The 43,893-nt window shown below is 74.0% G+C and carries 43 protein-coding genes; 13 read left to right on the forward strand and 30 right to left on the reverse strand.

What is annotated here, in order from left to right; all coding sequences use genetic code 11:
* From IF30_RS0132930 to IF30_RS0132945, 4 genes are all read right to left on the reverse strand, one after another.
* Window positions 1-823, reverse strand: an 823-nt coding sequence (locus tag IF30_RS0132930; RefSeq protein ID WP_063752888.1) for a hypothetical protein, incomplete at its 3' end; no start/stop codon positions are given.
* Window positions 820-1,890 (reverse strand): M20 family metallopeptidase, encoded by a 1,071-nt coding sequence (locus IF30_RS0132935; protein WP_030245346.1) that lies wholly within the window; start codon window positions 1,888-1,890, stop codon window positions 820-822. The genes IF30_RS0132935 and IF30_RS0132930, both read right to left, overlap by 4 nt.
* Window positions 1,891-2,142: 252 nt before the next feature.
* Entirely contained in the window at window positions 2,143-3,168 is a 1,026-nt protein-coding gene (locus IF30_RS0132940) for a dipeptidase (RefSeq protein WP_030245348.1), read from the reverse strand.
* An 81-nt stretch (window positions 3,169-3,249) separates the two neighbouring features.
* Complete coding sequence (locus IF30_RS0132945; RefSeq protein ID WP_420791179.1) at window positions 3,250-3,552, reverse strand: hypothetical protein; 303 nt, start codon at window positions 3,550-3,552, stop codon at window positions 3,250-3,252.
* On the opposite strand from IF30_RS0132945, the gene IF30_RS49845 reads away from it, so the two are divergent.
* Window positions 3,475-3,747, forward strand: coding sequence for a hypothetical protein (locus tag IF30_RS49845; protein ID WP_234322933.1), 273 nt, complete (start codon window positions 3,475-3,477; stop codon window positions 3,745-3,747). The two genes, IF30_RS0132945 and IF30_RS49845, sit on opposite strands and share 78 nt — an antisense overlap.
* 30 nt (window positions 3,748-3,777) lie before the next feature.
* Here IF30_RS49845 and IF30_RS0132950 read toward each other — a convergent pair whose 3' ends face one another.
* From IF30_RS0132950 to IF30_RS0132960, 3 genes are all read right to left on the reverse strand, one after another.
* Window positions 3,778-5,421, reverse strand: a complete 1,644-nt coding sequence (locus tag IF30_RS0132950) for a PucR family transcriptional regulator (protein WP_030245353.1) — start codon at window positions 5,419-5,421, stop codon at window positions 3,778-3,780.
* A gap of 64 nt (window positions 5,422-5,485) precedes the next feature.
* Entirely contained in the window at window positions 5,486-6,235 is a 750-nt protein-coding gene (locus IF30_RS0132955; protein ID WP_030245355.1) for an aspartate/glutamate racemase family protein, read from the reverse strand.
* A gap of 372 nt (window positions 6,236-6,607) precedes the next feature.
* Window positions 6,608-8,545: a BTAD domain-containing putative transcriptional regulator gene (locus IF30_RS0132960; RefSeq protein ID WP_030245357.1), complete on the reverse strand. Its 1,938-nt coding sequence runs from the start codon at window positions 8,543-8,545 to the stop codon at window positions 6,608-6,610.
* A 137-nt stretch (window positions 8,546-8,682) separates the two neighbouring features.
* On the opposite strand from IF30_RS0132960, the gene IF30_RS0132965 reads away from it, so the two are divergent.
* Window positions 8,683-9,561: an alpha/beta fold hydrolase gene (locus tag IF30_RS0132965; RefSeq protein WP_030245359.1), complete on the forward strand. Its 879-nt coding sequence runs from the start codon at window positions 8,683-8,685 to the stop codon at window positions 9,559-9,561.
* Window positions 9,562-9,707: 146 nt separating this feature from the next.
* On the opposite strand, the gene IF30_RS0132970 is transcribed toward IF30_RS0132965, so the two are convergent.
* Complete coding sequence (locus IF30_RS0132970) at window positions 9,708-10,532, reverse strand: DUF1963 domain-containing protein (RefSeq protein WP_030245362.1); 825 nt, start codon at window positions 10,530-10,532, stop codon at window positions 9,708-9,710.
* 170 nt (window positions 10,533-10,702) lie between these two features.
* The gene (locus IF30_RS0132975; protein ID WP_030245364.1) at window positions 10,703-11,692 is read right to left on the reverse strand and encodes an alpha/beta fold hydrolase; all 990 of its coding nucleotides are present in this window, start codon (window positions 11,690-11,692) and stop codon (window positions 10,703-10,705) included.
* A gap of 140 nt (window positions 11,693-11,832) precedes the next feature.
* On the opposite strand from IF30_RS0132975, the gene IF30_RS0132980 reads away from it, so the two are divergent.
* Window positions 11,833-12,462: a helix-turn-helix domain-containing protein gene (locus tag IF30_RS0132980; RefSeq protein ID WP_030245366.1), complete on the forward strand. Its 630-nt coding sequence runs from the start codon at window positions 11,833-11,835 to the stop codon at window positions 12,460-12,462.
* Between the two features lie 13 nt (window positions 12,463-12,475).
* On the opposite strand, the gene IF30_RS0132985 is transcribed toward IF30_RS0132980, so the two are convergent.
* Window positions 12,476-12,706 carry a tautomerase family protein gene (locus tag IF30_RS0132985; RefSeq protein WP_030245370.1) on the reverse strand — a complete coding sequence of 77 codons (231 nt, stop codon included), beginning with the start codon at window positions 12,704-12,706 and terminating at the stop codon, window positions 12,476-12,478.
* A 35-nt stretch (window positions 12,707-12,741) separates the two neighbouring features.
* The gene (locus tag IF30_RS0132990; RefSeq protein ID WP_030245373.1) at window positions 12,742-13,524 is read right to left on the reverse strand and encodes an SDR family oxidoreductase; all 783 of its coding nucleotides are present in this window, start codon (window positions 13,522-13,524) and stop codon (window positions 12,742-12,744) included.
* 168 nt (window positions 13,525-13,692) lie between these two features.
* Between IF30_RS0132990 and IF30_RS0132995 the strand changes: the two genes are divergently transcribed.
* Both IF30_RS0132995 and IF30_RS0133000 read left to right on the forward strand, forming a co-directional pair.
* A complete protein-coding gene (locus IF30_RS0132995) occupies window positions 13,693-14,601 on the forward strand; it encodes a helix-turn-helix domain-containing protein (protein ID WP_030245374.1) in 909 nt (302 codons plus the stop codon).
* A 157-nt stretch (window positions 14,602-14,758) separates the two neighbouring features.
* Window positions 14,759-15,025 carry a metal-sensitive transcriptional regulator gene (locus IF30_RS0133000; RefSeq protein ID WP_030245376.1) on the forward strand — a complete coding sequence of 89 codons (267 nt, stop codon included), beginning with the start codon at window positions 14,759-14,761 and terminating at the stop codon, window positions 15,023-15,025.
* Between the two features lie 526 nt (window positions 15,026-15,551).
* Here IF30_RS0133000 and IF30_RS0133010 read toward each other — a convergent pair.
* From IF30_RS0133010 to IF30_RS0133030, 5 genes are all read right to left on the reverse strand, one after another.
* Window positions 15,552-16,559 carry a 2-hydroxyacid dehydrogenase gene (locus tag IF30_RS0133010; protein WP_030245378.1) on the reverse strand — a complete coding sequence of 336 codons (1,008 nt, stop codon included), beginning with the start codon at window positions 16,557-16,559 and terminating at the stop codon, window positions 15,552-15,554.
* Between the two features lie 104 nt (window positions 16,560-16,663).
* On the reverse strand, window positions 16,664-17,638 hold the full coding sequence (locus IF30_RS0133015) for an Acg family FMN-binding oxidoreductase (RefSeq protein WP_030245379.1): 975 nt from the start codon (window positions 17,636-17,638) through the stop codon (window positions 16,664-16,666).
* 31 nt (window positions 17,639-17,669) lie between these two features.
* A complete protein-coding gene (locus IF30_RS0133020) occupies window positions 17,670-17,963 on the reverse strand; it encodes a hypothetical protein (protein WP_107054575.1) in 294 nt (97 codons plus the stop codon).
* Window positions 17,964-18,077: 114 nt separating this feature from the next.
* Entirely contained in the window at window positions 18,078-18,758 is a 681-nt protein-coding gene (locus tag IF30_RS0133025) for a response regulator (protein ID WP_030245383.1), read from the reverse strand.
* A gap of 73 nt (window positions 18,759-18,831) precedes the next feature.
* Complete coding sequence (locus IF30_RS0133030) at window positions 18,832-19,032, reverse strand: hypothetical protein (RefSeq protein WP_158835655.1); 201 nt, start codon at window positions 19,030-19,032, stop codon at window positions 18,832-18,834.
* 45 nt (window positions 19,033-19,077) lie between these two features.
* Here IF30_RS0133030 and IF30_RS0133035 point away from each other — a divergent pair, with 45 nt between their 5' ends.
* Complete coding sequence (locus tag IF30_RS0133035; protein WP_030245386.1) at window positions 19,078-21,438, forward strand: glycoside hydrolase family 65 protein; 2,361 nt, start codon at window positions 19,078-19,080, stop codon at window positions 21,436-21,438.
* 12 nt (window positions 21,439-21,450) lie between these two features.
* Here IF30_RS0133035 and IF30_RS50430 read toward each other — a convergent pair whose 3' ends face one another.
* Window positions 21,451-22,068: a hypothetical protein gene (locus tag IF30_RS50430; RefSeq protein ID WP_051711729.1), complete on the reverse strand. Its 618-nt coding sequence runs from the start codon at window positions 22,066-22,068 to the stop codon at window positions 21,451-21,453.
* A gap of 199 nt (window positions 22,069-22,267) precedes the next feature.
* Here IF30_RS50430 and IF30_RS0133045 point away from each other — a divergent pair, with 199 nt between their 5' ends.
* From IF30_RS0133045 to IF30_RS0133060, 4 genes are all read left to right on the forward strand, one after another.
* A complete protein-coding gene (locus tag IF30_RS0133045; protein WP_030245390.1) occupies window positions 22,268-22,801 on the forward strand; it encodes a flavodoxin family protein in 534 nt (177 codons plus the stop codon).
* A gap of 324 nt (window positions 22,802-23,125) precedes the next feature.
* Complete coding sequence (locus IF30_RS0133050) at window positions 23,126-24,388, forward strand: APC family permease (protein WP_030245392.1); 1,263 nt, start codon at window positions 23,126-23,128, stop codon at window positions 24,386-24,388.
* A 186-nt stretch (window positions 24,389-24,574) separates the two neighbouring features.
* Window positions 24,575-25,549 carry a GlxA family transcriptional regulator gene (locus IF30_RS0133055; protein WP_030245393.1) on the forward strand — a complete coding sequence of 325 codons (975 nt, stop codon included), beginning with the start codon at window positions 24,575-24,577 and terminating at the stop codon, window positions 25,547-25,549.
* Window positions 25,550-25,646: 97 nt separating this feature from the next.
* Window positions 25,647-26,393, forward strand: coding sequence for an MBL fold metallo-hydrolase (locus IF30_RS0133060; protein ID WP_030245394.1), 747 nt, complete (start codon window positions 25,647-25,649; stop codon window positions 26,391-26,393).
* Between the two features lie 408 nt (window positions 26,394-26,801).
* Here the strand turns inward: IF30_RS0133060 and IF30_RS0133065 are convergent, their stop codons facing one another.
* The gene (locus IF30_RS0133065; protein ID WP_030245396.1) at window positions 26,802-27,665 is read right to left on the reverse strand and encodes a universal stress protein; all 864 of its coding nucleotides are present in this window, start codon (window positions 27,663-27,665) and stop codon (window positions 26,802-26,804) included.
* Between the two features lie 352 nt (window positions 27,666-28,017).
* Here IF30_RS0133065 and IF30_RS0133070 point away from each other — a divergent pair, with 352 nt between their 5' ends.
* The gene (locus tag IF30_RS0133070) at window positions 28,018-28,890 is read left to right on the forward strand and encodes a universal stress protein (RefSeq protein WP_030245398.1); all 873 of its coding nucleotides are present in this window, start codon (window positions 28,018-28,020) and stop codon (window positions 28,888-28,890) included.
* Window positions 28,891-28,987: 97 nt separating this feature from the next.
* On the opposite strand, the gene IF30_RS0133075 is transcribed toward IF30_RS0133070, so the two are convergent.
* From IF30_RS0133075 to IF30_RS0133090, 4 genes are read right to left on the reverse strand one after another with little or no spacing between them, the layout of a single operon-like run.
* The gene (locus IF30_RS0133075; RefSeq protein ID WP_051711733.1) at window positions 28,988-29,977 is read right to left on the reverse strand and encodes a carbamate kinase; all 990 of its coding nucleotides are present in this window, start codon (window positions 29,975-29,977) and stop codon (window positions 28,988-28,990) included.
* Window positions 29,978-29,979: 2 nt separating this feature from the next.
* Window positions 29,980-30,972: an ornithine carbamoyltransferase gene (gene argF / locus IF30_RS0133080; RefSeq protein WP_030245401.1), complete on the reverse strand. Its 993-nt coding sequence runs from the start codon at window positions 30,970-30,972 to the stop codon at window positions 29,980-29,982.
* Between the two features lie 27 nt (window positions 30,973-30,999).
* The gene (locus IF30_RS0133085; protein ID WP_030245403.1) at window positions 31,000-32,223 is read right to left on the reverse strand and encodes an arginine deiminase; all 1,224 of its coding nucleotides are present in this window, start codon (window positions 32,221-32,223) and stop codon (window positions 31,000-31,002) included.
* A gap of 19 nt (window positions 32,224-32,242) precedes the next feature.
* Entirely contained in the window at window positions 32,243-33,757 is a 1,515-nt protein-coding gene (locus tag IF30_RS0133090) for an amino acid permease (RefSeq protein WP_199807973.1), read from the reverse strand.
* A 400-nt stretch (window positions 33,758-34,157) separates the two neighbouring features.
* Here IF30_RS0133090 and IF30_RS0133095 point away from each other — a divergent pair, with 400 nt between their 5' ends.
* Together IF30_RS0133095 and IF30_RS0133100 are read left to right on the forward strand one after the other, a co-directional pair.
* Window positions 34,158-34,856, forward strand: a complete 699-nt coding sequence (locus tag IF30_RS0133095; protein WP_030245406.1) for a response regulator — start codon at window positions 34,158-34,160, stop codon at window positions 34,854-34,856.
* A 119-nt stretch (window positions 34,857-34,975) separates the two neighbouring features.
* Window positions 34,976-35,410 carry a pyridoxamine 5'-phosphate oxidase family protein gene (locus IF30_RS0133100; RefSeq protein WP_051711735.1) on the forward strand — a complete coding sequence of 145 codons (435 nt, stop codon included), beginning with the start codon at window positions 34,976-34,978 and terminating at the stop codon, window positions 35,408-35,410.
* A 19-nt stretch (window positions 35,411-35,429) separates the two neighbouring features.
* Here IF30_RS0133100 and IF30_RS0133105 read toward each other — a convergent pair whose 3' ends face one another.
* From IF30_RS0133105 to IF30_RS0133140, 8 genes are all read right to left on the reverse strand, one after another.
* Entirely contained in the window at window positions 35,430-37,124 is a 1,695-nt protein-coding gene (locus IF30_RS0133105) for a GAF domain-containing sensor histidine kinase (protein ID WP_030245409.1), read from the reverse strand.
* A gap of 190 nt (window positions 37,125-37,314) precedes the next feature.
* Complete coding sequence (locus tag IF30_RS48220; RefSeq protein WP_158835659.1) at window positions 37,315-37,584, reverse strand: DUF6059 family protein; 270 nt, start codon at window positions 37,582-37,584, stop codon at window positions 37,315-37,317.
* A 20-nt stretch (window positions 37,585-37,604) separates the two neighbouring features.
* Window positions 37,605-37,808: a ferredoxin gene (locus tag IF30_RS0133115; protein ID WP_030245414.1), complete on the reverse strand. Its 204-nt coding sequence runs from the start codon at window positions 37,806-37,808 to the stop codon at window positions 37,605-37,607.
* 47 nt (window positions 37,809-37,855) lie between these two features.
* Window positions 37,856-39,061 carry a cytochrome P450 gene (locus tag IF30_RS0133120; protein WP_030245415.1) on the reverse strand — a complete coding sequence of 402 codons (1,206 nt, stop codon included), beginning with the start codon at window positions 39,059-39,061 and terminating at the stop codon, window positions 37,856-37,858.
* Window positions 39,062-39,324: 263 nt separating this feature from the next.
* Window positions 39,325-40,788, reverse strand: a complete 1,464-nt coding sequence (locus IF30_RS0133125; protein ID WP_037901939.1) for an FAD-dependent monooxygenase — start codon at window positions 40,786-40,788, stop codon at window positions 39,325-39,327.
* A 66-nt stretch (window positions 40,789-40,854) separates the two neighbouring features.
* Window positions 40,855-41,367, reverse strand: a complete 513-nt coding sequence (locus tag IF30_RS0133130; protein WP_030245418.1) for an allene oxide cyclase barrel-like domain-containing protein — start codon at window positions 41,365-41,367, stop codon at window positions 40,855-40,857.
* Window positions 41,368-41,650: 283 nt separating this feature from the next.
* The gene (locus tag IF30_RS0133135; protein ID WP_051711737.1) at window positions 41,651-43,249 is read right to left on the reverse strand and encodes an MFS transporter; all 1,599 of its coding nucleotides are present in this window, start codon (window positions 43,247-43,249) and stop codon (window positions 41,651-41,653) included.
* 23 nt (window positions 43,250-43,272) lie between these two features.
* Window positions 43,273-43,893, reverse strand: a 621-nt coding sequence (locus tag IF30_RS0133140) for a TetR/AcrR family transcriptional regulator (protein WP_037901942.1), incomplete at its 5' end; no start/stop codon positions are given.

Here is a 43,893-nt window from a genome sequence, read left to right on the forward strand (position 1 = left end):
AGGCGGGGGTGGGAGGGCAGGTTGGGGTGGGAGGACACGTTGGGGCGGGGGTTCGTTGGACGACGTAGGAGCGGCGGTTGTGGAATCCGGTCACGCGGGCTCCGCCGACGAGCAGGCCGCCGAGGGTGTGGCGCAGGGCCAGCCGCCAGGCGCGGGCGGCGCCGGGGTCCTTTCGGCGCAGCGCCTCGATGTCGTCGGGGAGGTCGACGAGGACGGTGTCCGCGTCGGTGACGGTGCTCTCGGGGTGGCCGTCACGGTCGCGCAGCGCGTGCTCGGCGTCGGCGGGGACGGGCGCGAGCGGGCGTTGGCCACCGGCCGCGGCGACGACTCCGGGGTCGGTCAGCTGCCAGGCGGCCAGGACGCGGTCGGACTCGTCGCCTTCGTTGATGGCGTCGTCCATGGCGCCGTAGAACGACGGCAGGTACTCCTGGGGGCGGGCGCCGAGCTTGACGAGGTTGAAGTGGGCGTTGCGGCGGATCAGCGGGTCGTAGGTCCAGGTGATCTGCTGCAGGCCGCGGTCCAGGGCCCACTGGCGTTGGTGCAGTTTGAGTGCGAGGCCGATGCCTCGTCCTGCGGCGGCGCCGGTGATGTGGGAGTGCAGGGTGGTGCCGCCGGGAGCGGCGAAGAAGCCGATGGAGGCGCCGACCATCCGTCCGCCTTCGTAGGCGGCGGCCACGTAGTTGCCGGCGTGGGACAGGGCGCGCATGACTTCGACGGGGACGGGGCTGTTGCCGTCCTCGATGCCCCAGATGTCGGCGTACAGCCGGTCGACGGCGTGGAGATCGTCGAGGTGGTGGAGTTCGCGCACGTGCAGGCCGGTCATTGCGTCGCTCCGATGAGGTGGGCCAGCAGCCGGGCTCGTTCCGGCAGGTGGGCGGTGCGGACGTGCTCGTGGTCGGCGTGGGCGCCGTCGCCGACGGCACCGAGGCCGTCGAGGGTGGGGCAGCCGGTGCCGGCGGTGTAGTTGCCGTCGGATGCGCCGCCGACGGCGACTTGCCGCAGAGGGCCGTACCCGAGGCGGCTGGCGAGCCGGTCGGCGAGGGCGAACAGGTGGGCGGAGGCGGCGGCTTCCAGGGGTGGGCGGTTGGGGCCGCCGCTGATCGCGAGGCTCGCTCCGGGCAGGTGCGGGGTCAGGGAGCGGACGAGGCGGTCCACGGTGTCCTGCGCGGCGAGGGTGGGGACGCGGACGTCGATGTTGAGTTCGGCGCGGGCCGGGACGGTGTTGTTCGCGCTGCCCGCGGACATCAGGGTGGGGGTGAGCGTGGTGCCCTTTCCGGTGTCCGCGGCGATGGCGTCCAGAGCGAGGATCTGGTGGGCGAGTTCGATCGCCGCGTTGATGCCCTTCTCGGGTTCGAGGCCGGAGTGGGCCGCACGGCCGTGCACGGCCAGGTCGTAGCCGGACACGCCTTTGCGGCTGGTCTTCAGCGCCCCGCCGGGCCCGGAGGGCTCCAGGACGAAGGTGGCTGCGCACCGGCGGGCGAGGTCTTCGATGAGCCCACGGGAGGTGTCGGAGCCGGTTTCCTCGTCGCCGGTGACCAGGACGCAGACGCCGTCGAGCGAGGGCAACAGGGTGAGGGCGTGGAACATCTGCACCAGGCCGGCCTTCATGTCGAAGACGCCGGGGCCGCGGGCGATGCCGTTCTCGACGGCCCACGGGTGCGTGGCCAGGGAGCCGATCGGCCAGACGGTGTCGTGGTGGCCGAGCAGCAGGATCCGCGGCGCACCGAAGGTCCACTGGACGTGGGTGACGCCGCCGGTCACAAGGATCTGCGGTGGGGTGTCGAGCAGCCGGCCGCCCTGGGCCGCGACGGTGCGCGCGCTGCGGCCGACGGCCTCCAGGTCGGCGGAGTACGACTCGCAGGTGACGAGCTCTTCCAGGTCGGCCAGCATGGCGTCGAGGTCGGGTGTGCGGTCGGTGCACGGGGCGGGCGGTTCGAAGTCAACCGGCACGGGTGGTCCTCCAGACTGGGTCGATCACCACGGTAGGCAGCGCCGTGAGGTGGGAGTTCGTGGCCGGATCACAACCTGCGCGGCGGGTTCGTTCGCGCGTCCCAACTGCCGGTGGCCGGGGGGCGTAGGGGGAAAGGGAGGGTGCCCGGCGGCAGGGCCGGCCGGGCACCAGGGACAGCAGCGGTCGGGCGTTCAGCCCATGTGGTCCGCCATGAGGCGGCGCAGGTTACCGCCGAGGATCTTCAGGATGTCCTCCTCGGGCATGCCCCGGGCCACCAGCGCCTCGGTGACCAGTGGCATGCCGGCCGGGCCTTCCAGGCCGGGGAAGTCGAACACGGGATCCCCGTCGTCGAGGAATTCGCAGCAGGGCGGCGTGACGTCGGTGATGACCTCGCGCACGAAGTCCGCTCCGAGACCGACGTGGTCGGTCCCGGCGACGGCGGCGAGGTGCTCGATGTGGTCGACGATCCGGTCCGTGCTCACCTCGTCCTGCCGGTCGGTGAGGAAGTCCGGTACGAAGTTCACGCAGACCACACCGCCGGTCGCGGCCACGCCGCGGATCTGGGCGTCGGTGAGGTTGCGGTGGTGGTCGCGCAGCGCGCGGGCGCAGGAGTGGGTGGCGATCAGTGGCCGGGTGGCGAGTTCCAGGACGTGGGCCACGCCGCTCGCCCCGAGGTGGGAGACGTCGAAGAGCATGCCGAGGCGTTCCATCTCGCGGAGCGCCTCGACGCCGGGGGTGGTGAGGCGGCTGCCGGTGGCGTCCTCGCGGCTGCCGTCGGCCAGCGGGGTGCGGCCCCAGTGCGCGATGGAGGCGATCCGTACGCCGAGCCGGTACAGGGTGGAGAACAGTTCGACGGAGGCGTCGATGCCCGGGGCGCTCTCCAGGGCCAGTACGAGGGCGATCCGGTCCTGGGCGAGGGCGGCGTCGATGTCGGCTCCGTTCAGGCACAGGGCGACCTCGTCGTGGTTGGCCTCGGCGAGGACGTGGGCGCACTCGATCATCCGCAGGGTCTGCCGGAGGGCGCCTTCGGGGCGGTACTGGTCGTCGATGAAGACCGGCAGGACCTGCAAGTCGATGCCGCCTTCGCGCAGTTGCGGCAGCCACCGCTCACGGAAGAACGCGCCCCAGCGCTTCGGCGGGCGGGCGGCGACGGCCATCAGGAGGTCGTTGTGGGCATCCGCGACGACGGCGCGGTGGTGCAGATCCAGCGAGGACAACGGCGGGGCCTTTCGCGAGAGGGTCAGGGGGGCAGGGGTCCGGCGGGCCGCACGGGGGCGGTCCGCCGGGCCGACGGCGTGTCAGGCGCGGGCGAGGGTGGGGACGGCTTCGAGCAGGGCGCGGGTGTAGGCGTCCTCGGGGCGGGTGATGACGTCGTCGACGGGCCCCGCCTCGACGAGACGGCCGGCCCGCATGACGGCGACGGTGTCGCAGACGTAGCGAACCACGGCCAGGTTGTGGGAGATGAACAGCATGGTGAGGCCGAGTTCGGCCCGCAGGTCGCGCAGCAGGTTGAGGACCGCACCTTGCACGGACACGTCCAGGGCGGAGGTGATCTCGTCCGCGATCAGCACGTCGGGCCGGGCCGCCAGCGCCCGCGCGATGGCGACGCGCTGACGCTGGCCACCTTCTCCCCGAACGCCGCCCACGAGCGCGGCCTGCGCCGACTGGACGGGAAGGGCATCGAGCGGCTGTCCACCAAGGAGCTGTTCTACGACTGGGTGCGCACCATCGAGGCCGCCGAAGCCTTCCACGACGCCCACCCCGGCCTCGCCGTCCCGCCGGGCGTACGCATGTGACCCGGCCGGCCTCCGCCGGGGCGCGCTTCGCTAGAGGCGGGTCGCACCGTTGCGCGGACCGAGCAGCCGCAACTGGAGCATCGCGGCGAACCGGGCGGAGGGATCCTGCAGGTCGATCCGGCCGACCTCGGCGACCCGGCGGATGCGGTAGCGGAAGGTGTTGGGATGGACGAACACGCTGCCCGAGGCGGCGATGACGTCCCCGAACGCCTCCAGCCACGCCCAGAGGGTCTCCACCAGGTGCGCGTTGTGCTTGGCGTCGTAGGCGACCAGGCGGGCCAGCGGGCCCGCCAGCTCGTCGCGGTTGGCCGCCGCCAGGTCCTTCAACTCCAGCAGCAGCGCATCCGGGTACACGTCGGCGATCGACGCCACCTGCAGGTCGGGGCGGCTGGTGAACAGCACGCGCAGCGCCCGGTCGGCGTTGGTCCGCGAGCGGGCCAGCGCCGCGGGCTCCTCGGCCACCGAGCCGACCGCGATGACGGCGCCGGCGCGCTCCCCGGTGCGTTGCAGGAACTCCGTCCCGATCTGCACCGCGCGGTCACGGCCCCGGGCCGCGTCTCCCAGTACGGGCAGCAGGGCGTAGGCGGTCTCACCGAGCAGGGCGACGGCGGAGCGCGGATGCACGGCGGTGAGGTGGACGGCCAGGGCGCTGGTCAGGCGCTGGCGGTCGGCGGCGAGCTGGGCGTGGTCCTCGTCCGGCCGGTGGGCCAGTCCGAGGGCCATGACGAGCACCGCCTCCCCCGCCAGCCCCAGGCGGCCCAGGGCCTCGGCCGCGCCGGACCCGCCTTCCAGGGCGGTGGCGAGCAGATCGGCGCGCAAGCGGTTCTCGGCATCCGCCCCCGCTCGCACCCGCAGCATGTGCAGGGCCACCAGTTTGGCCGCCTCCTTGAAGGCGTTCTCCCGGGCCGGCGTGAGCGGCTCCCTCACCGCGGCCCACATCGACCCGAGGACCTCGTCGCCCGCCCGCACCGCGACCGCCACGCGCGGAATGGCCGTCTCGCCCTCGCTGATCGTCGCGGGAGCGATCTTGACCGGGTCCTCGCTGCGGTAGATCTCCTTGAAGACGCCGCGGCTCTCCAGGATGCGGACGTACCCGTCGGGCACCTGCCGGGCGAGGATGGTCGCCACCCGCGAGGAGTCGGCCTCGTCCTGCCGACCGGAGAACGCGAGGATCCGCTGGCGCCGGTCCTCGATCGTGACGGGGGCGTCCAGCAGTGTCGCCACGGCGTTGGCGAGCGCGAACAGGTCGCCGGAGGGCACCCCGCCGAGCGTGCTGCCGCTCTCCTCCCCCACGTCGCCCTCGGCCAGCAGGGTGCGCAGCATCGCCGCCAGCTGGGCCCACGAGGCGCCCGGAGTCAGCGAGAGCAGCGCCACCCCGGTCTCGTCCGAGGCCGCCCGCAGCACCGGATCGGCCGCGACGGGGCCGCGCACCACCAGCGCCGCGCTGCGGTGGATCCGCAACGCGGACAGCAGGGGGACGATCTCGTCCGCACCCCGTACGGCGGTGGCCAGGACGATGGCGGACGGCGGATACGACTGCTCGTCGTACGGGTCGTGGATCGCCACGCCGCTGATCTCCCGCACCGCACCCACATCGCCGTGGACCAGGTCGAGGAGCGTCGAGCCGAGGTCGTCCAGGACGCGGCTGAGGCTTTTCGGGGGGTGCGTCGGCATGTGGCTGATCATCTCCGCAGGCTAGGACTGCCGGAGCCCTGCACGTTCGTACGTGCCGACAAGGCTAACCACGGGTGCTCGTCGCCTCGGACGAAAGCTCCCGTGGGGATCGCCACAGCCGGGCGACGATCACGTCGACCAGGGCGTCGGTCGAGTCGACCAGCGGCAGCACCCGTGACGCCGGGCCACTGACCAGCGGGATCTCGGTGCAGGCCGCGACGACCGCCTGCGCGCCCTGCTCCTTGAGCAGCTCTGCGGCGCGGGCGATCCGCTGCTCCGCGCCGGACAGCCCCGCGCCGGCCTTCACCGTCCGGATCGCCGGGTCCACGCAGTCCCACTGCACCTCCGGCGGCACCTGGAGCACGTCGACGCCGAGCCGCTCCCCCGCCTGCTCGTAGAGCCGGGCCCGCCGGGTGCCGCGAGTGGCGAGGACGCCCACGCGCTCCACGCCCGGCGCCGTGCGGGCGGCTGCGGCCACGGCGGCCTCCACCATGTCCAGGACTTCGACGCCGACGGCCCGCGACACCTGGCCCAGGTAGGCGTGGGCCGTGTTGCACGGAACCGCGATGCAACCGGCCCCCGCCCGGCGCAGCCACCGCGCGCCCGCCACCATCGCCGGCACCGGCGACGGCCCGCCGCCCAGGAGCGCCGCCGTCCGGTCCGGCACCCGGGGATCGGCCCACATCAACACCGGCAGGTGCTCCTGGTCGGTGCCGGCCGGAGTGCGCTCGACGAGCCGGCGGTAGAAGTCGGCCGTCGCCAGCGGGCCCATGCCGCCGAGGACACCGAGGACAGGGGTTCGGACGTGGCTCAACGGATGCCGCCTCTCGGACTGGATGTGGCCCTGCCGATCCTGGCCGCCTCCACGGCCCGGCGGCTCGTCGTCGGCTCCAAAGCCCACCCGGGCCGTTCGGTCCGGGCGCCAAGGCGTGGGCCCGGCGCCGGGCGCCGCCGGTTCGCGACGGCACGGGCCGCTTCCGGTCCACGGGGACGAGAGCCCCGGGCACACCTGGGGGTCGTCCTCGGCCGACCGGTCAGGCCCGCTCGACGCAGAACAGCGGCGGTGTGAACGCAGCCCGGGACCGACGGACCGCGGTCGTCCCCGCCGTCCCGGGCACCGGGGCGCCGCCACCTCCGCGTACCGGGTCGAGGGCGCCGCCTCCGAGGACGGCCGGAAGAAGGGCGGTCACTCCATGTCGGCGCATGCCTCCGCCTCCGCCAGGTACCGCGCCACCGGCCCCAGCGTCAGCATCCCGCTCGCCCCGCCCGCCTGTTCGGTGCGGGCGGCACGCAGGGCCGTTGCCGCGCGGGCGGCGACCGGGCGCTCGCCGAGGCGGGCGGCGGCGTGGGCGGTCAGGCACCAGAGTGCCTCCTGCATGTGGTCGAGGGGCGGTTCGGGCGCCGTGGTCAGGGCGGTACGGGCCTCGTCGGGCCGGTCGCGGGCGAGCAGCACCAAGGGTTGGGTCCAGGGACGGTAGGGGCCCCAGTCGAGGGCGGGATCGGTGGGCGCGGGTCGGCCGTGCAGGAGGCGCAGGCCCAGCAAGGCGAGGGGGAACAGGCCCCGGTGCAGGCCCGGCATGCCCGCCGTCGCGGCGAGGGCGTCATCGGCGGCGCGGTAGTGGGCCGCGGCGGTGGCGGCGGTCGGTCCGCCGGGTTCGGTGCTGCGGGCGGCCGTGACCCGGGCCCGGAACCAGGCGGTGAGGACGGGGACGAGGGATGCCTCGGTGACGGCGGCGAGCTGCTCGGCGGCCTCGGCGTGCGCGGTCGCGGCGTCGAGGTCGCCGAGGGCGGAGGCGGACTGCAGGCGGATGAGCCGGCCGAGCACGGCGAAGTTCGGCAGCTCGTGCCTGGTGGCCAGGTCGAGGATCTCGGCGCCGACCACGTCCCGTCCCGCCGCGAGTCCGGGGCGGGTGAAGGACTGGAGGAACACGCCGTTGAGGGCGAAGGCCAGCAGGGCGGGATCACCCAGCTTCCGGGCCAGTGCCTCCGCTTCGCGTGCCGCCAGTCCGGCGCGCCTCGGTGCGGTGCCGGACAGGTCGGCGCTGCGGCTCTCGACCGCGACGGTGGCCAGCAGGCGGGCGCGCAGGTCGGCGGGGCCGTGGGGGCCGAGCGCGGTGAGCGTGCGCTCGGCCGCCTCGACGACCGCGCGCGACTGTTCGGGGTCGTCGGCCCGGCTCCAGAGCGCGGGCACGTCGTAGGCGCCTATGACGCGGGCGGTCAGGACGGTGTCCCCGGTACGCTCCGCCGCCCGGAGGGCGGCGAGGCGGTCGCGCCGCGAGTGGACGAGGGCGTCACCGCCCGCCAGGGCCAGGGTGCGGGCCAGTTCGACGGTGGTGCGCGGGCCGAAGCGGGCGTCGGTGGTCCACACGGTGCGCGGGGGCTGGAGCGTCGTGGCTCCGTGGAGGATGTCCGTCTCCAGGCGCCGGAGGTCGGCACCCGGGTCGAGCCCGAGCTGGTCCACGAGCATCGTGCGGGCGCGTCGGAGGGTGGCCAGTGCGTCTGCCTGACGGCCCGCCCGGTGCAGTGCGCGGGCCAGCAGTCCCCAGGCCGGCTCGCGCCAGGGGTGTTCGGTGACGTGGGCGCCGAGTTCGGCGACGAGTTCGGCTCCTGAACCGGAGTCGAGGAGGAGGCGGGCGCGCAGTTCCGTCCCCTCCAGTCTCAGTTCCTCCAGCCGGGTCCGTTCGCGCCGGGCCCACGCGGCGGCGGTCACGTCGGCGTAGGCCGGGCCGCGCCAGGCGGCGAGGGCCGCGTCGAGGTCGGTCAGCGCCTCGGGGGTGCGCCGGGCGCGAGCCAGGGCGTCCTCGAAGCGGTGGGCGTCCACATCGCCCCGCGGCAGGCACAGCGCGTAGCCGGGACCCTGCGTGATGAGGATGCGCGGCGGGGTGCGGGGCGGCCGGTCGGGTTCGACGGCGCGGCGCAGCGCGGCGACGAACGTACGCAACGCCCCCACGGCGCGCACCGGCGGTTCGGCCCACAGGTCGTCCACGAGGGTGTCGGTGGGGACCATCCGTCCTTCGGCGGCGACGAGCCGGGCGAGCACCTCGCGGTGGCGGGGTCCGCCCAGGTCGACCGGGGTGCCGTCGTCGCGGAGGGCCCGCACCGCGCCGAGTACGTCGATTCGCATACCCTCCATCTTCCGTGTCAGGGGCCGGCTGCGCCGAAGCGTACTGATCGGCTGCTGATCGCCGTCGCCCATGCTGGCCCGGTCAGTCCTCGGACCAAGGATTTCGCCGGTCCACCGACCCCAGGAAGGGGCCTTTCATGACGCTCACCATTCCCGGTTTCGACCGGGTCCGCCTGCCCGGCACGGACGGGGTGGAGCTGGCTGCCGCCGTCGGCGGCAGCGGAAGCCCGCTCGTGCTGCTGCACGGCTTTCCGCAGACCCACCTGATGTGGCGGCACGTCGCCGAGCGGCTCGCCGGCGAGCACACGGTGATCTGCCCGGACCTGCGCGGTTACGGCGCCAGCGACAAGCCGGCGGCCACAGGTCCCGAGGTGTACGCGAAGCGCACCATGGCCGCCGACGTGGTGGCCCTGGCGGCGGCACTCGGCCACGAGCGCTTCGCCTTGGTCGGCCACGACCGTGGTGCCCTGGTCGCCTTCCGGGCCGGCCTGGATCACCCGGAGACGCTCACCCACCTGGGCATCCTCGACGTCGTGCCGACGCTCGACATGTGGAACGTTCTGCACGGCGTCCCGGCGGCGGTCGGCTACCACCTGTATCTGATGGCGCAGCCGCCGGGCCTGCCGGAGACGATGATCGCCAACAGCGCGGACGCGTTCTTCGGCTCGTTCCTCGACGCCTGGGCGAACGACCCGACCGTCCTGCCGCCGGACGTGCGCGCCGAATACCTGCGGGCGAGCGCCGCCGCTGTGCCGTCGATCGTCGCGGACTACCGGGCCTCGGCGGGCATCGACGTCACCCACGACCAGGCGGACCTGGACGCCGGGTCGCAGCTGGCCATGCCCGTGACGGTGGTCCAGCAGGACTGGGGTGCCCAGTTGGGCTACGACGCCGCTGGGGTGTGGCGCGCGTGGGCGCCGGACCTGGACCACCGGCTGACCCGGGCCGGGCACTTCATGGCCGAGGAGTCGCCCGACGAGATCACGCGGGCGATCCGCGACCTGCTGCTCCGCTGAGCCCCGCCTGCCGCGCCTGCCGCGCCCCGGGCGACGCTCAGCAGGGCGCGGCAGCACTCAACGGGCGTACGGCCCGCCCCTCCCGGGGAGCGGGAGGGGCGGGCGGCCGATGGTTGCCGGGGAGCCGGTCGTCCCGGCCCGAACGGTCAGGCCATCTCCACGTAGCGGTGGACCCGGTCGAAGCGCCGGGCCGCTAGGTCCCGGTGGCGGGCCACCCAGTGGACCACGCCGGAGTCCAGTTCCGTGACGTCGTCGCCGCACCTCCAGGTGGCGAGGAGAGCCCAGTCGTCGGTGCCCTCTCCGTGGGCCGCGGCGCCGCCCCGCTCGGAGGGGCCGGCCTCCTCGGGATCACGGGCGTGGTGGACGGGGTCGTTCTGGGGCGAGACCGGATGACCTCCGACCTGCAGGTCCCAGGGAGGGCGGTAGCCGCCCACGTGCGCCCAGGCGTCGGCGAGTTCGTCGGCGAGTTCGAACTGCTCGTCCTCGGTGAACTCGCCCCATCTGTCGAGGGCGAAGCTCTCCGGCATCTGCGCACTCGGCTGGTGCCAGACCGTGCGGAGTTCACGTGGCCGGTACGGCTCGCGCCAGCCGGGTTCGAGGGGGCTCGGCACGGTCGGGATCCCGGCGGGGACGTACAGCACCGCGTCGGACACCTGCCTCCCGATGCCGTCCACTTCGACGCCGGAGAAGAAGAGCAGGCGGCCGTCGGAGGGGAGCGGGAGGCCGGTTGCGCCCGGCGGGAGCGCCGCGAGGTCGACGGAGGCCACGAACGGCTCGGACGGCTCCGGCACGCCGTGCGGCAGCAGGGGGACGCCGCCGATCCGGGCCACCAGGGGGCCGTCACCGCCCTCCGCCAGGTACACCGCCGGACGGCCGGCCCGGATCCATTCCTCCACCTCCTCCGGCGGCAGGCCTTGGGTGGCCGCCTCGGCCCGGAAGCGGTGCACTCTGTCCATGCTCGCGTCGGTCATCGAGTCATCCTAACGGGCCCCGGGCGGGCAGCGGCCGGCTCCAACTCGCCTGGATACGTGGGGATTCGGTGCTCCGGGCAGACCGCCGCGCGCGTGCCGCCAACGGCGGTACCGCCGGGGCTCCGCCTGCCCCGAAGGCATCGCCGAGACGCCCGGGTTGCCCGCCCGGTTCAGCTGGGGAGGGTGGCGAGCCAGTCGGTCAGCAGGCGGTTGACCTCGCCGGGGCGCTCCTGCTGGATCCAGTGGCCGCAGCCGTCCAGGAGGTGGGAGGCCGACAGGCCGGGGAGGGTGTCGGGATGGGCGTCGATGGCGTCGGACATCCAGGTGGTGGAGGCGTCCAGGGTGCCGCCGATGAACAGGCACGGCTGCTTGATCGGGGCTCCGCGGTGCGGGGCGAGGTCCTCCCAGTCCCGGTCCATGGTGCGGTAGCGGTTGAGCGCGCCGGTGAACCCCGTGCGCTCGAACTCCCCGGCGTAGACGTCGAGGTCGTCCTCGCTCAGCCATGCCGGCCGGACCCGGGTGGGGAAGCGGTCACGCAGTCGGCCGCCGCCCCGGGTGGCGAAGTGCGGGTCGGGCTCGCCCTGGGCGGGCATGGTGTCGGCGGACAGGGCCGCGTAGAAGCCTGCGAGCCAGCCCCGGACGTCGGGCTCGATCTCCGCCTCTGCGCGGCCGGGCTCCTGGAAGTAGGAGACGTAGAACTCCTGCTCGGGGCCGCCGATCCGGCGGAAGACGTCGGTGGGGCGGGGTCCGCCGGGCGGCGCGTAGGGGACGCTGAGCAGGGCGACCGCGCGGAAGACCTCCGGGTGGAGCAGGGCGGAGGCGGCGGCGATGTTGGAGCCCCAGTCGTGGCCGACGACCACCGCGGTCTCCTCGCCGAGGGCGCGCACGACGGCGACGTTGTCCGCCACCAGGTCGAGCATCCGGTAGGCGTCGGTCGCCTCCGGCTTGGAGGAGCGGCCGTAACCGCGCACGTCGATCGCCACCGCCCGGAAGCCGGCCGCGGCGAGCGCCGGGAGCTGGTGGCGCCAGGAGTACCAGGACTCGGGGAAGCCGTGCACGAGCAGGACCAGCGGCCCGGCGCCCTGCTCGGCCAGGTGCAGGCGCCCGGCCGGGGCCTCGACGGTGCGGTGGCGAAGCTCGGTGGGTGGCTGGGTCTGCATGGGGTTCTCCTCGGTTCGCGGGGGGACGCGGCTGCCCGTCGATCATGCGGCGCGGTACCCGCTCGCCGCGATCGCCCTTGCCGATCTGGCAAACTCGCAGGACAGGGCGGTGGAGCGGCACGGCACGAAGGAGGGCGAAGGTGGCGGTCGACGACGTGGGCGGCGCGCTGGCCGCGCTGGGGCCCCGGCTGCGAGCCGCGCGGGAGCACCGCGGCGCGACGCTCGCCGGTGTCAGCTGCGCGACGGGCATCTCGGCCAGCACGCTGTCCCGGATCGAGACCGGTCGGCGCCGACCCACCCTGGAGGTGCTGCTGCAGCTGTCCAAGGAGTACGACGTCTCCCTGGACGAGCTGACCGGCACGGCACCCGCCCCGGCGGCCGAGCCGCGCGGCAGGGCGCCGCTGAGCTTCGGCGACGACAAGGCGGTGCTGCCGTTGACGCGGTACGTCGGCGGCCTGCACGCCCACAAGCACGTCCTGCCCGCCGTCGAGGACCCGCCGGCCCGGCCCCGTCAGGTCTCCCACCACGGCCACGAGTGGCTGTGCGTCCTGTACGGACGGCTGTGGCTCGCCCTCGGCGGCCGGGACCTCGTCCTGACCCCCGGGGACGTCGCCGAGTTCGACACCCGGACCCCGCACGGGGTGGCGAATGCCGGCCCCGGCGGTCCGGTGGAGTACCTGGTCATGTTCGGGCCGCAGGGCGAGCGGCTGCGGCCGCGTACCCCTCCGGCCGCCGCTCACGGGGCCGGTGACGGACGGCCAGCCGAGTGAGCGGCGGGTGCGGTCAGGCGCCGCTGGCGTCGCCCGGTTCGGCCGCACCGAGCATGGCGAGGGTCAGCACGTTGCCGGAGATGCCCCAGCCGCCGTCGGCGACCTCTTCGACCAGCACCATGGTGTTGTTGCGGGCGCGCTCGCCGTAGATCTCGACGTACAGCTCGGTGGTGCGGGCGACGATCTCCTCCTTCTGCTTCGGGGTGAGGGTCTTCTCGGGGACCTTGAAGTTCGCGAAAGGCATGGCTTGCTGTTCCTTCTCTCGGTGGGTCGGGCGGTTCAGACGATTCCGCCGTTGGCGCGGACGACCTGTCCGTTGATCCAGTGGCCGGCCGGGGAGGCCAGGAAGGCGACGACCTCGGCGATGTCGGCCGGGGTTCCGAGGCGCTCCAGCGGGGGCTGGGCGGCCAGGCGCGCGATGGTCTGCTCGTCCTTGCCGTCCAGGAACAGGTCGGTGGCCGTGGGACCGGGCGCGACGGTGTTGGCGGTGACGTCGCGGCCCCGCAGCTCCCGGGCCAGGATCGGCGTCAGCGCCTCGACCGCGCCCTTGCCGGCGCTGTACGCGCCGTAGCCGGGGAAGGCCAGCGCCACCACGGACGTGGAGAACATCACGATCGCGCCGCCGCGCCGCACCCGGCGGGCGGCCTGCTGGACGACGACGAACGTGCCGCGGACGTTGGTGCGGTGCAGGTCGTCCAGGGCGGCCAGGTCCAGCTCGGCGATCGGCGCCAGGTGCATCCGCCCGGCCGTGTGGACGACGACGTCGACGCCGCCGAACTCCGCTTCGGCCGCGTCGAAGAGGGCCGCGACCGCGACTTCGTCGGCGACGTCGGCGCGCACGGCAATCGCCCGACCGCCCCCGTCGACGGCCTCCTTCACGGCTGCCTCGGCCTCGTCCCGGCTGCCGGCGTAGCCGACCACGACGGCGTACCCGTCGGCGGCCAGCCGACCGACGGTCCGGCGGCCGATGCCGCGCGAGCCGCCGGTGACGATCGCGACGCGGGGCGAGGCGGAGGGCCGGACCGCAGGAGCGGTGTCGACGGAGGAAGCGGGGATGGGCATGACTGACTCCTGTGGTGGATCGGGTCGGGCCGCGGCCTCGCCGTCGCCCTGCTGTGTCCACCACGATCGGCCGGTCCCCCACCCGTAGCCAGGGCTGCGTCCACCCAGGGGACGCCACCCCCTGGCTACGCTCTGGCCACGCTCCGGCGTACGGGCGACCATGGAGGCGTGAACCTTCCAGAACTCGGTGCCTTCCTAAGGACCCGCCGCGACCGCATCCGCCCCGCCGAGGTCGGCCTCCCCCAGGGCCCGCGCCGGCGCGTCCCCGGGCTTCGCCGCGAGGAAGTCGCCCAGCTGGCAGGCCTGTCGGCCGACTACTACACCGAACTGGAACGCGGCAGCGCGAAGAACGGCGTGCAGCCCTCGGCCCAGACCCTGGCCGCCCTCGCCCGAGCCCTGCGCCTGGACAACGACGAGCGCGACCACCTGTTCCACCTCGCCGAGCGGCCGGTCCCCCCGTCGGCACACGGGCCCTCGGCACACGTGCAGCCCGCGCTCCTCGGACTTCTGGACCGGCTGTCCAACACTCCCGCGCGCGTCATCACGGACCTGCACGAGACCCTGGTGGAGAACGACCTGGCCCGGTCCCTGCTCGGCAGGTCCCCAGCCCACCGCGGCCCGACGGCGAGCTTCGTGTACCGCTGGTTCACCGACCCGCAAGCGCGGGAGAGGTACCCGGTCGAGGACCACCCGCACCACTCCCGGGTGTTCGCTGCCGACCTCCAGGCGGTGGCCGCCCGACGCGGCCGGGACGCGGAGGTGACCAGGATGGTCTCCGTACTACGCCGCCGCAGCCAGGAGTTCGCGGCCCTCTGGGACACCCACGACGTCGCGGTGCGCCGCAGGGACCGCAAGAGGATCGTCCACCCCGCGCTCGGCATCATCGAACTCGACTGCCACAACCTGCTCAGCGAGGACGCACGCCAACGCCTGCTGTGGTTCACCGCACCGCCCGGAAGCCGGGGAGCCGAGCAGCTGGAACTGCTGTCCGTCATAGGGACCCAGGACCTGGACGTCACGGAGGGCAGCACGGCACCGGAAAGGTCGCCCGCAGCCGAATCCGGAGCGCAGCGCTGACCCGTACCGCAGAGGGGGCGGGGAACCGACGGTTCGCCACTGAGGCCCCGGTTGCCACGGAGGGTTGCGACGACGCGGAGCCGGCGCCCCGGGCCACATCCCCGCATATACCCCATGGGGTAAACTGGCGGACGGACGACACGCTGGAGGTATGCACATGCAGGTCGACGACGACGCGGTCGGCGCGGTCCTCAACCGCCTTCGCCGCGCGCAGGGCCAGCTCGCCGGCGTCATCGCGATGATCGAGGCCGGGCGCGACTGCAAGGACATCGTGACCCAGCTCGCCGCCGTCTCCCGCGCCCTCGACCGGGCCGGGTTCAAGATCGTGGCCAGTGGCATGCGCCAGTGCATGGCCACCGCCGACGGTGACGCGCCGCCGATGAGTGAGGCCGAGCTCGAAAAGCTCTTCCTGGCCCTGGCCTGACGCCCTGCCCGCCCACGGGCGGGGCGGTGGCGCGGTCCTGCGCGCTGCCGGTCTGCTCCTGCGCGCTGCCGGGCCGCCCGCCGGGGGCGCCGCGCCGGAGCGGGACGACATGTGACACGCAATTGGTTCGGCGCGGAACGCGACTTTCCCGGCGGTGTCGGCATACCCGACTGTATACCCTTCCGGGTATTTCGAGAGGTGAGTGATGGTTCGGGAAGTCGACCTCGGGGCGTTCGCCGCCGCCCGGGAGCAGGGCGCGTCCGTGCTCGACGGGCGCGAATCCTCGGCCATCCTCGCCTCCGTGGCCATCCTCGCCGACTGACCGGCCGGGCCGCCTGGCACACCCCGGCCTGGCTCGACCGGGTGTTGCCGAAGGTCACCTTCTCCCACGGGTGACCTCCCGCCACTCCCGGGCACGGCGATCGGCGGCGAGGGTGAGTGCCTGAACGAGAGGGTGCGGCCCTGGACGAGCGGGTGCGGCCCCGGACGGCCAGGGTGGGCACGGCCTCCCGTCGGGAGCGGCCTGTCAGCGAGCGGACGATGCCGGCGGCACGAGCGTGTTCTCGCCGGCCTGTCCGGCGAGGTAGTCCTTGACGTTCTCAGCGGTGGCGCCCACGATCTGGCCGACCGCGTCCTGGGTGAAGTACGCCTGGTGGGAGCTCAGGAGGACGTTGTTGAAGGTCATCAGCCGGGCGAGGGTGTCGTCCGTCATCACCTCCAGGGACTTGTCGAAGAAGAAGACCCCCGCCTCCTCCTCGTAGACGTCCAGGCCCACGCCGTCGAGCCGGCCCGCCCGCAGGGTCTCCACCAGGGCGTGAGCGTCGATGAGGCCGCCACGGCCGGTGTTGATCAGGATGGCGTCGTCCTTCATCAGGGCGAGCGCGTGCGCGTCCACGATGTGATGGGTGTCGGGTAGCAGCGGAAGGTGGAGGGTGAGCAGGTCGGACTCCGCGAAGAGCCGCTCCGGTGCGACGTACTCCATGCCCAGCGCCAGGCATTCGGGGTTCGGCGCGACGTCGTAGCCCAGCAGTCGCATGCCGAAGCCTGCGGCGATGCGGGCGAAGGCGGCACCGATCCTGCCGGTACCGAGGACTCCTGCCGTCCGGCCGTGGAAGTCGCGCCCCATCAGGCCGGTCAGCCGGAAGTCGAACTCGCGCGTGCGGTGGACGGCTCGGACGACCCTTCGGTTGGCGGCGAGGGCCAGGGCCCAGGCGAACTCGGCGACCGAGTACGGGGAGTAGGACGACACCCGGTACACCGCCAGGCCCAGCTCCGCCGCCACCCGCAGGTCGATGTTGTTGTAGCCGGTGGCACGCTGGGCGATCATCCTGGTTCCGCCGTCGGCGAGGGCCCGCAGGACCTCCTCGTCGAGCACGTCGTTGACGCTGCTACACACGATCTCGTAGCCGGCTGCGGTGGCCACGGTGTCCCGGTCGAGGCGAAGCTCCAGGCAGCGGAGGCTGTGCCGCTCCTCGAACGCCCCTTCCAGCAGCATGCGTTCGTCGGCGAGCACGCCGTATGCGACGATCTCCACCATCTCGTCCTCCACAAGTGGCGTCCCCCATCGGGGAGATCAACCGGTCGACACCGAACCCCGAGTGCAGAGGGCCTTCCAGCCCCGCTGCTGGTCCAGCACCTCTACTCCAGCACCTCGCCGGGTGTCAGCCGGGGCGTCGGGGCGCCCTCGGGACCGTAGCCGAGGCGGATCAGGATCTGGACGTAGCCGGGGCCCTGGTGCGGGTCGCGGGCCTCCCAGCGCAGGTACGGCCACTCCATGGCCTGGTGCAGCAGGGAGGCGCGGACGCCGTGGACGGTGGCGGCGAGCAGCACGTGTTCCAGCGCGAGGCCGGCCCGCAGCCAGTCCCGCGGGGCGTCGTGGGCGGTGGCGAGGACGGCGATGCGCGGCTCGGCCTCGAAGGGGGCGGGGGCCTGGTGCTCGGCGGCGTGGAGGGCGGAGAAGTCGCGCATCGGCAGGTGGCCGGACCGGTCCTGGGGGCCGAGCGCCGTGGCGGGGATGCCGTAGGGCTGTGCGTCGCCGGCGCGCACCCAGCTGCGGCTCTCGGTGCGCTGGGGTTCGTCGGTGGTGCTGCGGCGTTCGGCCTCGGCGGTGAGGTGCAGCAGCCGGGCGGTCTCCTGGCGGTCGGGCAAATGGAGCAGGGCGTCCTCGGAGCGGGCGGCGGTGGTGAGTTCGTCGAGGACGGCCGGCGGGACGGGCTTGCCGGTGAACGGGGTGCGGATGGAATGCCGGTGCCAGATCGCCTCGTACAGCTTGTCGATGCCCCGGGAGCGTGCGGCGGCCGGGGTGTCGAGCCGGACGGTGGCGAACAGCTCGGGGTCGGCGGGGTCGGGCAGCAGGCGCACCTCGGGGGCCCAGCCGAGGTGGCCGGCTGCGACCCGCAGGTTCAGGACGGCCGCGCCGACGGAGATGTGCAGTGCCCGGCCCTGCGGGTCGGCGGCCGGGACGGCGCGGGTGCGGTCGGACCGGACCTCCACGGTCGAGGTGTCCGGCTGGAGCCCGAAGCGCCAGGGCTGGCTGTTGTGAATCGAGGGTGCCGCGACCGCCGCGGAGACGAGCTTCTCCAGCGCGGTGGCGTCGAGGGCGAGGGTGGGCATGATCACCTCCAGGGTGCGTGTGCTGCCGGTGTCAGCCGGAGACGGGCGGATCGCCGCCGCCGCGCAGGGCGTCCGGACGGGTGCGGTACTCGTCGGGGTCGATCTCGCCGCGGGCGAGGCGTTCGGCGAGCAGCCGTTCCGGGGCCGGCCGCTGGGCCGGTGGCGCGGCGGGGGGAATCGGTGCCGCCGGGCTGTGCGGGGACGTCCGGCCCAGGTGCCGGGCCGGCGCGATCACTCCGAACACCAGCAGCACCCAGAAGAGCAGCATGCTCACGGACATCAGACCGATGCCCCAGCCGTTCATGCCGCCGTCGTTCCAGGACATCAACGCCGTCTCCTCAGCCGTGACGGGAGGTCCGTCACCTCCACCGTGCGGCCGGGGGCCGGCCTGCCGCTTGGGCCGTTCGGCACCACCTCCCGGTCCGCTCGGCCCGGTTGCTCAGTGCGGGCGCTGATGGTGCTGGTGCTGCTCGGGTTCCGCGTGGGCGGCGAGGACGGCGGCCTGGAGGCGGCGCTCGACGCCCAGCTTCGCGAGCACCCGCGAGACGTGGTTCTTCACGGTCTTCTCGGCGAGGTACAGCTCCTCGCCGATCTGCCGGTTCGTCCTTCCCTCCCCCACCAGGGCGAGGATCTCCCGCTCGCGCGGGGTGAGCCCGGCGAGCGCGGCGTCCGTCTCGCTCTCCTGGTGGTGGCGCAGGCTCTCCATCAGCTTGTGCGTGGTGGCCGGGTCGAGCATGGACTGGCCGGAGGCCACCGTGCGGACGGCGCTGACCAGGTCGGCGCCCTTGACCTGTTTGAGGACGTAGCCGGCCGCCCCGGCCATGATCGCGTCGAGCAACGCGTCGTCGTCGTCGAAGGAGGTCAGCATCAGGCAGACCAGGCCGGGCACCCGGTCGCGCAGCTCGCGGCAGACGGTCACGCCGTCGCCGTCCGGCAGCCGTACGTCGAGCACGGCGACGTCCGGGCGCAGCGCCGGCACCCGGGCCAGGGCCTCGGCGCAGGTTCCCGCTTCGCCGGCGACCTCGATGTCCGCCTCGGCCTCCAGGAGGTCCCGGACACCCCGACGGACCACCTCGTGGTCGTCCAGGAGGAACACCCTTACGGGCTGGGGCGTGTCCATGGCCTGCTCCCTGGGGTGCGCGCGGGCGGTGGCACCACCGATTCTGCGCGCCCGCGCCTCCCCGCGCACCGCGTCAGGCGCGCGGGCCGACGGCCACCGGGCAGTGGACGCCGTGGTTCACCGCCCTGGTGGCCGGGCCCGGGTGGTGCCCGGAGCGGCCGAGCACCGGCAGCTCGGCCGGGCCCGCGGCAGCGGGGCGGGGCCGGTCGGCCCGCCGACCGGCGTGAGGCGGTGCGGCGGGCGGGTGGGCAGACTGGAGGCAGGCGATCGGCACGGAGGTCACCTCGTGGCACCAGACCCACCCGCGGGGTATCCCGACATGCCGGACCCGTGGACACTCCGTTACCAGGGCTTCGACCCCGACGAGGAGGGGCTGCGGGAGGCGCTGTGCGCGGTCGGCAACGGCTACCTGGTCAGCCGGGGCGCCGCACCGGAGGCGACCGCCGACGGCGTCCACTACCCGGGGACGTACCTGGCCGGCTGCTACGACCGGGCGGTGTCGACGGTGTCGGGACGCGTGGTCGCCAACGAGGACCTGGTCAACTGCCCGAACTGGTTGCCCATGACCTTCCGGCCGGCGGGCGGGTCGTGGTTCACCGGCCCGCCCGCCGACCAGACGCTGGAACTGGACCTGCGCCGGGGTCTGCTGACCCGTACCGCGCTCGTGGTCGACGCGCAGGGACGACGGACCCGACTGGTACAGCGCCGGCTCGCCAGCCAGGCCCAGCCGCATCTGCTCGCCCTGGAGAGCACCTTCGTCCCGGAGAACTGGTCCGGCCCGCTGGAGGTCCGCTCGGGCCTGGACGGCAACGTCGCCAACACCGGCGTCGCCCGCTACCGGGGCCTGGCCGCACGCCATCTCCGTCAGGTCGGCCAAGGGGTGGACGAGGCGGGACTGCTGTGGCTGGAGACGGACATGTCCGACTCGCCCGTACGGATCGCCCTCAGCGCCCGGGTGAGCGCGCCCGGCACAGCGGTGGCGACCGAATGCCGCGAAGGCCGGGCGGCCCATCTCCTCACCCTGGACGCCGGGCGCGGCCGGCCCGTCACCGTGACGAAGACGGTCGCCGTGCACACCTCCCGCGACCGGGCGATCGAGACACCGCTGCGGGCCTCCCGCCAACTCGCCGCCGAGGCCGGGAGCTTCGATGAGCTGTTGGCCGAACACGCCGTGCGGTGGGCGGAGTTGTGGCGCCGCTGCGGGATCGAGGCCGACTTCGACGGCGCCGGCCCGCTGCACCTGAACCTGTTCCACCTGCTCCAGACCTACTCCGAGCACTCCGTCGACCTGGATGTCGGTGTCCCCGCGCGGGGGCTGCACGGCGAGGCGTACCGGGGCCACGTCTTCTGGGACGAGCTGTTCGTGCTGCGGCTGCTCAACCTGCGCTTCCCCGAGCTGGCCCGCGCCGTGCTGCGCTACCGCCACCGCCGCCTCGACGCCGCCCGCCGTGAGGCCGGGGCGGTCGGCCTGCGCGGGGCGATGTACCCGTGGCAGAGCGCGAGCGACGGGCGGGAGGAGTCCCAGCAACTGCACCTCAACCCGATGTCCGGCCGCTGGCTGCCCGACCACAGCCACCTCCAGCGGCACGTCGGCTCAGCGGTCGCGTACAACATCTGGCAGTACTACCAGTCCACCGGGGACCGGGACTTCCTCGCCACGGCCGGCGCCGAGATGCTCCTGGAGATCGCCCGCTTCTGGTCGTCCGCGGCCACGTACGACCGGGCCCGGGAGCGCTGGTCGATCCGCGGGGTGCTCGGCCCCGACGAGTACCACGACGCCTACCCGTGGGCGGCGCGCCCGGGCCTGGACGACAACGCCTACACCAACGTGCTGGCGTCCTGGGTGCTGGCCCGCGCCCAGGACGCCCTGGACGTCCTGCCCGGATACCGCCGCGACGAGCTGCGCGAGCGCCTGGCCCTCGACGACGCGGAGCTCGACCGCTGGCAGGAGGTCGGGCGGCGACTGCACGTGCCGTTCCACGACAACGTCCTCAGCCAGTTCGACGGCTACGACCGACTCGTCGAACTCGACTGGCAGGCCTACCGGCTCCGCTACACCGACCTGCGCAGGCTCGACCGGATCCTGGAGGCCGAGGGCGACACCGTCAACCGCTACAAAGCCTCCAAGCAGGCCGACGCGCTGATGCTCTGGTACCTGTTCTCCGCCCGCGAGGTGCGCGACCTGCTGCGTCACCTCGGTTACCCGGCGCCCCACGAACTGCTGCGCCGTACGACCGACCACTACCTGCGACGCACCGTCCACGGCTCCACGCTCAGCTCGGTGGTGCACGCGTGGGTGCTCACCCGCTCCGACCGCCGCGCCTCCTGGCGGTACTTCCGCGACGCCCTGGTGGCCGACCTCCGGGACAGCGAGCACGGCACCACCGCCGAGGGCGTCCACCTGGGCGCGATGGCGGGCGCGGTGGACCTGCTGCAGCGCTGCTACACCGGCCTGGAGGTCCGCGGAGACGCCCTCTGGCTCGACCCGCACCTGCCCTCCGCACTGGGCCGGCTGGACCTGGACCTTCGCTACCGGGGCCACTGGGGCCTGGCGATCGCCGTCGACCGCCGCACCGTCACGGTGAGCCTGCGCGAGGACCGCCAGGAACCGGTCCGCATCCGGCTGCGCGGCGCCGGGGAAACGATCCGGCCGGGCCAGACCCGGTGCTTCCACCTGTGAGCGCGCGGCCCCTCACCGGCGCCCCGACCAGCGCGGTTCCACCTGCTCCCAGGCGGACTCCCAGCTCCGCTCGGCCCGCCGGTCCAGCCCGCGCCGGCGCAGCGCGTACCAGCCCCCGGTACCCGACCCGAGCACGGTGGCCGTGCCGAGGCCGGCCAGGACGGCGTCCGAGACGACCAACCCGTTCGACCTGGGCGCGCCGACCGGCTGTCCGCCGTCGTCCAGGCCGACCGGAACGACCGTCCCGGGGCCCGTGCCGTCCGGCACGGGGACGCTGCCCGTGCCAGGCCCGACCGGGTACGTCCACCGGGCCGGGGCGTGCTCCCGCGCACTGCCCGCCCGGGGGTCGTCCGACTGCGCCGGACCGGTGGTCACGGCGGTGACGACGTGCCGGTGCCGGGCGGCCCGCTGCGCGTCGTGCGTCTCCGAGCCGTACACGAGCAGGGCCACCAGGGCCGCCACAACGAACGCGGCGAGCACCATCAGCGCCGCCCCGGCCGCCAGGCGGCTGTACGCCCGGTCGAGCGGGCGGCAGAGCGGGTTGTGGTCCCGGCCGGTGGCCCGGCGGACGTGCCCGCGCAGGGAGGTGTGGGAGGCGGGACGCCTGGGCGTGGCGGCTGCGGCGGACATGGTGCGCCTCCTCGGTGCCTGAACGGGCTCTGCTCGCACGGATCAGTCTTCCGAGCCCGCCGCCGCTCTCCGAGGGCCGGACGGTCCCGGCACCCGGGACCGTCCGGCCCCTGCCGGGTCCCGTGTCCGGTGGTGCCATGGAGGTACGGACGACGGGGAGATCCCGGAGCGAGGCCAGGGGAGACGAAAGGTGGAGACCATGCACACCGTGATCGTGTACGAGAGCATGTACGGAAACACCCGGGAGATCGCCGAGGCGATCGCCGAGGGCGTCCATCAGGCCGACCCCGGGGCTGCCGTGGACTGCCTCCCGGCGGCCGAGGCCGACGCCGGACTCACCCGCTCCGCCGACCTGTTGGTGGTCGGCGGCCCGACGCACATGCACGGCATGTCCTCCGGGCTCAGCCGCCGGATGGCCGCCACGGCCGAGAAGCACAAGGAGGGCCGGGAAGAGGCCGCCGCCGAGGCCCGGACGACCGCCGAGGGGCCGGGCCTGCGGTCCTGGTTCCACGATCTCCCGAAGACCGAACCCGGCACCCACGCCGCCGCGTTCGACACCCGCGTCGACATGCCCCGGGCCGGCGGCGCGGCCAACGGCATCGCCCACCGGCTGTCCGGGCACCACTACGACGTGGTCGTCGAACCCGAGGGCTTCATCGTCGAGGACAACGACGGGCCGCTGCGCGCCGGCGAACTCGACCGCGCCCGCGCCTGGGGGGCGGGCCTGATCTGAGCGGGAAGAAACGTTCCCACCGTGGTGGCGGAGCAGCTGGAACGCACACCGGCTCGTCCACGACCTCCGCGTCGGCGGGCACACGGCCGTCGAGCTCGTGGCCCACGCCCGCCGCACCGCCGCCCAGCACGCCCAGCACGGCCACCGGGCGCGGTGCGCCCGGGCCGCCGGCCCTTCCCCGGCCGCCCTTCCCCGGCCGCCCTTCCCGGTCCGGCACCGGCGCCGGGTCCCGACCCCTTGACCGCCCTCCGGGCTCGGACTCCCGCAACCTCGCTCGCGTATGGTGCACCGGAATCGGAACCGACGAGGGAGAGGTACGGGTCGATGAGCACCTCGGCGCCGACGGCCGGGCCGCAGGAACTACGACGGCACCTGGGCGTGTTCGACGCCGTGGTGGTCGGGCTGGGGTCGATGATCGGCGCGGGCATCTTCGCCGCGCTCGCGCCCGCGGCGGCGGCAGCCGGGTCCGGGCTGCTGATCGGACTGGCGCTGGCCGGCGTCGTGGCGTACTGCAACGCCACCTCCTCCGCGCGGCTCGCCGCCCGCTACCCGCAGTCCGGCGGCACCTACGTCTACGGCCGGGAACGGCTCGGCGGGTTCTGGGGATACCTGGCCGGCTGGGGTTTCGTCGTCGGCAAGACCGCCTCCTGCGCGGCGATGGCGCTCACCGTCGGCTCCTACGTCTGGCCCGCGCAGGCGCACGCCGTGGCGGTCGCGGCGGTGGTGGCGCTGACCGCGGTCAACTACGTCGGCGTGCAGAAGGCGGCCTGGTTGACCCGGGCGATCGTCGCCGTCGTGCTGGCGGTCCTGGCCGCCGTGGTCACCGCCTGCCTGACCGGCGGCGCCGACACCGGCCGCTGGGCGGTCGGCGCGGACGCCGGGCTCCACGGCGTGCTGCAGGCCGCCGGCCTGCTGTTCTTCGCGTTCGCCGGGTACGCCCGCATCGCGACCCTCGGCGAGGAGGTCCGCGACCCACGGCGCACGATCCCCCGCGCGATCCCGCTCGCGCTCGGCATCACCCTGGTCGTCTACGCCGCCGTCGCGCTCGCCGCCCTGTCCGTCCTCGGCCCGGAGGGCCTGGCCCACACCGGGGCGCCACTCGCCGACGCCGTCCGGGCCGCCGGCGTGCCGGGCCTCGCCCCGGTGGTGCGCGTCGGCGCGGCGGTGGCCGCCCTCGGCTCCCTGCTCGCGCTGATCCTCGGCGTCTCGCGCACCACCCTGGCGATGGCCCGCGACCGACACCTGCCCCACCGACTGGCCGCCGTCCACCCGCGCTTCGCCGTACCGCACCGGGCCGAGGTCGCCGTCGGCGCCGTCGTCGCGGCCCTGGCGGCCGTCGCGGACGTGCGCGGCGCGATCGGCTTCTCCTCCTTCGGAGTGCTCGCCTACTACGCCGTCGCCAACGCCTCGGCCTGGACGCTCACCCCGGCGGAAGGACGACCGCCGAGGATCGTGCCGATCGTCGGCACCGTCGGCTGCCTCGCCCTGGCCTTCGCCCTCCCCGCGGCCTCGGTGCTGTGGGGCGCCGTGGTCATCGCGCTCGGCGCCGCCGCCTACGGCCTACGCAAGGCGCTCGCCCGCGCCTGACCGTGGCTGCCGGGCCTGACCGCGTCTGACCGTGACTGCCCGGGCCGGCGACCGGGGCCGAAGGGTTCTGATGCGGCGACCGACCGGGTCGGTTCCCGGGGGCGTCCCCGGGACGGCGACTCGATGGCCTGATGTGACAGATCCTGGTCATTGCGGCCACCTCCGGCCGGGCGGAATGATCAGGGCATGCCCCCACCGCACCGCGCCGTGATCGCCGCCTTCCCCGGCATCGAGCTGCTGGACGTCACCGGCCCGGCCGAGGTCTTCTCCGTCGCCTCCCGGGTCGCCGGGGCCGACCGGCCCGGCTACCTCGTGCAGGTCGCGACGGCCGACGGCGGCCCGGTGACCACCTCCAGCGGCGTTCGGCTGATGGCCGACCTGACCTTCGACGACGTGGCCGGCCCGATCGACACCCTGCTGGTGTCGGGGGCGATCGAGATCGTCGACGACGGCGTCGAGCCGGTGATCGACCACGAGGTCACCCGCTGGCTGCGCCGCGCGGCACCCCGGGCCCGGCGGATCGGCTCGATCTGCGCGGGCGCGCACCTGCTGGCCGCCGCCGGGCTGCTCGACGGACGCCCGGCCACCACGCACTGGCTCACCGCGGCCCGGCTGGCCGCCGAACACCCCGGCATCCGGGTCGACCCGGATCCGATCTTCATCCGGGACGGGCACGTGTGGACGTGCGCCGGCGTCACCTCCGGGATGGACATGGCGCTGGCCATGGTCGCCGAGGACCACGGCCAGGACCTCGCGCTCGCCACCGCCCGGATGATGGTGATGTACGTCAAACGCTCCGGCGGGCAGAGCCAGTTCAGCGTGCCGTTGTCCGTGCAGAACGCCGAGGACGACCGGATCGACGGGCTGCGGAGGTGGATCGCCGAACACCTCACCGAGGACCTCTCCCTCGAAGCCCTCGCGGCTCGCACGCACCTGAGCGCGCGCCACCTCGCCCGGTTGTTCCGGCAGCGCACCTCCACCACGCCGGCCGCCTACGTGGAGGCGGCCAGGCTGGAGGCCGCCCGACGGCTGCTGCAGGACAGCGACCGGAGCCTGCCCGAGGTCGCCGCGGCCAGCGGCCTCGGCTCCGTGGAGACGCTGCACCGCGTCTTCCGGCGGCGGCTCGGCACCACCCCGGCCGAGTACCGCCGCCGCTTCTGACCCGCACCACTTCGCCGGCCGGCGCGCGCCGCCGCACCGGCCGAGCTCCGCCATGCCCGCACACCCGACACTGACCAGCGAACTCCGGAGGAGAAGCGTGTCCCGCACGAAGGTCGTCCCGATCCCGGTCCTGGGCCGGCACAACATCAACGCCTACCTGCTGCTCGGCCGGCGGCCCGTCATCGTCGACGCCGGCACCCCCGGCAGCGGCCGGAAGATCCTCGCCCGGGTCGTCGAGTACGGCGTCGACCCCGCCGACGTCTCGCTGATCGTCATCACCCACGGCCACATCGACCACTTCGGCTCCGCCGCCGAACTGCACCGGCTCACCGGCGCCCCCGTCGCCGGCCACGTCGCCGACCTCGGGCCCTACCGCTCCGGCCGGGTCCGCGAACCGTACCTGCCCACCGGCCCGATGGGCCGCCTGATGGCCCGCAACAGGAACCTCCACGTCCAGGCCGAGCCCGTCGAACCCGACGTGCTCGTCCGCGGCGAGACGAGCCTGGAGGACTTCGGGCTCGCGGCGCGCATCATGCCCACCCCGGGCCACACCGCCGGATCGGTGTCGGTCCTCACCGACGCCGGCGACCTCGTCGCCGGCGACCTGGTCGCCGGCTCGTTCATGGGCCTCATCCCCGGCAGGCCCGCCAACCCGCCCTTCCACGACGACCCCCGGCAGAACCTCGCCAGCCTCCGCCGGATGCTCGCCCTCGACCCCACAGCTCTCCATGTCGGCCACGGCACCGCGCTCGACCCGGACCAGGTCCGCCAGTGGGCCGACCGGGAACACGACCGCCTCGCACGACTCGAAGCCACCGGACGCCTCGTCACACGCGCTGAGTGACGCACCCGCTGCGGCCAGGCACCAGGACGGCACACCCGGCGCCCGCCTCCACGCCCTCGGCCCGCTCCCCGGGGGGAGAGGTCGGTGATCTGCCGCCACACGGTGAGGGTGCGTTGGGTGGGACCGGCCAGGAAGGTGGCGTCGCCCTCGCACGGGGTGTCGTCCTGCCGGACGACGTCGCGGACGTCGACGGCTGCGCGTCAGAGTCCGCCCTGAAGCCGGCCGTCCCGGGCGCTGGTGGCGGGGTCGTCCTGCGAGGTGGTCACGTCCGTGTCCTCTCAGGCCTGGTCGCCGTAGCGGGACGTGCGGGCCCCGGCGTGCTGGCCCCGGCGTGCGAACCCGGCCTGACCCGCACGCCGGTGGCCGGGACCACATCGGGTCCCGGCCCACCGGCGCCCGTTCCCCGGCTCAGTCGTGCGGCACCACCGCCACCGGACCGTGGGCGTGGTGAATGACCGCGTGCGCCACGTGCCCGAGTTTCGGTGCCGCCAAGGGGTGCGCGGGCGCGGGCCGGCCGACGACCACCAGGGCCGCACTGTGCGAAGCCTCCACCAGCGTCCGGGCCGCGCCCCAGCCGGACACCTCCGCCACGGTGCGCACCTCGGGGAACTTCTCCCGCCAGGGGGCCAGCGCGTCCCGCAGCCGCACCGTCTCGGACTCCACCAGCGACCGGCGGATCTCCTCCGGCCCGATCGGGGCCTCGGTCCGCAGCGGGCCGTGCGGTTCGACCCGGCCTTCCAGCGCCCGCAGTACCGCCCCGCGCCGGGCGGCCTCCTCGAAGGCGAACCCGAGGACGGCGTCCGACGGCCGGCCGTCGCCCCGCAGGCCGACCACGACCTCGCCGAGCCCGGTCTTCGGGCCCGCAGCGCCCTCCGGAACCAGAACGACGGGGCACCGCGCCTCTCCGGCGGCGCGTAGCGCGACGGAGCCGAGGAGCCTCCCGGCGACCGCGCCCGGCCCCCTCGAGCCGAGCACCAGTAGCCCCTCCTGCCCGCCGGCGGCGGCCAGGGCGGACCACGGGTTCCCGGGGACCACCTCACAGGAGACGCACAGCCGGGGCAGCGCGTTCGCGATCGACGCCAGGAGCGCGGTCGCGAAGTCCGGCCGCCGGTGTCCGGCCGCCTCGGGGTGCGGGAGGTCACCGCCCTCCGGCGGTACGACGCACACCAGGCGGAGGGCGACGCGGCGCCGGTGGGCGTCGAACGCCGCCCAGCGGGCCGCCGCGGCGCTCTCGGCGGACCCGTCGACACCCACCACAACGGATACGGACATGCTTCCGGCCTCCAAGGGACGTTCGGCGTGGGCACCCGTGTGCCCGGCTCGTATCCAGCAGGGTCGCCCGGCGCCGGACCGCTCCGACATGGGCCGGGCAGCCCCCGGCAGGTGCCGAAGGTCCTCGGGGAGAGCGTTTCCGGGCCGGTCACGACTCCGGTGCCAGCGCCACGGGGGAGCTGCGGGGTGCAGCACGGCGTGGGCCACCGGCCCGAGGCGGCATCCGGGACCTTGGGCCCCGCTCGCGTACCCGGCCGGCCCTGGGACCGAGGACCGTCCTCGGCGAGGCTGGTCCCGACCCCCGGGCGGTCGTGCCCGGGGCGGTCCGAACGAAGGAAAGCAGGGCATCGCCATGAGCAGGTTCGTACTGGCCGGTATCGACGGTTCGGCCGAGAGCACCGCGGCAGCGCAGTGGGCGGCGGACGAAGCGGTACGCCGAGGCCATGCCCTGCGCCTCGTCCACGCCTGGACCTGGGAGGACGACGAGCACGCCGATCCCGGCCAGCCGGCGCGCGTGCGCGCCCTGACCGAGCGGATGCTCGCCGAGGCCGCGCAACAGGTGCGCGCGGCGCACCCCGGGCTGGAGGTGCACACCGGCCTCCTGCCCGGCCACGAGCCGACCGCATCCCTACTCGCCGCCGCGGCCGGCTCCGAGCTGCTCGCCGTCGGTTCCCTGGGGCTGGGCGGCTTCGAGGGCCTGCTGGTGGGATCGGTCGGTCTGAACATGGCGGCGCGGTGCGACGTGCCCGTCGTCCTGGTCCGGGCCGCGCGGGCGCGGCAGAGCGGCGCCCGCGACGACGCCGAGGTGGTCGTCGGCATCGACGCCCGTGATCCGGCGGAGGAGGTCGTCGACTTCGCCTTCCGGGCGGCCGCGGCACGCGGCACCGTGCTGCGCGCCGTTCACGGCTGGACGCCGCCGGCCGGGTGGGGCTACGGGGGCTGGACGGCGCCGCAGATCGACACCGAGCAGTTCCGCGTCGTCGAAACCGAGCTGCTCAGCCAGGTACTCAACCCGTGGCGGACCAAGTACCCGGACGTGGCGGTGGTCGAGGACAGCCGGATCGCCGCCGGCGCCGGCGCCGTGGTGGACGCCTCCGCGAACGCCGCACTCGTGGTGGTCGGCCGCCACCGGCGCCGCCACCACCTCGGCCTGCGCCTCGGTCCGGTCGCCCACGCCGTGATCCACCACGCCCAGGCGCCGGTCGCCGTCGTCCCCCACGACTGACACTTCGCAGGTGCCCGCCGCGGCACCGGGGGACGATGACGCGGATGCCGCGCCCACCCGGGGTGGGCGCGGCATCCGGCGTTCCGACCTCCGCCGGCTACCGCGCGGGAGTGATGAGGCCGTGGTGGCCGTCGCAACGGTGGCGGAGGGCGTTGCCCGGCTCGCCGCCCTCGACGGCGCCCCGGACGGTGGTTCCGGTGGTTCCCAGGAGCGTGCCGAGCGCGTTGTCCAGTGGGCCGATGGCGGCGAGCCGACCCGTGCGCTCCGCGAACCCGGCGGCGGCTTCGGCCTTGGGACGCATCGAGCCCTCGGGCAGGCCGAGTGCCCGCAGCTGTGCGGGGGTCGCGGTGACCAGCGGGCGGGGGTGGGGCGTGCCGTAGCCGGTGAACACGTGGGTGACGTCGGTGAGGATGAGCAGCGCGTCGGCGTCGAGCTGCCGGGCGAGCAGGGCGGCGGCGAGGTCCTTGTCGACGACCGCCTCGACGCCGCGCACCCGGTCGGTGTCCTGATCGCGGGTGACCGGGACGCCTCCCCCGCCGGCGGCGATCACCACCGCACCGGTCGCCAGCAGGGCCCGGACGGCCGGCAGCTCGACGATCGCCGTCGGCTGCGGAGAGGGGACCACGCGGCGCATCCGGGTACCGTCCCGCGCTGTGGTCCAGCCTCGCTCGGTCTCCGCCGTCCGGGCCTGCCGGTCGGTGAGTTGTCCGCCGATGAACTTGGCCGGCCGTCGGAAGGCGGGATCGTGGGGGTCCACTTCGGTGTGGGTGACCAGTGCGGTGACGGCGCGGCCCGGCAGGCGGCCCATGAGCTCGCGGGCGAGCAGGGTGCCGATCATGCCCTGGGTCTGGGCTCCGAGGACGTCGAGCGGGTACGGCGCGGTGAGGGCCGGGTCGGTCTCGCTCTCCGCGGCGAGCAGGCCGATCTGCGGTCCGTTGCCGTGGGTGATCACCACCTCGTGCCCGGCCGTGACGAGTTCGGCGAGCGAGCGGGCCGCGTCGTGGACGTGGCGGGACTGTACGGCGGCGTCGGGGTGTTCGCCCCGTTGGAGCAGGGCGTTCCCGCCGAGGGCGGCGACGATGCGCATGGTCACTTCCTCCCGAGGGTGGCGACGAGGATCGCCTTGATGGTGTGCATGCGGTTCTCGGCCTGGTCGAAGACCAGTGAGGCGGGCGACTCGAAGACCTCGTCGGTGACTTCGAGGCCGTCGAGTCCGTGCTCGGCGCCGAGGTCGGTGCGGCGGTCGTGCAGGGCGGGCAGGCAGTGCAGGAAGGCGGCGCCCGGGTTGCCGGTGGCGGCCATGGTCTTGGCGTTGACCTGGTAGGGCAGCAGCCGGGCGATGCGCTCGGGCCACCGGGCGTGGTCCTCGCCCATCGACACCCACACGTCGGTGTAGAGGAAGTCGCTTCCGCGCACGGCCTCCTCGACGTCGTCGGTGAGGGTGAGCCGGGCGCCGCTCCCGCCGCCGAGCAGCAGGCACTCGGAGACGAGCGCCGGGTCGGGCCACAGGTCGCGCGGCGCGGCGATGCGCACGTCCATGCCGAGCAGGCTGCCCATGGCCATCAGGGAGTGGGCGGTGTTGTTGCGGGCGTCTCCGAGGTAGCAGAAGGAGATCTCCTCCAGCGGCTTGTTGCTGTGCTCGCGCATCGTGAACACGTCGCACAGGCTCTGGGTCGGGTGCCACCGGTCGGTGAGGCCGTTGTAGACGGGGACGCCGGCGTGGGCCGCGAGTTCGGTGACGGTGTCCTGGTCGAAGCCGCGGTACTCGACGGCGTCGTACATCCGGCCCAGCACCCGGGCGGTGTCGGCGGTGCTCTCCTTGTGCCCGATGTGGGAGCTGTCCGGGCCGAGGTAGGTGGTGGTCGCCCCCTGGTCGGCCGCGGCGACCTCGAAGGCGCAGCGGGTGCGGGTGGAGTTCTTCTCGAAGATCAGGGCGATCCTGCGGCCGGTGAGGCGGGCGGTTTCGGTGCCGTCCCGCCGGGCGGTCTTCAGTTCGGCGGCGAGGTCGAGCAGGTGGTGGATCTCGGCGGCCGTGAAGTCGAGTTCGCGCAGGTAGTGGCGGCCGTTGAGGTCGATGGTCATGGCGGCTTCTCCTCGGTGGGCGGGTGGTCAGTTGGCGGGGTCGCGCTCGATCGGGCAGCTCATGCAGCGCGGGCCGCCGCGGCCGCGGCCGAGTTCGGACCCGGCGATGGTGACGATCTCGATGCCCTGCTTGCGCAGGTGGGTGTTGGTGGTGGTGTTGCGCTCGTAGCCGACGACGACGCCCGGGGCGAGTGCGAGGAAGTTGCTCCCGTCGTCCCACTGCTCGCGCTCGGCGGCGCGGGCGTCCTGTTCGGCGGACAGGAAGCGGACCTTGTCCAGGTCGAGGGCCTCGGCGAGCGAGGCGCCCAGGTCGGGGTCGGGCTGCACGTCGTAGCCGGCCGGACGCTCGGGGGCGGGGGTGAGGGTCCAGCAGCGCAGTCGGTCCGCGAGGCCCGGGTAGAGCGTGAAGGTGTCCCGGTCGACCATCGTCATGACGGTGTCCAGGTGCATGAACGCCCGGCTCTCCGGCAGCCGCACGGCGATCAGCCGGTGGGCGGTGCCGGTCGCGAACAGCTGCTGGGCGAGGGTTTCGACGGCCGCGGCGGTGGTGCGCTCGCCCATGCCGACCATCACGACGCCGGGCGCGATCACGTGGACGTCACCACCCTCCACGCTGAGACCCGGCCCGGTGGCGGTGCCGTCCAGCAGCGGGGGCGCGGTCTCGGCGAACAGCGGGTGGAAGCGGTAGATCGCCGCGGTGTGCAGGGTCTCCCGCCGGCGGGCCGGCTTCGCCATCGGGTTGAGGCTGTACCGGGAGCCGATCCAGCAGGAGTTGTCGCGCGGGAAGAGGTGGTTGGGCAGCGGCGGGAGGGCGAAGTCCTGCTCGCCGAGGGTGTCCCACACCAGGCTGTGCGGGCTCTTCAGCGGCAGGTCGTCCTTGAGGACGCCGCCGATCAGGTACTCGGCGAGGGTGGCGCCGTCGAGCTGCTCGCAAAGCTCCCGCACCGGCTCGACCAGGGCCGGGCCGACGGCGGCCGGGGTGACCACCCGGTCGAGCAGCCAGGCCCGGGCCGGGGGCAGCCGGAGGGTCTCGGTGAGCAGGTCGGCGTAGTGGTGGACCCGGACGCCGTGGTCGCGCAGCACCTGGGCGAAGGCGTCGTGCTCCTCGCGGGCCCGCTTGGCCCAGAGGATGTCGTCGAAGAGCAGGTCGTCGACGTTGCGCGGGGTCAGCCGGGTCAGTTCCAGGCCCGGTCGGTGCAGGATCACCTGGCGCAGGCGGCCTGCTTCGGAGTCGACACGCAGGGTGGACATCGGGGCAGCTCCTCGGGGTTCAGTGCTGGTGGCGCGGGAAGACCGCGCGGCGGAGGATGGTCGGCAGGCCGACGGTCCGGCCGGTCCGGGCCGCCTTCGGGAGCCCCCCGTCCGGGTGGGCCGTACCGATGGCGACGGGCGGGGCGTCGGTGCCGGTCGGGCTGCCGGCGGCGGGCCGGGTGTGCGGTCGCTTGAGCCGGACGTAGACCGGGATGCCGAGCAGGATGGTGAACAGGCCGTAGTAGACGGTCTGGTAGCCGCTGCCCTGGATCGACCAGTAGGAGAAGGCCAGGGCCAGGACGGTGACGGTGGTGTCCCGGGCGAGGCGACGACGATCCAGCTCCTCCCGCCCGCGCTGCGTCAGCCAGTACAGCTGGGCGGCGGCCGAAAGCAGGTAGGGGATGACGGCGGTGAGCACGCTCAGCAGGACGATCTCGGTGAACACCCGGGTGAACCGGGTGTAGCTGACCACGGTGAGCAGCGAGGCGAGGACCGTCGCCGAGACGATGCCGAAGGCAGGGATCTCGCCGCGGCCGCGGGTGCGGGCGAAGGCGGCCGGGAACAGTCCGTCGCGGGCCGCGGCCATCGGCATCTCCGCGCAGATCAGGGTCCAGCCGTTGAGGGCGCCGAGTCCGGAGACGACCGCCGCGGCCGCGACCAGGTTCCCGGCCCAGTGGCCGCCCGCGATGTTGTTCATGGCGTCGGTGAACGGCGCGGTGGAGGAGGCGAGTTGGCCGTGCGGCACGGTGCCGAACACCGCGAGCGTGCCCAGCAGGTAGATCGCCGCACACGCCAGGGTGCCGTACACGGTGGCCCTGGGCACGTTGCGCTTCGGCTCCCGCACCCGCCCGGCCGCCACCGAGGCGGTCTCCAGGCCGATGTAGCTGAACAGCGCGATCGCGCCGGCCGCCGACACCGCGCCCAGCGCCGAGCCGCCGCTCGCGTTGAAGGCCCCGAAGTCGCCGGACTTGACGAACAGCAGGCCGGCCGTGGCCATGAACGCCAGCGGCAGGAACTTCAGGACCGTGGTGACCACCTGGACGGCCCCGATGCTGCGCACGCCGGCCAGGTTCACGACCGCCGGCAGCCACAGGCCAGCCAAGGCGATGGCGATCGAGGTCCCGGTGTGATGGCCCTTGTTGACGAAGACTTCGACGTAGCCGACCCAGGCCACCACGATGGCGGCGTTCCCGGCCCAGGCCGTGATCCAGTAGGACCAGGCGGTCAGGAACCCCGCGAAATCGCCGAACGCCTCCCGGGCGTAGACGAACGGGCCACCGCTGCCGGGCACCCGCTTCGAGAGCTTCCCGAAGGTCACTGCCAGCGCCAGCGCGCCGACGGTGACCAGCACGAACGCCACCAGCGCGATCGGCCCGTACGGCGCGAGCGCCGAGGGCAGCGCGAACACCCCGGTTCCGATGACGCTGCCGACGACGAGTGCGGTCGCGGCCGGCAGTCCGAACGTGGCGCCGCGCCCCCGGGTTTCACCAACCGCCGGGCTCGCCGGCGTTCTCCCGCGATCGGATGGGGACATGAGGGGGCTCCTTTGCCAGAGAGCGGAGGATTTCGGGCCGGGCACCAGTCGTGCCTGTCGCCCACGGTGAGGATCCTCGACCTGCAGCCCCGCCCTGCCCCAGGGACCTCGGGCCCTGCTTCCGGCGCCGGCGGTCCCGGGCCGACACCCCGGTGGTCCCGACCGGACCTGCGCCGTGCGGTGACCACCGGACCCGCGCCGTGCGGTGACCACCGGGCGTGGCGCCGGCACCGGGGCCGCGCCTTCGACGCCGGAGCCGACGGGCTGAGCCGGCCATCGCGTCCGGCGGTCGTGCGGAGACAGGGCCTTCCGGCCCTACCGGTGCGCTCGCGCCCGCGGGAGACTCCTGGCAGGTTTCGCCCGCACCGTCCGGTGCCGGGTCCCGAGGTATGGAGAAGCGATGGCCGACCAGGCGGCAGAGCAGTCGATCGCCCCCGTCAAGGTGTTCCTCCTCGACGACCACGAGGTCGTTCGCCGGGGCGTCCACGACCTGCTGGACGCGGAGCCCGGCCTGACCGTGATCGGCGAGGCCGCCACCGCGGAGCAGGCGATCACCCGCGTGCCGGCCCTGCGTCCCGACGTCGCCATCCTGGACATGCGGCTGCCGGACGGCGACGGCGTGACCGTGTGCCGCGAACTGCGCTCCCGCATGCCCGGACTCGCCTGTCTGATGCTCACCTCCTTCGACGACGAGGAGGCCCTGCTCGACTCGATCATGGCCGGAGCGGCCGGCTACGTCCTCAAGCAGATCAGCGGCACCGACCTCGTCTCCGCCGTACGGACCGTCGCCGCCGGCCAGTCCATGCTCGACCCCGGTGCCACCACCCGCCTGATGGCCCGGCTGCGGGGCGACACCGCCGCTCCGACCCAGGCCTTCCCCGAACTCACCGAGCGGGAACGGGAGATCCTCGCCCTCGTCGGCGAGGGGCTGACCAACCGGCAGATCGGCCAGCGGCTCTACCTCGCCGAGAAGACCGTCAAGAACCACGTCTCCCGGCTGCTCGCCAAGCTCGGCGTGGAGCGCAGGGTCCAGGCCGCCATCATCGCCACGGAGACCCTTGCCCTCCAGAAGCAGGGCAGCGGGCGGTCCACCCGCTGAACCCGTCGCCGCCGCCCACCGCGGATCCGACCAGCCCACCCGAAACCGGGCCCGCCTGCCGCCACCGGGGGACCAACGGCCCCTCCCCCGCGGGAGGGGGCGGCGCGAGCATCGATGCCATGACACCCGATACCACGCCGGCACTGGACGAGCGGCAGTGCCTGCGGCTCCTGGCCACGGCCTCGGTCGGCCGCGTCGTCTACACCGTGGGCGCCCTGCCGGCCGTCCTCCCCACCCGCTACCTCCTCGACGGTGACGCGGGGGTGCTGCTCAGCGCCGCCGCCGACTCCGAGTTGATCCGTGCCGTCTCGGGGGCTCTCGTCGCCTTCGAGGTCGGCGAGGTCGACGAGGCCGACGGCAGCGGCTGGACGGTGACCGTCCTCGGCCGGGCCGACGTGAGCGCGGAGCCTCCCCCGGCCGAGGCCGCCCCGATGGTCCGCCCCACCGGCCGGGTGACCGTCCGGATCCGGCCCGAACTGCTGAAGGGCCGGGTTCTGCCCGCCTCGTCACCGTGTCGGCCCGGGCCGGCGGGCGGGCACCGGCCCGCGACATGAGGGCGGCACGTGGCCCGGGTCAGCCGAGCGGCACCGACCACACCAGTCCGGTCCCGCCCTCCGGGGGGCTCGCGAGTTCCAGAGTGCCGCCGAGGCCCTCGGCCCGCTCGGCGAGGTTGCGCAGACCACTGCGCCGACCCTGCTCGGGGATGCCGACCCCGTCGTCCCGTACGGCCAGCACGACCCGCGTCCCGGTCGCCTGGAGCACCACCTCGACGCGGCGGGCCTTCGCGTGCCGGGCCGCGTTGCTGAGCGCCTCCCCCAGCACCGCCACCACGTGCTCGGCCACCTCCGCGGAAACGTCCGTGTCGAGCAGGCCCTCCATGCTCAGCCTCGGCGCGAAGCCCAGCGCCGCCTGGGCCTCCTCGACGACGCGCACCACCCGGGCGCGAAGGCCCTGGCCCGCGGTGTCGTCCCGGGCCCGGAGGCCGAAGATCGTCGAGCGGATGATCTTGATGGTCTCGTCCAGATCGCCGACCGCCCGCAGCACCCGGTCCGAGGCCCCGGAGTGGTCGATGAAGCGGGCCGCGCTCTGCAGGGTCATCCCGGTCGCGAACAGGCGCTGGATCGCCAGGTCGTGCAGGTCACGGGCGATCCGGTCGCGGTCCTCCAGCATCGCCAGCTGCTCCGCGTCGCGGCGGCGCTCCGCCAGCTCCAGGGCCAGCGCCGCCTGGTCGGCGAACCCCAGCAGCGGGGCGATCTCCCGCTCCGTGAACGGCTGTTCCCCCGACCTCCTCGCCAGCAGCAGCACACCCTCGACCTGCCCGGTGCCCCGGCCGAGCGGCACCGCGACCGCCGGTCCCAGACCGTCGAACCGCCGCGGGCCCGCGGACAGCCTCGGGTCGCCCGCCAGATCGGCCGTCGCCGCCGGTGAGCCCTGAGCGCACGCCTCGCCCGACAGCGAGCCCTCCAACGGCACCACCAGGCCCAACCGCTCGGCTTCGTCCCCGCCCAGTGCGAGCTCCACCCGCACCGCCGCGGTGCCGGCCACGGGGACGGACACGTCCGCCAGCTCCGACCCGGTGATCTCCCGCGCGCGCTGGGCGATCAGCTCCAGCACCTGGGAGCGCGCACTGCCGGACAGCAGCCCGCGGGTGATCTCCGCGTTCGCGGCCAGCCAACGCTGCTGGCGCTGCGACTCCTCGTAGAGGCGAGCGTTGTCGATCGCCACCCCGGCCGCCACCGCCAAGGTCGAGATCACCGACTCGTCGTCCGCGTCGAACTCCTCACCGCCCCGCTTGTCCGTGAGGTAGAGGTTGCCGAACACCTCGGCGCGCACCCGCACCGGCACACCGAGGAACGTGCGCATCGGCGGATGGTTCGCCGGGAACCCGTAGGACGCCCCGTGCGCGGACAGCTCGCCGAGGCGCAGCGCCTCGGGGTGGTGGATCAGCTCCCCGAGGATTCCCCGGCCGGTCGGGTAGGGGCCGATCTTCGCGATCTCCTCCTCGGACAGGCCCACCGTCAGGAACTCCGACAGCGTCTCGCCATCCGGACCGATCACCCCGAGCGCCGCGTACCGGGCGTCCACCAGGACGGCGGCCGCCTCGACGATGCGCCGCAACACCTGGGTCAGATCCAGCTCCCGGCCCACCGACAGCACCGCCTCCAGCAGGCTGTGCACCCGGTCCCGGGTTCCCCGAGCGGCGTCGATGCGCGCCTGGAGCTCCTCCAGCAGCTCGTCCAGCCGCAGCTGCGGAATCCGGGCCCGCATCTCGTCCCCGCCCAAGGGAGGCCTCCTCGCCTGTTCCACCGACCGGCCGATTCTCGCAGACCAGCGCGCGGGCCCGACAGGGCCGGAGCAGCAGCACGGACCGTCCTCCGGTGACCCGCCGGTCGAGGAACGCGCCCGGGCCTCCGAGCGCTCCCCCGCCGTGGCCGTCGCCCGCCGCTTGACGACGGCGTCAGGAGGTGTGGTCGAGCTGGGCCCAGAGGGCGCGTTCGGTGGGGGTGGGCGGGACTTCCGGGCAGAGCCGTTCGGGGTGGCGGGGCGCTGCGGCGCGGTCCTGGGGCGGTGGCACGCCGGGGACGCCCACCCAGAGTCCGCCGAGGCAGGCCAACGCCTGCCAGAAGCCGACTGCCAGTGCGGCCAGCCTGCGTCGGGCGGTGGGACGCATCCGGATCTCCTCCGGTCGGCCGTGCGCCTCCCCCTGGACGGTCGGGGGGAGGCGCACGGTGGCGTGGTGCCGGGGCCCTAGCGGCCCTGGCCCTGCAGGCGCACGGCACCGGACGGGCAGTTGCGGACGGCGGCCTCGACCTCGGCCCGCCGCTCCTCCGCGGGGTCGGCGTCGAGCACGACGACCACACCGGTCCGGTCGTCCTGGTCGAAGACCGTCGGCGCGTGCAGGGCGCAGAGGCCGCCGCCGATGCAGGCGTCCTGGTCGGCTGAGACTCGCATGTTCTCTCCTTCTCGCTGTCCTGGCTGTCCTGCGTGGTCCGCCGGGCTCACCAGGTCACGGGCAGGGCCGAGACGCCCTCCAGGCCGCCGGTGTCGCGCAGCGGCACCTCGTCCGCGGGCACGGCCAGGCGCAGCGTGGGGAAGCGGGTGAGCAGGGCGGTCAGCGCCACCTCGATCTCCGCCTTCGCGAGGTGCTGGCCGATGCACTGGTGCACGCCGAAGCCGAGGGCGAGGTGGCGGTTCTCGGAGCTGCGGGTGATGTCGAAGGTGTCCGGCTCCTCGAAGGCCTCCGGGTCGCGGTTGAGCAGGGCGTTGGGCATCAGGACGCCGTCGCCGGCGGCGATGGTCTGCCCGGCGATCTCGATGTCGGCGACCGCGATGCGCCGGGTGACGGTGTCGGCGATGGACAGGTAGCGCAGCAGCTCGTCGACCGCCGAGGGCATCAGCTCGGGCTTGGCGCGCAGCAGGGCGAGCTGGTCGGGGTGCTCCAGCAGCGTGAAGATGCCCAGGGCGATCATCGAGGAGGTGGTGACGTGGCCGGAGTTGAGCATGACCAGGGCGAGGACGACGAGTTCCTGGTGGCTCATCTCCCCGTTGGCGACCGGTCCGGCGACGAGGTCGCCGAGCAGGCCGGGCTGCGGCTCGTCGGCGTTCTCCATGGCGGTGATCAGGCGGTCCAGGTAGCCGAACAGCTCGCCGATCATCTGCTGGACGGATTCGACGCTCTCCACCTTCTCCAGGCGGTAGCCGCGGTCCTGGAAGAACTCGTGGTCCTCGAAGGGGATGCCGAGCAGCTCGCAGACGATCTTGGAGGGCAGGTGGATCGCGAACTCGGAGACCAGGTCCAGCGGGCCGCCCTTGGCCTGCATGGCGTCGATGAGTTCGTTGGTGATCTCCTCGATCCTCGGGCGGGCCTCGCGGGCGCGCTTGAGGGTGAAGGAGGGCAGCAGCATCCGGCGCTGGACGTCGTGCTCGGGCGAGTCCATCTCGGGCAGCATCCGGAACGGGCGCGGGGTGCGCTCGGCGGCGGACAGCGCCGGGAAGTCGGGCCGGGTACGGTCGTTGGACAGCCGGGAGTCGCCGAGCAGCTTGTGGGCGACGGCGTGGCTGCTGACCAGCCAGGCGCTGCGGCCGTCGAACAGCTGGACCTTCTGCAGCGGGCCCTTGCCCTTGAAGTCGTTGTAGCCGGTGGGCGGCTGGTAGGGGCAGCTGCGGGACAGCGGGAAGGACGCGGTGGGCGTCGGCTGGGTCATGGACAGGCTCCTGGGCTGGGAAGGCGTCTCACGGGCAGGGCGGGCGGCGGGGCCGACGCCGGCTCGGTGCGGCCGGGTCCGGCTCCGGGGCTGCGGAAGGGCTGGGGCTGCGGAGGGGCTGGGGCTGCGGAGGGGCTGGGGCTGCCGCAGGACTTGGCTGCAGCAGGGTCGGGTGGGCCGCGGAGGACGGGGCGGGCCGGGACGCGCGCCGCGGGTTCGGCGGTCGCGCGTCCCTCCGGCGGTCGGCCGGTCCGCGGCGCCGGTCAGTTCGCGGCCGTGCCGAACCAGGTGGCGACCGCGGCGTCCAGGCCGGCGGCGTCCGCGGCACCGGCCCAGGCGACGAACCCGTCCGGCCGGACCAGGACGAGCTCGGTGTCGAACGCCTGGTCGGGCTCGGCGGCCACGACGGTCAGCCGGTCGGCGAGCGGCGCCAGGGCGGAGAGGTCGGCCGCGCCGCCGGACAGGTCCAGCAGCACGCCGCGGCCGGCGCCGAGCGCCTCGGCGGGGCCGGTGACCGTCCCGTCGGCGGTCTTGAGGCTCACGTTCGGCACCGGCCGGCCGACGATCGCGGCCGCCTCGGCGCCCTCCGGCGCCGGGATGGGGTAGCGCACGTCGCTGACCATGGTGACCAGGTGCCGGTTGACGTCGTCGTAGGTGATCAGGTCGGTGAGCAGGGCCCGGAGCGGGGCGACCGACTCCAACGGGTACATCAGGGCGGTCTGGGCGCGCAGCGCCTCGCAGGCCCGCGCGCCGACCGGCTGGCGCTCGGCGGAGTAGCTGTCGAGCAGGCCCTCGGGGGCCACGCCGCGGACCTCGGCGGCCAGCTTCCAGCCGAGGTTGACGGCGTCGTTGAGACCGGTGTTGAGGCCGTGTCCGGCGGTGAAGAGGTGGTGGTGCGCGGCGTCGCCCGCGAGCAGCACGCGGCCGAGCCGGTACTGGGTGACGTACTCGCTGCGGCCCGAGTAGCGGCGCAGCCAGCGGGCGTCGGCGATCGGGCGCTTGCTGCCGGTGAGGCGCTCGATGTTGGCGTCGAGCTCCTCGATCGTGACCGGGGTGTCGGCCGGGGGCGCGGGGACGTCGAACTCGATGGTCTGCAGCCGGTAGAGGCCGCGCTGCGGGTCGGGCATGGCGCCGAAGACGCCGCCCGGGTAGAGCTGGGCCTCGATCTGGCCCTCGTAGGTCTCCAGGTCGGCGAGGACGCCGTACCAGGACGGGCCGCCGGTGACGGTCTCGAAGCCGGCCAGGCGGCGCACCGTGCTGTCCGAGCCGTCGGCACCGACCAGGTAGTCGCAGCGGATCGTGCTCTCGCCGTCGGTGGAGCGCAGCCGGACGGTGACGCCTTCGTCGTCGGCGTCGAGGCCGACGACCTCGCGGTCGGTGAGGACCGTCGCGCCCAGGTCCACCGCGCGCTGCTGGAGCAGCGTCTCGACGCGGCTCATCTCGACCAGGTAGTTCTCCTGGTCGGTCACCTTGGTGAGGTCCAGCCAGAGCAGGCCGAAGTGGAGCGTGGGCCACTGGTAGAAGCCCTCGCCGCGCAGCTGCTCGGCGAGCCCGCGCTGTTCGAAGAGCTCGACCGAACGCTGGTGGAAGGTGGAGATCCGCCAGTCCTCGTTGGCCTGCGGCCGGCGGTCGACGACGACGGCCTGCACGCCGGCCGCGGCGAGCTCGCCGGCGAGCATCAGGCCCACCGGACCGGCGCCGGCGATCAGAACGGTGGTGGTGTCCATCAATGCTCTCCCTGGAGACTTCGGCGGCTTGGGGGGGTGGTGTGCGCGGCTCGGGGGCCCGGGGCGCTACTGCGGCTTGGCGGCCGGTGCGCGCAGGACGATCTCGGCGTGGAACGTGTCGGGCTTGTCGGTCTGCAGGTAGGAGCGGCTGCCGGCGGTGCCCCGGTAGCGGCCGCTGAGGCCGTAGGCGTCGATGCTCTGGCCCTGGCCGGCCATGGTGGCCGTGATGTCGACGATGCCCATGGTCCGGGCGGTGCCGTCGGCGAAGGTGAGGAACTCCCGGTAGAAGCCGAAGATCCGGTTGTCCCCGGGGCGGACGTGGACGATGGTCACCGCGCCGGTCAGCGCGGCGAGGTGTTCGCCGTCGGCGGTGGTGATCTCGTTCCTGAACGTCGCGCCGTCCCCGACTCCGATGCCGGTTCCGCTGATGACGATCTCGCGTTGCACGACGACGTCGGTGAGGTCGGCGAGGACGATCTCCTCGGTGGCGGCGGCCTCCTCGGCCGCGGCCGAGCGGTCGGTGCCGACCGGGATCAGGGGGGTCAGCGCGGTGACGGGGATGGCGACTGGTGCTCCCATGTCGTGACGTCTCCTCTCGCGGGTGTCGCGGCCTTGTTCCCTGTACCTTCGCGAAGGCGACTGAAGCTGGTCTAAAGCCCTGCTTGGCGTGCGGAGTTCGAGGTCAGCGGTGCCGTGCGGCCAGCGGTGCCGTGCGGTCAGCGGTGCGGTGCGGTCAGCGGTGCCGTGCGGCCCCGGAGACGACGGAACCCTCCCCCTCCGCGCGAGTCGGGGGTGTCCCGCGCGGAGAGGAAGGGCGTTCAGTGGGGCGGAGAGCCTCCGGGGGAGGACTTCCGCCGCGTTCCTACGCGGACGTGCCCGCGTCGTCCGCCGGGTGGAGGGCGGCCAGCTCGACCTCCGCCGGGCTGGGCTTGCGCTTCGGCAGGAAGAGCAGGGTGAGGACCGCGCAGACCCCGAGGATGGCGGCGCTGGCCACCAGCGACTGGGTCATGCCGTGGGCGTAGGCGGTGTTCGCCGCCTGGGTCAGCCGCCCGCCGGCGTCGGCCGGCAGGCCGCCGGCCACTCCGTGGGCACCGGCCACGCTGGCCGAGGCGGCGTCACGGGCCGCGCCGGGCAGGTCGCGCACCGCGTCGACGATCTTGTCCCGGTAGCCGCTGTTGAGCATGCTGCCGATGATGGCGGAGCTGAACGACACCGCGATGTTCTGCATGGTGCGGGACATGCCGTTGCCGGTGCCGGCCTGGGAGAGCGGCAGCGCGGAGAGGACCACGTCCACCGAGAGCGGGATGCTCAGGCCGAGACCGAGGCCGAACACCACCAGCCCGAGGGCGACGCTGCCGTAGCCGCTGTCGGCGTTCAGCTGGGAGAGCAGCACCAGGCCGACCGCGCTGACCACCATGCCGACCAGGATGATCGGCTTGGCGCCGATCCTGCTCGCGGGCTTCTCCCCCGCCGCCGCACCGGCCAGCATCGCGCCGATCAGCGGCAGCAGCCGCACGCCCGTCGACTCGGCGGACGCGCCCTGGACCAGCTGCATGTAGGGCGTGAGCACGAACAGTCCGCCCATCATGGCGAAGCTGACCATGCCGAAGGTGATCGAGCCCCAGGTGAAGTGCCGGTTGAGGAACAGCTTCAGGTCGATCAGCGGGGAGGAGGCCTTGCGCTGCCAGAGGACGAACAGGGCGAGGAACACCAGGCCGCCGATCAGCCCGGTCAGCACCTTCGAGTCGGACCAGCCTTCGAGCGGCTGCTCGATGATGCCGTACGCCATGCCGGTGACGCCGATCGTGACCATCGCGGCGCCGGGCCAGTCCAGCGTCGGGGCGGCCGGGTCGCGGCTCTCGGGGACCCACAGCGCGACGCCGAGCAGGCTGAGCAGCACGACCGGGCCGTTGATCAGGAAGACCCAGCCCCAGGCGAAGTGGCTGAGCATCCAGCCGCCGAGCAGCGGGCCGAGCGGCATGCCGAGCATGGTGCCGATCGTGGTGACGGTGATCGCGCGCTTGCGCTCCTCCTCGCCGGGGAAGATGACCGGGACCAGGGCCAGCGCGAGCGTCATGATCATCGCGGCGCCGGCGCCCATCAGCGCGCGGGTGGCGATCAGGCCGTTGGCCGAGGTGACTTGACTGGCGATCACCGAGGCGATGCCGAAGACCACCAGGCCGGCCACGAGGACCTTGCGCCGGCCGATCCGGTCGCCGAGTTTGCCGGCCGGCAGCAGCAGGCCGGACCAGGCGAGGGTGTAGGAGGCGGAGATCCACTGGAGCTGGCTGTTGGAGGCGCCGAGCTCGTCCGAGAGGGTGGGCAGGGCGGTGGCCAGGACGTAGGTGTCCAGGCCGATCACGAGGATGCTCAGGGTGAGCGCGCCGAGCGCCCACCACCTGAGGGAGCCCCGCACGTCGCTCGCCCCGGACCGGGAGGTCGCAGAGCCGGTGATTGCCATCGGAATTTCTCCTGTTCGGTGGTTCAGTAGGCGCGCTGGAGCTGTTCGCGGTGGCCGTCGGCCATCGCCTGGAACATTGCGGTGACCCGGGCGTTGAGCTTGGCCAGGTCGGCGGAGTCGGGCGGGGTGTCGTTCTCCAGCGAGCGGCGCAGCACGTACGCCAGGAGGTCGGCGCGTGCTTCCAGCGGGAGCCCGTCGTCCTCGCCGAGTTCGTCGGCGTTGGAGAAGCCGCGGGCGACGCTCGCGAGGATGTGCTGCGCGGTGACCCCGGACAGTTCGGGGCGCAGGATGCCCTCGTCGGCCAGCATCTGGAGGTAGTCGGGGTTCTCGGCGAGGTCCTGCTGGGCGGCGCGGACGCTCTCGTCCTGGGCGAGGTTGCCGAGGACGGCGGCGTCGGCCAGGAGCAGGGCGCGGACCAGGGGGCGGCGTACGCCTTCGAGGAAGATCACCCGCATCAGGCGGTGCGGCAGGGCGAGGGTGGGTTCCCTGCCGAGTTCGGCGACCAGGCGGTCGAACAGGCGCAGGGCCTCGCGCTGCAGGACGGCCCAGAAGAGGGCTTCGCGGGTCTTCCAGTGCAGGTAGACGGTGCCCTTGCCGATGCCGGCGCGGGAGGCGACGTCGTCGATGGTGACCCGGCGGTAGCC

Source organism: Streptomyces sp. NRRL S-350, assembly GCF_000719705.1.
Lineage (GTDB): Bacteria > Actinomycetota > Actinomycetes > Streptomycetales > Streptomycetaceae > Kitasatospora.

Coding starts and splice junctions, on each gene's coding strand:
- IF30_RS0133015 (WP_030245379.1), bottom strand. CDS start 17,638: ATGCCCACCCTCGCCCTCGACGCCACCGCGCTGGAGAAGCTCGTCTCC.
- IF30_RS0133000 (WP_030245376.1), top strand. CDS start 14,759: ATGCAGGTCGACGACGACGCGGTCGGCGCGGTCCTCAACCGCCTTCGC.
- IF30_RS0132990 (WP_030245373.1), bottom strand. CDS start 13,524: ATGCCCATCCCCGCTTCCTCCGTCGACACCGCTCCTGCGGTCCGGCCC.
- IF30_RS0133025 (WP_030245383.1), bottom strand. CDS start 18,758: ATGGACACGCCCCAGCCCGTAAGGGTGTTCCTCCTGGACGACCACGAG.
- IF30_RS0133115 (WP_030245414.1), bottom strand. CDS start 37,808: ATGCGAGTCTCAGCCGACCAGGACGCCTGCATCGGCGGCGGCCTCTGC.
- argF (WP_030245401.1), bottom strand. CDS start 30,972: ATGACCATCGACCTCAACGGCCGCCACTACCTGCGCGAACTCGACTTC.
- IF30_RS0133105 (WP_030245409.1), bottom strand. CDS start 37,124: ATGCGGGCCCGGATTCCGCAGCTGCGGCTGGACGAGCTGCTGGAGGAG.
- IF30_RS0133120 (WP_030245415.1), bottom strand. CDS start 39,061: ATGACCCAGCCGACGCCCACCGCGTCCTTCCCGCTGTCCCGCAGCTGC.
- IF30_RS0133050 (WP_030245392.1), top strand. CDS start 23,126: ATGAGCACCTCGGCGCCGACGGCCGGGCCGCAGGAACTACGACGGCAC.
- IF30_RS0133035 (WP_030245386.1), top strand. CDS start 19,078: ATGCCGGACCCGTGGACACTCCGTTACCAGGGCTTCGACCCCGACGAG.
- IF30_RS0133130 (WP_030245418.1), bottom strand. CDS start 41,367: ATGGGAGCACCAGTCGCCATCCCCGTCACCGCGCTGACCCCCCTGATC.
- IF30_RS0133135 (WP_051711737.1), bottom strand. CDS start 43,249: ATGGCAATCACCGGCTCTGCGACCTCCCGGTCCGGGGCGAGCGACGTG.
- IF30_RS0133045 (WP_030245390.1), top strand. CDS start 22,268: ATGCACACCGTGATCGTGTACGAGAGCATGTACGGAAACACCCGGGAG.
- IF30_RS0133125 (WP_037901939.1), bottom strand. CDS start 40,788: ATGGACACCACCACCGTTCTGATCGCCGGCGCCGGTCCGGTGGGCCTG.
- IF30_RS0133070 (WP_030245398.1), top strand. CDS start 28,018: ATGAGCAGGTTCGTACTGGCCGGTATCGACGGTTCGGCCGAGAGCACC.
- IF30_RS0132985 (WP_030245370.1), bottom strand. CDS start 12,706: ATGCCTTTCGCGAACTTCAAGGTCCCCGAGAAGACCCTCACCCCGAAG.
- IF30_RS0132975 (WP_030245364.1), bottom strand. CDS start 11,692: ATGCAGACCCAGCCACCCACCGAGCTTCGCCACCGCACCGTCGAGGCC.
- IF30_RS0133100 (WP_051711735.1), top strand. CDS start 34,976: ATGACACCCGATACCACGCCGGCACTGGACGAGCGGCAGTGCCTGCGG.
- IF30_RS0133085 (WP_030245403.1), bottom strand. CDS start 32,223: ATGTCCACCCTGCGTGTCGACTCCGAAGCAGGCCGCCTGCGCCAGGTG.
- IF30_RS0133020 (WP_107054575.1), bottom strand. CDS start 17,963: ATGTCCTGGAACGACGGCGGCATGAACGGCTGGGGCATCGGTCTGATG.
- IF30_RS0132935 (WP_030245346.1), bottom strand. CDS start 1,890: ATGCTGGCCGACCTGGAAGAGCTCGTCACCTGCGAGTCGTACTCCGCC.
- IF30_RS0132950 (WP_030245353.1), bottom strand. CDS start 5,421: ATGCCGACGCACCCCCCGAAAAGCCTCAGCCGCGTCCTGGACGACCTC.
- IF30_RS0132970 (WP_030245362.1), bottom strand. CDS start 10,532: ATGACCGACGCGAGCATGGACAGAGTGCACCGCTTCCGGGCCGAGGCG.
- IF30_RS0133065 (WP_030245396.1), bottom strand. CDS start 27,665: ATGTCCGTATCCGTTGTGGTGGGTGTCGACGGGTCCGCCGAGAGCGCC.
- IF30_RS50430 (WP_051711729.1), bottom strand. CDS start 22,068: ATGTCCGCCGCAGCCGCCACGCCCAGGCGTCCCGCCTCCCACACCTCC.
- IF30_RS0133090 (WP_199807973.1), bottom strand. CDS start 33,757: ATGTCCCCATCCGATCGCGGGAGAACGCCGGCGAGCCCGGCGGTTGGT.
- IF30_RS0133055 (WP_030245393.1), top strand. CDS start 24,575: ATGCCCCCACCGCACCGCGCCGTGATCGCCGCCTTCCCCGGCATCGAG.
- IF30_RS0133095 (WP_030245406.1), top strand. CDS start 34,158: ATGGCCGACCAGGCGGCAGAGCAGTCGATCGCCCCCGTCAAGGTGTTC.
- IF30_RS0133075 (WP_051711733.1), bottom strand. CDS start 29,977: ATGCGCATCGTCGCCGCCCTCGGCGGGAACGCCCTGCTCCAACGGGGC.
- IF30_RS0132960 (WP_030245357.1), bottom strand. CDS start 8,545: ATGCGAATCGACGTACTCGGCGCGGTGCGGGCCCTCCGCGACGACGGC.
- IF30_RS0132965 (WP_030245359.1), top strand. CDS start 8,683: ATGACGCTCACCATTCCCGGTTTCGACCGGGTCCGCCTGCCCGGCACG.